Origin of the sequence: Kitasatospora sp. NPDC093679 (genome assembly GCF_040683455.1) — a bacterium.
GTDB lineage: Bacteria > Actinomycetota > Actinomycetes > Streptomycetales > Streptomycetaceae > Kitasatospora > Kitasatospora arboriphila.
In genome coordinates this window covers 1-57671 of sequence record NZ_JBFBDW010000039.1, presented here as the reverse complement: position 1 = coordinate 57671, position 57671 = coordinate 1, and the positions used below count along the sequence as shown (strand labels likewise).

At 71.5% G+C, this 57671-nt stretch carries 47 protein-coding genes and 2 pseudogenes; 28 read left to right on the top strand and 21 right to left on the bottom strand.

The genetic code is table 11. The annotated features are described in order from the left end of the window. The first annotated feature begins 977 nt into the window (after positions 1 to 977). The gene (locus AB0O09_RS27130; RefSeq protein ID WP_363545562.1) at positions 978 to 1202 is read left to right on the top strand and encodes a hypothetical protein; all 225 of its coding nucleotides are present in this window, start codon (positions 978 to 980) and stop codon (positions 1200 to 1202) included. 534 nt (positions 1203 to 1736) lie between these two features. Continuing rightward, positions 1737 to 3104 (top strand): hypothetical protein, encoded by a 1368-nt coding sequence (locus AB0O09_RS27125; protein ID WP_363545559.1) that lies wholly within the window; start codon positions 1737 to 1739, stop codon positions 3102 to 3104. Positions 3105 to 3170: 66 nt separating this feature from the next. Here AB0O09_RS27125 and AB0O09_RS27120 read toward each other — a convergent pair whose 3' ends face one another. Continuing rightward, complete coding sequence (locus AB0O09_RS27120; protein ID WP_363545557.1) at positions 3171 to 4229, bottom strand: peptidase; 1059 nt, start codon at positions 4227 to 4229, stop codon at positions 3171 to 3173. Between the two features lie 28 nt (positions 4230 to 4257). Beyond that, entirely contained in the window at positions 4258 to 4788 is a 531-nt protein-coding gene (locus tag AB0O09_RS27115; RefSeq protein WP_363545554.1) for a hypothetical protein, read from the bottom strand. A gap of 502 nt (positions 4789 to 5290) precedes the next feature. Between AB0O09_RS27115 and AB0O09_RS27110 the strand changes: the two genes are divergently transcribed. The 3 genes from AB0O09_RS27110 to AB0O09_RS27100 all read left to right on the top strand — a co-directional run bounded on the left by AB0O09_RS27110 (position 5291) and on the right by AB0O09_RS27100 (position 8120). Beyond that, on the top strand, positions 5291 to 6409 hold the full coding sequence (locus AB0O09_RS27110; RefSeq protein WP_363545553.1) for a virginiamycin B lyase: 1119 nt from the start codon (positions 5291 to 5293) through the stop codon (positions 6407 to 6409). A gap of 337 nt (positions 6410 to 6746) precedes the next feature. Next, entirely contained in the window at positions 6747 to 7757 is a 1011-nt protein-coding gene (locus AB0O09_RS27105) for a hypothetical protein (RefSeq protein ID WP_363545552.1), read from the top strand. A gap of 57 nt (positions 7758 to 7814) precedes the next feature. Beyond that, the gene (locus AB0O09_RS27100) at positions 7815 to 8120 is read left to right on the top strand and encodes a WhiB family transcriptional regulator (protein WP_363545549.1); all 306 of its coding nucleotides are present in this window, start codon (positions 7815 to 7817) and stop codon (positions 8118 to 8120) included. Positions 8121 to 8404: 284 nt separating this feature from the next. Here AB0O09_RS27100 and AB0O09_RS27095 read toward each other — a convergent pair whose 3' ends face one another. Next, entirely contained in the window at positions 8405 to 9823 is a 1419-nt protein-coding gene (locus AB0O09_RS27095) for an amidohydrolase family protein (RefSeq protein ID WP_363545546.1), read from the bottom strand. A 295-nt stretch (positions 9824 to 10118) separates the two neighbouring features. Here AB0O09_RS27095 and AB0O09_RS27090 point away from each other — a divergent pair, with 295 nt between their 5' ends. Continuing rightward, positions 10119 to 10955: a helix-turn-helix transcriptional regulator gene (locus tag AB0O09_RS27090; protein WP_363545543.1), complete on the top strand. Its 837-nt coding sequence runs from the start codon at positions 10119 to 10121 to the stop codon at positions 10953 to 10955. A gap of 49 nt (positions 10956 to 11004) precedes the next feature. On the opposite strand, the gene AB0O09_RS27085 is transcribed toward AB0O09_RS27090, so the two are convergent. Then, on the bottom strand, positions 11005 to 14127 hold the full coding sequence (locus AB0O09_RS27085) for an EAL domain-containing protein (RefSeq protein ID WP_363545540.1): 3123 nt from the start codon (positions 14125 to 14127) through the stop codon (positions 11005 to 11007). Positions 14128 to 14636: 509 nt separating this feature from the next. Between AB0O09_RS27085 and AB0O09_RS27080 the strand changes: the two genes are divergently transcribed. From AB0O09_RS27080 to AB0O09_RS27060, 5 genes are all read left to right on the top strand, one after another. Beyond that, positions 14637 to 16991 (top strand): bifunctional diguanylate cyclase/phosphodiesterase, encoded by a 2355-nt coding sequence (locus tag AB0O09_RS27080; protein WP_363545537.1) that lies wholly within the window; start codon positions 14637 to 14639, stop codon positions 16989 to 16991. 1148 nt (positions 16992 to 18139) lie between these two features. Continuing rightward, positions 18140 to 18514 (top strand): response regulator, encoded by a 375-nt coding sequence (locus tag AB0O09_RS27075; RefSeq protein ID WP_363545534.1) that lies wholly within the window; start codon positions 18140 to 18142, stop codon positions 18512 to 18514. After that, positions 18511 to 19620 (top strand): HEAT repeat domain-containing protein, encoded by a 1110-nt coding sequence (locus AB0O09_RS27070; RefSeq protein ID WP_363545532.1) that lies wholly within the window; start codon positions 18511 to 18513, stop codon positions 19618 to 19620. The genes AB0O09_RS27075 and AB0O09_RS27070 overlap by 4 nt, the downstream gene beginning before the upstream one ends. After that, on the top strand, positions 19617 to 21122 hold the full coding sequence (locus AB0O09_RS27065; protein ID WP_363545530.1) for a glycosyltransferase: 1506 nt from the start codon (positions 19617 to 19619) through the stop codon (positions 21120 to 21122). Before AB0O09_RS27070 ends, AB0O09_RS27065 begins: the two co-directional genes overlap by 4 nt. After that, positions 21122 to 22564 carry an ATP-binding protein gene (locus AB0O09_RS27060; RefSeq protein WP_363545528.1) on the top strand — a complete coding sequence of 481 codons (1443 nt, stop codon included), beginning with the start codon at positions 21122 to 21124 and terminating at the stop codon, positions 22562 to 22564. The genes AB0O09_RS27065 and AB0O09_RS27060 overlap by 1 nt, the downstream gene beginning before the upstream one ends. 301 nt (positions 22565 to 22865) lie before the next feature. Here AB0O09_RS27060 and AB0O09_RS27055 read toward each other — a convergent pair whose 3' ends face one another. Beyond that, positions 22866 to 25808 (bottom strand): PAS domain S-box protein, encoded by a 2943-nt coding sequence (locus AB0O09_RS27055; RefSeq protein ID WP_363545526.1) that lies wholly within the window; start codon positions 25806 to 25808, stop codon positions 22866 to 22868. Positions 25809 to 27430: 1622 nt separating this feature from the next. Between AB0O09_RS27055 and AB0O09_RS27050 the strand changes: the two genes are divergently transcribed. From AB0O09_RS27050 to AB0O09_RS27035, 4 genes are all read left to right on the top strand, one after another. Continuing rightward, positions 27431 to 28174 (top strand): IPT/TIG domain-containing protein, encoded by a 744-nt coding sequence (locus tag AB0O09_RS27050; protein WP_363545524.1) that lies wholly within the window; start codon positions 27431 to 27433, stop codon positions 28172 to 28174. Positions 28175 to 28297: 123 nt separating this feature from the next. After that, a complete protein-coding gene (locus tag AB0O09_RS27045; RefSeq protein WP_363545521.1) occupies positions 28298 to 29632 on the top strand; it encodes an IPT/TIG domain-containing protein in 1335 nt (444 codons plus the stop codon). A 526-nt stretch (positions 29633 to 30158) separates the two neighbouring features. Further along, positions 30159 to 31247 (top strand): hypothetical protein, encoded by a 1089-nt coding sequence (locus AB0O09_RS27040; protein WP_363545518.1) that lies wholly within the window; start codon positions 30159 to 30161, stop codon positions 31245 to 31247. Between the two features lie 854 nt (positions 31248 to 32101). Continuing rightward, positions 32102 to 32521 (top strand): zinc-ribbon domain-containing protein, encoded by a 420-nt coding sequence (locus AB0O09_RS27035; RefSeq protein WP_363545515.1) that lies wholly within the window; start codon positions 32102 to 32104, stop codon positions 32519 to 32521. 349 nt (positions 32522 to 32870) lie between these two features. Here the strand turns inward: AB0O09_RS27035 and AB0O09_RS27030 are convergent, their stop codons facing one another. Together AB0O09_RS27030 and AB0O09_RS27025 are read right to left on the bottom strand one after the other, a co-directional pair. Then, positions 32871 to 33623 (bottom strand): class F sortase, encoded by a 753-nt coding sequence (locus AB0O09_RS27030; protein WP_363545513.1) that lies wholly within the window; start codon positions 33621 to 33623, stop codon positions 32871 to 32873. Between the two features lie 94 nt (positions 33624 to 33717). Further along, complete coding sequence (locus AB0O09_RS27025; protein WP_363545510.1) at positions 33718 to 34317, bottom strand: sortase; 600 nt, start codon at positions 34315 to 34317, stop codon at positions 33718 to 33720. A 414-nt stretch (positions 34318 to 34731) separates the two neighbouring features. Between AB0O09_RS27025 and AB0O09_RS27020 the strand changes: the two genes are divergently transcribed. Next, positions 34732 to 35529, top strand: a complete 798-nt coding sequence (locus AB0O09_RS27020; protein ID WP_363545507.1) for a hypothetical protein — start codon at positions 34732 to 34734, stop codon at positions 35527 to 35529. A 211-nt stretch (positions 35530 to 35740) separates the two neighbouring features. On the opposite strand, the pseudogene AB0O09_RS27015 reads toward AB0O09_RS27020, so the two are convergent. The 5 genes and pseudogenes from AB0O09_RS27015 to AB0O09_RS26995 all read right to left on the bottom strand — a co-directional run. Further along, positions 35741 to 35905, bottom strand: a pseudogene (locus AB0O09_RS27015) (IS5/IS1182 family transposase); the annotation flags it as partial. A 493-nt stretch (positions 35906 to 36398) separates the two neighbouring features. Beyond that, positions 36399 to 37811 (bottom strand): aspartate ammonia-lyase, encoded by a 1413-nt coding sequence (aspA, locus tag AB0O09_RS27010; RefSeq protein WP_363545504.1) that lies wholly within the window; start codon positions 37809 to 37811, stop codon positions 36399 to 36401. Positions 37812 to 37850: 39 nt separating this feature from the next. Then, on the bottom strand, positions 37851 to 38849 hold the full coding sequence (locus AB0O09_RS27005; RefSeq protein WP_363545501.1) for an asparaginase: 999 nt from the start codon (positions 38847 to 38849) through the stop codon (positions 37851 to 37853). 99 nt (positions 38850 to 38948) lie between these two features. Beyond that, positions 38949 to 40388, bottom strand: coding sequence for an amino acid permease (locus AB0O09_RS27000; protein ID WP_363545498.1), 1440 nt, complete (start codon positions 40386 to 40388; stop codon positions 38949 to 38951). After that, the gene (locus AB0O09_RS26995) at positions 40385 to 41062 is read right to left on the bottom strand and encodes a FadR/GntR family transcriptional regulator (protein WP_363545602.1); all 678 of its coding nucleotides are present in this window, start codon (positions 41060 to 41062) and stop codon (positions 40385 to 40387) included. Before AB0O09_RS26995 ends, AB0O09_RS27000 begins: the two co-directional genes overlap by 4 nt. 607 nt (positions 41063 to 41669) lie before the next feature. Here AB0O09_RS26995 and AB0O09_RS26990 point away from each other — a divergent pair. Both AB0O09_RS26990 and AB0O09_RS26985 read left to right on the top strand, forming a co-directional pair. Then, positions 41670 to 42032 (top strand): transglycosylase family protein, encoded by a 363-nt coding sequence (locus AB0O09_RS26990; RefSeq protein ID WP_363545495.1) that lies wholly within the window; start codon positions 41670 to 41672, stop codon positions 42030 to 42032. Beyond that, positions 41978 to 42166 carry a hypothetical protein gene (locus AB0O09_RS26985; RefSeq protein WP_363545605.1) on the top strand — a complete coding sequence of 63 codons (189 nt, stop codon included), beginning with the start codon at positions 41978 to 41980 and terminating at the stop codon, positions 42164 to 42166. The genes AB0O09_RS26990 and AB0O09_RS26985 overlap by 55 nt, the downstream gene beginning before the upstream one ends. A 163-nt stretch (positions 42167 to 42329) precedes the next feature. Here AB0O09_RS26985 and AB0O09_RS26980 read toward each other — a convergent pair whose 3' ends face one another. Further along, on the bottom strand, positions 42330 to 43229 hold the full coding sequence (locus tag AB0O09_RS26980) for an expansin EXLX1 family cellulose-binding protein (RefSeq protein WP_363545492.1): 900 nt from the start codon (positions 43227 to 43229) through the stop codon (positions 42330 to 42332). Between the two features lie 1928 nt (positions 43230 to 45157). Then, the gene (locus tag AB0O09_RS26975; RefSeq protein ID WP_363545599.1) at positions 45158 to 45439 is read right to left on the bottom strand and encodes a MerR family transcriptional regulator; all 282 of its coding nucleotides are present in this window, start codon (positions 45437 to 45439) and stop codon (positions 45158 to 45160) included. 707 nt (positions 45440 to 46146) lie between these two features. Here AB0O09_RS26975 and AB0O09_RS26970 point away from each other — a divergent pair. Further along, positions 46147 to 46626 carry a hypothetical protein gene (locus AB0O09_RS26970; protein ID WP_363545489.1) on the top strand — a complete coding sequence of 160 codons (480 nt, stop codon included), beginning with the start codon at positions 46147 to 46149 and terminating at the stop codon, positions 46624 to 46626. Here the strand turns inward: AB0O09_RS26970 and AB0O09_RS26965 are convergent. Both AB0O09_RS26965 and AB0O09_RS26960 read right to left on the bottom strand, forming a co-directional pair. Then, positions 46581 to 46985, bottom strand: coding sequence for a DUF2267 domain-containing protein (locus AB0O09_RS26965; RefSeq protein WP_363545486.1), 405 nt, complete (start codon positions 46983 to 46985; stop codon positions 46581 to 46583). The two genes, AB0O09_RS26970 and AB0O09_RS26965, sit on opposite strands and share 46 nt — an antisense overlap. 44 nt (positions 46986 to 47029) lie before the next feature. After that, complete coding sequence (locus AB0O09_RS26960; RefSeq protein WP_363545483.1) at positions 47030 to 47293, bottom strand: STAS domain-containing protein; 264 nt, start codon at positions 47291 to 47293, stop codon at positions 47030 to 47032. Between the two features lie 112 nt (positions 47294 to 47405). Here AB0O09_RS26960 and AB0O09_RS26955 point away from each other — a divergent pair, with 112 nt between their 5' ends. Continuing rightward, positions 47406 to 47561, top strand: a complete 156-nt coding sequence (locus tag AB0O09_RS26955; RefSeq protein WP_363545480.1) for a hypothetical protein — start codon at positions 47406 to 47408, stop codon at positions 47559 to 47561. Positions 47562 to 47638: 77 nt separating this feature from the next. Here AB0O09_RS26955 and AB0O09_RS26950 read toward each other — a convergent pair whose 3' ends face one another. After that, positions 47639 to 48235 carry an STAS domain-containing protein gene (locus AB0O09_RS26950; protein WP_363545478.1) on the bottom strand — a complete coding sequence of 199 codons (597 nt, stop codon included), beginning with the start codon at positions 48233 to 48235 and terminating at the stop codon, positions 47639 to 47641. A 90-nt stretch (positions 48236 to 48325) separates the two neighbouring features. Between AB0O09_RS26950 and AB0O09_RS26945 the strand changes: the two genes are divergently transcribed. Further along, positions 48326 to 48454: a hypothetical protein gene (locus AB0O09_RS26945; RefSeq protein WP_363545475.1), complete on the top strand. Its 129-nt coding sequence runs from the start codon at positions 48326 to 48328 to the stop codon at positions 48452 to 48454. Positions 48455 to 48526: 72 nt separating this feature from the next. Here AB0O09_RS26945 and AB0O09_RS26940 read toward each other — a convergent pair whose 3' ends face one another. Beyond that, positions 48527 to 49873, bottom strand: a complete 1347-nt coding sequence (locus tag AB0O09_RS26940) for a PHB depolymerase family esterase (RefSeq protein ID WP_363545472.1) — start codon at positions 49871 to 49873, stop codon at positions 48527 to 48529. A 451-nt stretch (positions 49874 to 50324) separates the two neighbouring features. Here AB0O09_RS26940 and AB0O09_RS26935 point away from each other — a divergent pair, with 451 nt between their 5' ends. The 5 genes and pseudogenes from AB0O09_RS26935 (at position 50325) to AB0O09_RS26915 (ending at position 53907) form a co-directional block, all read left to right on the top strand. Beyond that, a complete protein-coding gene (locus tag AB0O09_RS26935) occupies positions 50325 to 50564 on the top strand; it encodes an RICIN domain-containing protein (protein WP_363545470.1) in 240 nt (79 codons plus the stop codon). 246 nt (positions 50565 to 50810) lie between these two features. Beyond that, a complete protein-coding gene (locus AB0O09_RS26930; protein WP_363545596.1) occupies positions 50811 to 52157 on the top strand; it encodes a non-reducing end alpha-L-arabinofuranosidase family hydrolase in 1347 nt (448 codons plus the stop codon). Between the two features lie 114 nt (positions 52158 to 52271). Next, positions 52272 to 52418 (top strand): annotated as a pseudogene (locus AB0O09_RS26925) (DUF664 domain-containing protein); the annotation flags it as partial. A 191-nt stretch (positions 52419 to 52609) separates the two neighbouring features. After that, positions 52610 to 53281, top strand: coding sequence for a hypothetical protein (locus AB0O09_RS26920; RefSeq protein WP_363545468.1), 672 nt, complete (start codon positions 52610 to 52612; stop codon positions 53279 to 53281). A gap of 416 nt (positions 53282 to 53697) precedes the next feature. Beyond that, a complete protein-coding gene (locus AB0O09_RS26915; RefSeq protein WP_363545465.1) occupies positions 53698 to 53907 on the top strand; it encodes a hypothetical protein in 210 nt (69 codons plus the stop codon). A gap of 78 nt (positions 53908 to 53985) precedes the next feature. On the opposite strand, the gene AB0O09_RS26910 is transcribed toward AB0O09_RS26915, so the two are convergent. Further along, the gene (locus AB0O09_RS26910) at positions 53986 to 54444 is read right to left on the bottom strand and encodes a carboxymuconolactone decarboxylase family protein (RefSeq protein ID WP_363545593.1); all 459 of its coding nucleotides are present in this window, start codon (positions 54442 to 54444) and stop codon (positions 53986 to 53988) included. A 277-nt stretch (positions 54445 to 54721) separates the two neighbouring features. Here AB0O09_RS26910 and AB0O09_RS26905 point away from each other — a divergent pair, with 277 nt between their 5' ends. Next, positions 54722 to 55735, top strand: coding sequence for a hypothetical protein (locus AB0O09_RS26905; protein WP_363545463.1), 1014 nt, complete (start codon positions 54722 to 54724; stop codon positions 55733 to 55735). Positions 55736 to 55762: 27 nt separating this feature from the next. Here the strand turns inward: AB0O09_RS26905 and AB0O09_RS26900 are convergent, their stop codons facing one another. Further along, positions 55763 to 56767 carry an aldo/keto reductase family protein gene (locus AB0O09_RS26900; protein ID WP_363545460.1) on the bottom strand — a complete coding sequence of 335 codons (1005 nt, stop codon included), beginning with the start codon at positions 56765 to 56767 and terminating at the stop codon, positions 55763 to 55765. A gap of 34 nt (positions 56768 to 56801) precedes the next feature. Continuing rightward, on the bottom strand, positions 56802 to 57173 hold the full coding sequence (locus tag AB0O09_RS26895; RefSeq protein WP_344621726.1) for a helix-turn-helix domain-containing protein: 372 nt from the start codon (positions 57171 to 57173) through the stop codon (positions 56802 to 56804). Positions 57174 to 57278: 105 nt separating this feature from the next. On the opposite strand from AB0O09_RS26895, the gene AB0O09_RS26890 reads away from it, so the two are divergent. Next, the gene (locus tag AB0O09_RS26890) at positions 57279 to 57644 is read left to right on the top strand and encodes a DoxX family protein (RefSeq protein ID WP_363545457.1); all 366 of its coding nucleotides are present in this window, start codon (positions 57279 to 57281) and stop codon (positions 57642 to 57644) included. The last annotated feature ends 27 nt before the right edge of the window (positions 57645 to 57671 follow it).

Sequence of the window (57671 nt, the reverse complement as noted above, 5' to 3'; positions counted from 1 at the left end):
AGAGATCAGACCTTACGCAGTCATGCTCGTCGAAATCGGCCGGCACCGGAACCCCGGGGACTCGTCCAAGACGCTTCTTCCCGGGATGTCCGGGGCGGCCGCAACGCTCCCGATCACCGGCCAACATCTGCCTTCCACACGGGAGTTCACCTCGCACGTTCCCCTGGCAGGCGACCCACCCAACGGCCTGGACTGCCGGAATTCCAGCGAGCGCTTGCCGGGGAAATCGGCGATCGAGTTATCAACGCCGCTCGCCGGTCGGCCAGTTGTCCCCCAGCCGGGCATGGCGTCACTCAATCTGCTTGCCTTGTAGGTAATCCAAGGAATCTCCTCCCCCGCCCGGGGCAACTTTTTCACCCGAGGCGGTGAAACACCGAAGACATCGAATCGGAAAGGCCTGTGAGCACCGCACGATGAAGGTCCAGATGCCCCAACGCCCAGGGGATCGTGGAACCCGGTCCACGGCTATGTCCCCGTCCGCCCCGGCCAGGAGGTCAGGATCAAAACGATCGCGATCGGCGTCGACGGGAACGCCCCACCACCGCTCCCACCGTCGCCGCCGCGACCGCCACCGCGCCCACCGGCCGGCACCGGCGCCCAGCCGGGGAGGTCCGGAGATCCGCGACGGATTCGACCCGCACCGGACCGGCGCCGCGCCGGGGACGTCCGGGACCCTCAAGGCCGCCGCCCCTCCCCCGCGCGCCAGGACGCGCCCGTTCACCGGGCCCTGGGCCGCCGGCACCGTCGCGGCCGGGAATCGCATGCGGCATCAAGGGGGCGAACGACGTCACGGCGTCGGCCTCCTTCTCATGGTGCCGCCCTGGGGCGGGTGCCGGCCCCGGGAGGGCCGCCGACGGCCGTCCCACAGCACCACACGCGCCGTTCCGTCGTGCCGCACGGGACGGCGTCCGGCCACAACCCGGAGAGTCCGGGCGCCAGTTCGACGGAGTCGAGGACGACTGATGAGTGGAGACAGCGTGAGTCCGCTTCCCGAGACGGAGCACGCGGAGACGACCGGGATGACCCGCCGCAGCTGGTACGTCTCGAACGAGGCCAGTGCCGCGTTCGCCGCCGCGGTCGACCGCATCTACTGGCAGACCCGCGAGCCGAAACACCGCATCGTCTCCGAGCTGCTCCAACTCGCCGTGATCCACAGCGACGAGATCGCCGCGGAGCTCGGCCCCGCACCGCACCTGTCCTGAAGGACGCCCCCTGCCCCACGGCGGGGTACGGAGCGCTTCCACGCCCGGTACGCACCACGGCTCGACAGGCCGGATTCTCCCGGGTGGGCGGCGGACCATCCGACGGCGGCCGGCGGCTGGCGGCCCCCCAGCTGCCGCGACCCGGCTGAGCACACCGGTCGGGGAATGACGCCCGGCGATTCGTTCCCGAAACCATCGGCGCCGAAAACAATATCCATGACCAGCGGTCTGCTGGATTCCACGGGAATGGCATCCGTTCAAGCCGGCGCGCCTGAAACATGATCACATCCCCCCGCACACAGGGTGGTCGACCGCAAGCTCGCCGAAGAGGACTGCCGGCGCCCGGGCGGGTCAATTCTGCCGGCAGGCGGTCCGACACGCCGCAATGGCTACACTTGCCAGGAATATATGACCGTGCACAATTCATTTGATACGTTTTCGGCCATGGCGACGTTGGTGGACGTGACGATGAAACTCACCGCCGACCGGTCGGGGCGCCGCCCTGACGCGTCCCCGCTCCCCGGGCCCGGCCCCGTGTCCGCGCGTGGACGCGGCCGCAGACGGCGCTGCGCGCCCCGGGCGGTCTGCGCCGCGGTGCTCGCCTTCGTGTCCGCGCTGGCCTGGGCCGTGGCCGGTCCGTCCCCTCTCGCGCGGGCCGCGGGCGAGTGCACGGCGAGCCTGTGCGTCCTCAGCCCGAACGCCGCGAACGCCCTGTACGTCCACCCCGGAAGCCTGCAGGTCACCGGCAGTATTCTGGTCAACTCGACGAACAGTCAGGCCGCTCTCGTCAGCGGCACCACCACGGTCATCGCGAGCGGCGGCACCATCGGCGGCCCGGCGGCGCCGGCCGGCTTCGCCGCCTCGGGCGGCGGCGCGTACAGCCCGGCCCCGACCAACCAGGCCGCCGGCACCGACCCGTACGCCGCCTTGGCCCAGTGCCCGGCCGCCACGGCCTGCCCCACCACACCGGCCGCGCCCTACCCCACCGTCAACCACGTCACCGGGAACCAGACGATCAACCCGGGGGTCTACACCAGCATCACGAACCTGGGCGGCACCCTCACCCTCAACCCCGGCACCTACGTCATCACCGCCACCGTCGGCATGACGATCTCCGGCGGGAAGCTGGTCGGCACGGGAGTGACGATCTACCTCGCCTGCCCGTCCTACCCGACCGCGTGCGCGGCGGGCACCAGTGGTGCGGCCTTCACCGACCAGACCGGCGGCAAGACCACGCTCAGCGCACCGACCACCGGGGCCTTCTCCGGCATGACGTTCATCGCCGACCGCAACAACACCGCGGGCGTCGCGGTCTCGGGAAACGGCACGCAGATCACCGCAGGCGGCGCGATCTACACCGCCGCCGGGAAGCTGTCGGCCGCCGGCGGCGGCAAGGCCAGCTTCACCCGCGCGGTCGTGGACACCATCGAGACCAGCGGCAGCAACAGCACCCAGATCAGCGTCATCCCCAACAACGGCACCCTGTCGATCACCCTGCCCACCACCGCTTCCCTCGGCAGCGCGGCGCCCGGTGGCACCCTCAGCGCAGGCCTCGGCCAGGTGACCATCACGGACCAGCGAGGACTGGCCAACAGCACCTGGACCGCGACGGTGTCCGCCACCAACTTCACCACCGGCACCGGCGCACCCGCCCAGACCATCACCACCGCGAACGTCTCCTACTGGTCCGGGCAGGCGACCAACGTCAACGGCACCGTCATCGTGACACCGGGCCAGTCCGACGCCACCGGCAAACAGGCACTCAGCAGCTCGAGAACCGCCTTCAGCTCCACCGGCAACGGGAACAGCTCGGCGAGTTGGACCCCCACAGCGGTGGTCACGATCCCCGCCGCCGCCGTGGCCGGCACCTACACCGGCACCGTGACCCACTCCGTTGCCTGACGCCCCCGCGCCGACGCGCCCGCCGGCCACTGTGCCGACGGGCGCGGGAGCGTGGCCTCAGCCCGTTCATCGGCGGCGCATCACCCTGTAGCCGAACGCGGCCAGGACGATGACGGCCAGGGCGACGGCGGAGATGCCCGGTGCCATCGAGGCGGAGTCCACCGCGTCCGGGGTGACCGGCGCGCCGGCGGCGGGGCCGGCGGGGAAGGTCACGGTGGCGGTGACGGTGTGCCGGACCATGCCGCTGGCCAGGGTGAGGCGGACCTTCCACGGGCCCGCCGGGAGCTGCCGGTCCAGCAAGACCGTGACACGCCCGGTGTCGCCGATGCCGAGGGTGGTGCCGAGGTTCACGGGGAAGGGACCGGCGCTGAGCGACCCCGGCCCCTCGGACACAGACACCGATCCGGTCATGTCGAGGGCGCGCGCGCCGGTGTTGCGGACGGTCGCCACCACCTCGGGGGTGCCGTCGGGGGCACGGGCGGGAGTCACCTCCCCGATCCGGAAGTCGGACGGCGGCTCGCCCCCGGGGCCGACGTCGAGGTAGATCCGTACTCCGACCCTGTTGACCACGCGGACGTTCCCGGCCGGATCGGCGGGACCCGCGACCTGCGCCCACACGACGGCGTACCGCTCGCCGGCGGACGCCTTCGGCGGGACCCGGACGCTGACGTCGACCACGGCCGTGCCGTGCGCCGGGACGTCGCGCACCAGGGAGCGCGGCGCCGGCGGCCCGCTCGCCCCGTCCTCGCGCGCGGTGCCGCACTCCCCGGGGGCGGCGGATGCCGCCTTGCTCGCGGCGCAGTCGTCGACCGAGACCCAGGTCGTGAGCTCGTTCGGGGTGCGGTCGGGTTCGACGGTGAAGGTGCCGCCGTCGATCTCGGCGGAGGCGGCGTAGAGGTCGACGCGCTGGTCGGTGTCGGAGGTGTTCGTCACCTGCAGCCTGCGGTGGATGACGGTGCCGGGCGCGAGATGGTCGACGATGTACATGTGCGCGCGGGGGTCGGCTTCCCGGCCGCGGGGCGCATCGAGGAGCTTGAGGCCGATGCTGCCCCCGGTGGACGGCGCCGCCTGGACGGGGCGGGCGGCTGCGGCGGCACCCGGGCCACAGGCCAGCGCGAGCACCACCGCGGCCGCGCTCAGCGCACGCGCCGGGCTAGGCGATCGAATGTGTCACCGTCCCGGTGTAGGTACCGTTCACCGCGGCGGCGGGGAGCGCGACGACGATCGTGGGGTTCCACGTGGCGGAGTTGTTTCCGGTACCGCCGGAGAGGCTGAAGGCGGTGCGGCTGCTGCTGAGGGTCTGGGCGTTGCCGGCCGTGGCCTGGCCGGGGGTGAAGGTGCCCGTGCCGGTGGTGGCGGTCGCCGCCCCCGACCAGTAGGAGACCGCGCTGTTCGGAACGGTCTCCGCCGGTGTGCCGCCGCCCGTCGTGAAACTGGTGGAGGTCACGGACGCGACCCAGGAAGCGGTGAGCAGGGCGCGGGCGTCGGTGGCGGTGACGGCGCCCAGCTGCGCGCTGACGGTGTTTCCGGGCAGCCCGGCGCCCAGGCTCGCCGAACTCGGGACGGAGATCGAGAGTGCTCCGCCCGAGACGGAGAACGTGACCGTCGTGTCGGCGGCGTTGGCCACTCCGGCGACGGCGACGACGGCCGCAGCGCCGGCGGCCACGGAATATCGGATACGCATGGACTTTCTCCTTCTCGGCCAAGTATGGACAGCAGCGATTTCGAATGCCTCCCCGTCGGCGACCCAGATAATTATCCGTATAAGCATGGCATCGAAACGCCTCGTCGCCCGTCCGGCTGGGCACTGTCCTGAGGCCCGGTCGGGCCTGGCGACGAACGTATCATCAACCCCCGTGAACCGCCGACGAAAATACGTTCTTTCGGGCCCCGAGTCCTCGCCTGAATCCGCATCGGGAAAGTTCTTCAAGTATCACTTGTCGCACCTTGACCCGGATTGCTGAAAATTCTGGGATATCACCCGTATCACTGTTTCCCCGCCGGCTCGGCGGGGATTGTGCGTGCGCGGCGCGATCGCGTGAGCGGTCTCAGGTCCGCGCGCCCTCGTGTCGCGCAGTCCGGCGGCCGCGCGGGTTCCTACCCCCGCGAGCCGGGCGCTGGCGGTGGCGCGTGCCCGACCCGACCCGGCGCCCGGGGTCGCGGTGTCCTCATCCGAAAGGTGTCCCATGTCCCACCGTCCCAGCCGTCTCAGGCGGCTCTGTCGTGCGCTCGCCGTACTGGCCCTGACGGGCGCCGTCTGCGCGCCCAGCACCGTCGCCTTCGGTGACGCCCCGATCCGCCCCGCTCCCGTGCGGCCGTGGGTGAAGTCCTGTCTGCGGCACGGGGGGCCGGGGGGACTCCTGGACTGCCTCGCCCGGCACGGCGGCCGGCCGGGCAGGCCGCCGTCGCAGACCCACCGGATCACCTCCATCACCGAATGGGCGACGCCCACCTCCTCCTCGGGCCCGGCCGGGATCACCGCGGGGCCGGACGACGCGCTGTGGTTCACCGAGAACTCCGCGAACGCGGTGGGGCGCCTGACCACGGGCGGCTCGTTCACCGAGTACGCGGTGCCCACCGGCGGCGCCGGACCGGCCGGGATCACCGTCGGGCCTGACGGTGCCCTGTGGTTCACCGAGTCGAACACCGACAAGATCGGCCGGGTCACCACCGGCGGCTCGTTCACCGAGTACACGCTGCCGACCTCCGGCGCCTACCCGTGGGGCATCACCGCGGGTCCCGACGGCGCCCTGTGGTTCGCCGAGCCCGGCGCCAGCAACATCGGCCGGATCACCACCGGCGGCACGATCACCGAGTACGCGGTCACCACCGCCGCCTACCCGCTGAGCATCACCACCGGCTCCGACGGCGCCCTGTGGTTCACCGAGGTGCTGAACGGCAGCATCGGCCGGATCACCACCGGCGGCGCGGTCACCGAGTACGCCGTCCCCGCCATGGACTCGCTGCCCATCGGCATCACCGCCGGGCCGGACGACAACCTGTGGTTCACCGACGCCGGGGCTTCGCAGATCGGGAAGGTCACCACCGGCGGATCGTTCACCGGTTACAGCCTCACCGACGTCGTCTTCCCGTTCCCGTGGGGCATCACCAACGGCCCGGACGGCGCCCTGTGGTTCACCGAGAACCTCGGCAACGACATCGGCCGGATCACCACCGGCGGCACGATCACCGAGGCGGCGATCACGACGTCCGACTCGAACCCGCTGGAGATCGCCACCGGATCCGACGGCGACCTCTGGTTCACCGAGAACTCCGCAAGTCAGATCGGACAGGTCGCTCCCTGACCGAGCAGCCATCCGGGCGGCAACAGGGAACCGCCCGGATGGTGGGAGCACCGGTTCGGGCGGTGGGAGCAGCCCGGACCGGTGGGAGCGCCGCCGACCGGCCCCGTGACGCGGGCTCACCGGCAGACGGCGACCCGACGGGGGGGGGACGGCCGGCCCCTCCCCGCGGCCGGACATCAACGGTCGGACACCAACGGCCGAACAACCCCGCCTCGTAGGAGGGGGAAGCCCGGTCGCGGAAGACCGGCACGCCGATCGAGCCGTACGCGGCGGCTTGATGACGACGGGCAGGCCGAGGCGCGCCGCAACGTCCGTGCTGCCTGCGAGCATACGGATCGTGAAGCGATCCGACGATCTCCTGGCAGGGCTGGACGACATCGACCGGGCGGCCTTGGGACACGCCTACGGCAGCGCCGAAGACGTGCCCGGCCGGCTCCGGACGGTGTGCGGACCGGACGATGAGGCCCGGGAGAACGCCTTCCGCAGCCTGTTCGGCAACATCTTCCACCAAGGCAGCCGGTACTCGGCCTCTCCGTACGCCGTGCCGTTCCTCACCCGGATCGCCGTCGCAGGCCGGGCTGACGCCCGAGTCGACGCGCGGCTGCTGCTGACCCGTCTGGCCGTCGACCGGCACGACGAGTACGACCTCCCGCTCGGCATCGGCACCGCCGCGTGGCGCGCCGCGGCCATCAGCCCCGAAGAGTCCATGCGCCGGTACGAAGAGCAGATCGCCGCCGAGACCGACGAGGAGCGGCTGAAGAAGCTGCGCGACGGACGGGCGTACTGCGCGGCGGGGCACCCCGTCGACGCCCACGAGGGCGCACTGCGCTCCTACGACGCGGTCCGCGCCCAACTCCCCGTCCTGCTCGAACTGCTCGGCGACCCGGCCCCGGAGATCCGCACCAGCACCGCGTACCTCCTCGGCTGGTTCCCCGAAGAGGCCGAAGCAGCCCTGCCCCCGCTGCTGGCCCGCCTCGACGGCGAGCACCCGGCCGCCGCGCCCGCCCTGCCGCCGGCGCAACGTGTCGCCGCCGAGCTGGCCGCCTTCAGCACCGGGCCGGTCCCCGAGGCCGCCACCGCCCACCATGCGGGCGACCTGCACAGCTACACCGTCCGCAGCCTGCTGTGCCTGATGGGCGCCGCCGAGGATCCGAACGGGATCCTTCTGGAGATCGTCCGCGCTCTGCCCCGTATCGAGGAGACCGAAGTCGTGCCCCGCCCGCTGGCGCTCCGCGCCGGGAACCTGCTGGAAGCCCTGTTCGAACCCGCGGACACCGCACCGGTGTCCTCCGAGCTCTCTCCCCTTACGGGCCTTCAGCGGATTTCCCCACCGTCTCGCTTCGCATAACCGTGCACGTAGCGGGCATTAGGCGATCAAAACGACGAGAGGACGGGCGACGCAGTGTTGGCGCCGGACAGCGACTGGAACCGTGATGCGGCATGCCGCTTCCCCGACCCGGACGATCTCTTCGTGGACGGAGCCGCCCAGAACCGGGCCAAGACGGTCTGCGGCGCTTGCCTCGTGCGGACCGAGTGCCTCGCCCACGCCCTCGACCACCGCGTCGAACACGGAGTCTGGGGTGGAATGACCGAACGCGAGCGCCGTGCCCTGCTGCGCAGCCGCCCCACCGTTGCCTCCTGGCGTGCCCTGCTGGAAGCCGCAAGAAGCGAACACGAGCGCCAGGCCTGCGACATGGCCCGCGCCGGCTGACCGCGACACGGTTTGGCATCGGCCGCGGGGGCGAGGCACCACTCCCCCCGCGGCCACCAGCCCCCCGAAGCCGCCATGGCCACGCCGCACCAGCGCGGCGTGGCCCCCTTCTCCCCCAGGCGTACCAACCCAGAGCGCCAGGCCGGTCGCCCGGCGCCCCGCTGACCTCCGAGTGTCTGCCGCAGGGACTGAGCAACGGATGCGTCTCGCCGTCAGGGCCGGGTCCGCCGAAGGCCGCTCGGCCGAAAGTGCCAGCCTCAACAACCGAGGCCGGGGTGGCGGTGTCAGCTGGCGGCCGCACGGAGGATACGGCCGCGCGAGGCCGCCGCCTCGGCGCGCAGCGCGGGCAGGTCGGCGTCCAGGAGGCGGCCGGCCCACTTGCGGATCCGTCCGGCGATCAGGACGGTGTCCACGTTGCGGGTGTCGCAGCCGAGGACCACCGTCCCGGTGGGGTCGTTCAGCGGCAGGTTGTTGATCTCGTCCGCGGTGAGGAGAATTAGGTCTGCCTGCTTGCCGGGAGTCAGTGAGCCGGTGGTTTCCCCGAGGCCGCAGGTGTGTGCACCCTGCAGGGTGGCGAAGTCCAGGACGTCCCCGGTGCGGATGCGGGCGGGCACCGGGCCCGGGGCGCCCGATGTGTGGGCGGCGTTCACGGCCCGCATCCGCTGGATCGCCAGGAGGGCCCGCATCTGGGTGAACATGTCGCCGGCCAGGGCGACTTCGACGTCGATGCTCAGGCCGGGGCGCACCCCGACGGCGAGTGCCTCGTCGATGGCGGGTACGGCGCTGTCCAGGCCGATCTGCGGCTCGGAGGTGGGCGCTAGCGAGACCGTGGCTCCGGTCGCCGCGATCGTCCGCCAGGCGTCCTGGCTCAGGCCGGTGGCGTGGATCAGCTGCACCTGTTCGTCGAGCAGACCCGCCCGCGCCCAATCGAGGATCGCCTGCGAGGACGGGGCACCGAACACCGCGTCCACGCTCACACCGATGCCGAGTTCGCGGGCGGTGCGGGCAAGGCCCGGTCCGTGGGCGAGTCCGGGGCCGGCGATCTCGTCGGTGGCGAGGGCGGCGAGGCGGAAGGTGAGCAGCGGATGGGCGAAGCGGTCGCGCAGCCTGGCGAGGTCGGCCGGCCACTGCCGGTCCCAGGCGCCGAAGTGCGGTGCCATCGCGGCGTGGATGCCGCGGATGCCGGTGTCGAGGAGGGCTTGGACGGCGGCGTCGGAGTGTTCTGTGCTTCGGGAGTTGTGGGAGAAGTCCAGCATCGTGGTGATGCCTGCGTCCACAGCGCCGAGTGCGGCCAGTCGGGTGCCTGTGTACATGTCCTCGGGCAGGTAGGCCGGGGCGCAGCGGGCGAGGGTGGTGGTCAGGTAGCCGGCGAGGTCGTCGACGTCGGGGATGGTGCGGCGTAGTTGGGCCTGCCAGGCGTGGCGGTGGGTGTCGACGAAGCCGGGGAGGAGGAGGGTGCCGGCGGCGTCGACCACGATGGCGTCGTCGGTGGCGCCGGCGGACTGCAGGTCGGGGGCGACGGCGGTGACGGTGCTGCCGGTGACGAGCAGGTCGCCGCGGTCGAGGGTGCCCAGGGCCGGGTCCATGGTGAGGATCGTGGCGCCGGTGAACAGGATGCGGCGTGCCGGGTGGTCGGCGGTTTGCCGCAGGCGGTCGAGGAGGGCCGGGCGGGAGGTGTCGGTCGGGCGGTGAACAGGATGCACAGAAGTCCGTTTCGAAGGCGGGCCGAGTGGTGGGGCATGCGGCGGCCGGTGCCGGCTCGGCGGGCCGGGCAGGGTGCGGATCGGCTCCCGGCCGAGCCCGCCGGCTGGCGGGGTGCGGCCGGCTCCCGGGGTGGCCGGCGCAGTGCCCCGTGCTCCAACGTGGCAGGCTGCGGGACGGGCTTCCAGGCCGGGGTTCACCGGGGGTGCGCCCCACCGTGGGTGCGGGGTTGCCTGGGTGTGGTGCACCCCCTCTCACGGCTTCTGCCGGTCGGGGTGGGGCCCGTAGCCTTCGGCCATGCACACCGACCTGTCCCCGCGGCGCGACAATGCGCTCGGAGAGTACCTGCGGGCCCGCCGAGCCCAACTGGCCCCGGACCGGGCGGGGGTGAGCGCGGTCGGCCACCGGCGGGTGCCGGGCCTGCGCCGGGAGGAGGTCGCCCGGCTCGCCGGGGTCAGCACCGACTACTACACCCGCCTCGAACAGGGCCGGGAGCGTAACCCCTCACCGCAGTTGCTGCAGGCAGTCGCACGCGCGCTCGGCCTGGACGGAGACGCCGTCGAGCACTTGGCCGGCCTCGCCGCACCACCTGCCCCCCAGCGACGGCGCGCCCGCGAAGGGGCCGTGCCCGCGCTGCGGCAACTCGTGGCGGCCCTGCCCACACCCGCCCTGGTCGTCGGCCGGACACTGGACGTCCTGGCGCTCAACCCGCACGCCGCCGCCCTCTACCGCGGGTTCGCACAGGTGGACAACCTGGTGCGAATGACCTTCCTCGACAAGGCCGCCCGGTCCTTCCACCAGGACTGGGAAGCGGCCGCCCGAGCCGCTGTCTCGTCCCTGCGCAGCGCCGCCGGCAGAGACCGCCACGACCTCCGGCTGGCCGTCCTCGTCGGTGAACTCTCCCTCCACAGCCACGACTTCCGTGTCCTGTGGGCACGGCACGACGTCCACAGCAAGTCCGCCGGCACCAAGTCGCTGCACCACCCCGAGGCCGGCGACCTCGAGCTGGCCTACGAGACACTCACCCTCAACAGCGACCCCGACCAACGGCTGGTGGTGTATCAGGCCGTGCCCGGCAGCCCGTCCGCCGAACGCCTGGCACTACTGCAGGCACCGACCGGGCCTGCGGGATGAGCGAGAATCACCCGAGCCACCGACCTCCGCCACCGTCTGCGGATCTGGATCAGATCTCGACTCGGCGGGCCGGGGCCGGCTCGAGGGCCGAGGCCAGGATCAGGGCCTCCGCCCGGTCGGACGGGACCGGCCGGGAGAACAGGAAGCCCTGGCCGAGCGGGCAGCCCATGGAGATCAGCAGCTCCTGCTGGGTCGTGTTCTCCACGCCTTCGGCGATCACCTTGACTCCAAGGGTGTCCGCCAGGTGGGTGATTCCCTCCACCAGGGCGTACTGCTGCGGGGAACGCCCGAGCTTGTCGATGAACGACTTGTCGATCTTGAGTATCGAGATCGGGAACTCGCGCAGGTAGCTCAACGAGGAGTAGCCGGTTCCGAAGTCGTCGATCGCGATGCGGATACCGAGGTCGGTCAGATCGTGCATCACGGTCCGGATGCGGTCGTCGTGCCTCATCAGGACGGTCTCGGTCAGTTCGAGGATCAGGCTGGACGGCTCGATGCCGGACAGCTCCAGCGTGTGGTGCACCGCGTCGAGGAAGCCGTCGTCCCGGAACTGCCGCGGTGAGACGTTGACACTCACGTATGGCGCGCCGGACCGTGCGTCGGGGCCCCAGGGCCCCGGCAGCTGCCGCCAGCGGACCTCCTCGGCCGCCGCCTGTCCGAGCACCCAGGCACCCAGGGGGACGATCTGGCCGCTCTCCTCCGCCAGGGTGATGAACTGTTCCGGGAACACCATGCCCCGCGACGAGTGCGGCCAGCGGACCAGCGCCTCGAACCCGGCGATCCGCCCGGTAGGGAGTTCTACGATGGGCTGGTAGAGGACCACGAACGACGTTTCGACCGGCGAACTGTCGAGGCTCTCCTGGAGCTGGTGCCGCTCGGCCATGCCGCTCTGGAAGGCCGGCTGGTACCCGCGCCACTGGCGCTTGCCGGCCGTCTTCGCGGCGTACAGGGCCAGGTCGGCGTGGGTCAGGAGTTCGACCGAGTCGATGCTGTCCTCGGTGGTGGCGATGCCTACGCTCGCGTAGACGCTCACCGGCCCGACGCTGAGGCGGAACGGTTCCGCGAACACGCTGATCACGTGGTCGGCGAAGGTCTCGACGTCCCCGCGCGTCACCGAGTCCTGCACCAACAGAGCGAACTCGTCACCGCCGATGCGGGCCGCGGTGTCGGACGCCCGGACCGTCGAGGACAGCCGCAGCGCGACGGCGACCAGTAACTCGTCGCCCACGCTGTGACCCTGGATGTCGTTCACGACCTTGAAGTCGTCGATGTCGACGAAGAGCACGCCGACCACGGTGCCTTCGCGCTGGCTCTGGGTCAGCGCGTGGGAGACCCGGTCCTGGAACAGCACGCGGTTCGCGAGGCCGGTGAGCGAGTCGTGGAAAGCCTGGTGGGTGAGTTCGCGTTCGAGCATGCGCTGCTCGGTGACGTCCCGGAGGGTGAGCACCAGGCCGCCGACCGTCGCCTCGGTCCGCAGGTCACTGCATCTGACCTCCACCTCGATGACTGCGTGGTCGACGCGTGTCATCCGCCAGTGGTCACGCCTGCCCTGGCAGTCGCGGATCCGCATCTGTGCAAGGGTGTGGACCACCGAGCCGGTGTCCTGTGGGGCAATCAGGTCTGTCAGCTGCACTCCTTCCAGCGAGGGATGGCCGAGGACTTGGTCGGCCGACGGGCTGGCATACCGGATCCTGTCGTCGTCGTCGAGGATCAGGATGACGTCGGAGGCGTTCTGCACCAGGGTCCGGAAGTAGGCTTCGCTCTTGCGCCGGTCGACCTCTTCGCTGAGGGCGATCCGTTCGATCGCGAGGGCGGCCTGACCCGTCAGCGTGACCAGCGCGTCTTGCAGGACGACGAGGTGCTGCTCGTCCCCGGCCACGATCAGCGCCCCGGTGCCGGGGTCCGCGGAGCCGCGTGGCGCGGTCTGGTCCTCCGGGCGGTCCGGCAGAGCCAGCGGGCAGACCAGGGCGCCGGGTGCCGTACTGAGTTCCGCGGCGAGGTCCTCCTGCAGGCCGGCGCGGCTCACCAGACGGGCCCGGCCGGTCCGCGTCAGGTCCTGCACGGCCCGGGCAGTCTCCGGGGACGACTCGCGGCGCTCCCCGTCGTCGGTGCGGATCAGCCACAGGACGTCGGTGTCCCTGATGGCGAGCAGTGCACTGTGGCTCTGGTCGTCCGGCAGCAGCGAGGCGACGGCGGTGCGGACCGCGGCGGCCGTATCCCGGATGTCGGTCGCGGACCCCAGTGCGGCAACGGCGATGCGCAGCGCCCGTTCCCTGCCCACGGCCTGCCGGTGGGTCGCCGCGACGCCGGCCAGCCGGTAGAGCACCAGCGCGAACAGGACGGTCGAGAAGGCTCCGATCACGCCGACGTTCGTAGTGACTCCGCGTGCGGCCTGCAGCAGGAGCATGGCCGGTGCGATCAGCGAGGCGAGCGTGAGCAGGCCCAGGCGGCCGCGCGCGGTGTCGGCGCGCCACCTGACGGGCTGGGTCAGCGTGACCATGGAAGGGTGGATGGCGGCGGCGCCCCAGGCGCCGTAGAACAAGGCCCAGCCCAGTTCCACCGCCGAACCCGTGTGCCAGCTTCCGTGCAGTTGGATGAGGGCGTACAGGATGTCGGAGGTGAGCAGACCGACCGTGCCCACCGCGAGCAGCACCAGGGACGGGCTCTTGCCGCCGCGGGGGGCGAGCAGACGGAGCAGGACTGCCAGCACGAGGATGTCCCCGAGCGGGTAAGCGACGGAGATCGCCTTCTGGAGCCAGGTGAGACCGGCGACGTGGGTGTAGGGGACGATCAGGTAGACCCAGGACAACAGGGCCAGGCCGGCCGTGAGGATCAGTGCGTCGATGAGACTGGCCCGGTCGCGCCCGGCCGAACGCCAGCGGACGAAGCCCAGCAGCCCTACCGCGTACAGCCCGTACGTCGTGAGGTAGAAGGCGTCCGCGAGTGACGGGAACGGGTTCTCCTCATGCAGGAACTGGATCAGGACGATCTGGGTCGCTTCGCCCGCTGCGAAGCTGAGGTTCGCCGCGGCGAGCACCAGCCAGGGCAACTGATGGGACGGACGGTTGACGAAGACACCTACCAGCATGCCGATGACACCGGCCAGTCCGATTCCGACGAAGATCAGCCGCTGGTCCGGGAACGCGTAGTAAAGGGCCGTGAGCAAGGCCACCGATACACCGAACCCGCTCATCAAGGGGATCCAGCGCCGTTGGGTATTCAAAACCCTGCCACCTCCGACGCGCCGCGCGAGGAAGTCCCGACTGGGGAATTTTTCGGCACAAACCCATCCTCAGTATACCCACTTCACGGAATCCATACGCACACGGACGGTAGCTGCCGGCGCCTGCGCGACGTCGTGACGCGCTGTCATGTCGCCTCCGACCGGGCGCCCGCCCTTCGGGGCCCCACCCGGTCGAGAGTCCGCACCGGCCCCGTCGCCGCGACCCCGCGTGATGGAGACTGACCGGTGCTCAGTTCCTCTCGGAGCGACCGGGCCGAGGCCACGGTGACTGATCGTGACTCCCGGTCAGCCCGGTTGACCGGCGGTCGGACGGGAGCCCTGGTTTGCGGTCTCGGGGTGTTGGCCCTTGGCTGGAGGTATCCGGTCCGGCGCCTCCGAGCCGGTGGCCCCCGCGGGTCCGCCTGTTCCGAGCACCGGCCCGGTGGTGAGGAGGGCGTATGGGCTGGCTTCGCGGCCGGTGCAGCCGCCGCGACGACGCATGGTGGGCGTTCCTGGTGGCCGGCACCGCGATGATCGTGGCGTTCGCGCTCACGCCCTCCTCCGTCCGCTTCGTCCTGCCCGTGATGCTGTCGGCGGCGACGTGCCCCGCGATCGTGGCGGGTGTGCGCATGCACGGGCCGGCCCCGGCCGCCGCCTGGTACGTGCTAGCCGCGGGCACGGTCCCTTACGCCGCCGCGGACGCGGTCTGGGGGGCGTACCAGGTGCGCGGGGAGGAGGTGCCGTTTCCGGGGCCGGTCGACAGCCTGTACCTCGTCGCCTATCTCCTGTTCGCCGCCGGTCTGTTGATGCTCACAGCCCGCCCGGCCGGCCGGGCGGGCTGGGCCGGTCTGCTGGACGCGGGAATCGTCACGCTGGGATTCGCCACGTTGTCCTGGGTCTTCATCCTCGGCCCCTACACCCGTAGCCGGCTCCCCCCGTTGTCACTCGCCGTGACGGTGGCCTATCCGGTGACCGACTTGGTCCTGCTGTGCCTGGCGGCCCGTCTGGTGCTGACGGCGGGCCCCCGCGGCCCCTCCTTCCTGTTGCTGGTCGGCTGGCTGGTGACGACCCTTGGTGCCGATGCCCTGTACTACGGGACGGTGGCGACCACCGGGAGCGCGATCGGGGAAAGCGTCTCCGAGGTGGGCTGGATGGTCTCCTATGCCTGTCTGGGGGCAGCGGCTCTGCACCCGTCGGTGGCCCGGAAGGTGCCACCCCAGGAGAGCGGAACGCTGGTCCTCTCCCGTCCCAGGCTGGCAGCCATGCTCGGGCTCACCCTGGTGGGGCCGGCGATCGTGGTGTGCAACGTCAGGGGGGTCAGGGACGACGCCACGCACATCGCGGTCCTGGTGGGCATCATGGCCGCACTCGCCGTGCTGCTGGTGCTGCGCGTCAGCCTGCTGGCCCACTACGCCCAGGCCAGAGCGGCCGAGGCGCGTGGGAGGGCCCGGGCCCTGGAGGAGTCGCTGCGCGAGCAGTCGGTGCTCCAGCAACGGCTCAGCCACCAGGCCTTCCATGATCCGTTGACCGGCCTGGCCAACCGGCTGCTGTTCGAGGAGAGGCTGGAGACAGTGGTCCGGCGGCACCCGGTCCCGCCGTCCGCCGGGCTGCTCCTCCTGCTGGACCTCGACGGTTTCAAGGACGTCAACGACACCCTCGGCCACCCGACCGGTGACAAGCTGCTGATCGCCGCCGCTCACCGGCTGCTGGGCGGCGTGCGCGGCGGCGATCTGGTCGCCCGGCTGGGCGGCGACGAGTTCGCGGTGGTGGTGGAAGAGCTCGGCGAGGACGACCTGGGCGAGTACGTCGAGCGGATCCTCGGACAGTTCAGGGACCCGTTCGTCGTCGGTGACCACCGCTCGATCGAGGTGACCGCGAGTGTGGGCGCCCGGCTGATCCGGGAGCCGACCGGGGCGACGGACGCGCTGCGGGACGCCGACGTCGCGCTCTACGTGGCCAAGGCGGAGGGAAAGAACCGCATGGTGCTCTTCGAGCCGCACATGCGGCACACCTCCCGACTCCGCGCCCGGATGGAGGATCCCCTGGGGAGCGCGCTCAGCCGTGACGAACTGCTGGTGTACTACCAGCCGGTGGTCGAGCTGGCCACGGGCGACGTGGCCGCGGTGGAGGCCCTCCTGCGCTGGGCACGGCCCCACGGCGGGCCCGTCCCGCCCGACGAGTTCGTCCCGGTCGCCGAGGAGACGGGCGCGATCATTCCCATCGGCGCCTGGCTGATGCGGCAGGCGTGCCTTCAGGCCCGCCGCTGGCACGAGGTGCTCCCCTCGCATCGGGAGATCTACATCCTGGTCAACGTCTCGGATCGCCAGCTACGGGACCCGGGGTTCGCCGACTCGGTGGCCGACGCTCTCCGGGAGAGCGGGCTGGATGCAGGCTCGCTGGTTCTCGGGATCAGGGAGGGCACGTTCAGCGGCAACGGGGAGGCCGCCGCGGCCCAGCTGGCGACGGTCCGCGGACGGGGTGTCCGCATCTCCGTCGGCGGCTTCGGGTCCGGAGCCGTCCTCACCCGTCTGCACGACGTCCCGGTCGACGTCTTCAAGATCGACGCCAGCGTCGTGCGGAGTACCGGAACAGCCCGGGACGACCTTCTGCTGCGGGCCATCGTCGACCTCGGCCGCGGCCTCGGCCTGGACATCGTCGCGGAAGGTGTCGACACCCGTGAGCAGGCCGACCGCCTCCGCGCCCTCGGCTGCCCCCAGGCCCAGGGCCTCCGCTTCGGCCGGCCCATGACGGGGCGCGTGATGGAGAGGCGCCTCCTGGCGCGGTCGAAGGGCCTGCCCCGACCGAACGCCTGACACGCTTCGGTTGTCCTTGGATTGAATCGTCGGCCTATCCGGCGGCGCCGTTCGGCGCGTGACCGGCCAGCCGACTGCGACCTGATAGCCCAGCTAGAGGCAATACCGGTGATTCAGGATGTTTTGTCGCATTTGGAGTGGGCCTTGGTCGGGGCGGCCAGGTGCACGGTGGGTGTGTGGGGACGGGGCGGGTCGTGGTGTTCGGTGCGTTTGAGTGCCCGGTTGGACATCTTGCGTTTGATCACGCGGGGGTTGTAGCGCAACCGCCGTGCAGGCACCAGTCGTTCGGTGATCTCACGCCGGCTGCGGGTAATGGCCCGGGCGAGTCGGAGGGGGAAAGCGCCGTCTGCCCGGTGACGTGGCGTACGCCCCCAGCCCTCCACAACGAGTGACCACCGCTCGCACCACCTACACCTCCGTACCACCGGGATTGCCTCTGAATGAGCCCTTTCAGATCGCTCACCGAACGGGCGACGGAGCCGAGGCTGCAGTCGGTGTCACCGACTGCAATCTCGCTGGTCCCGGCAGCCATCAACGTCCTTTCGAGCGCGGGTTGAAAGGGCTCGATGACATGGGGTGTCCGACCCCCGGCCCTCACCGCCGACGATGTCCGTTCCGCTCCGCGGCCGGACGCTGCCGCCTGCCCAGCTGAGGTTCGATTTCCGTTCAGCTTCTCCCGCCACTCGACGCCGACACCGGCGGCCCCACCCGTCGTACGCCGGCCGTGCGGACCGCGCGGCCGTTGACGGAAACCCTGACGCGCCGTGGCTGCCCACCGTGCGCGAGGGTGACGGCGCCCGCTCCCCCCACCCGGCTCCCGCCCCGCCCTCGTCACCACAACCTTGTCCCCGGACGGTACAACGGAGCGTGGTGGGAGACGTCCGGTGAAGGGTGACGGAACGTCAACGGGCCTGCGGCCCGGCCGCCACTCCGCGTCAGCCCTCTGCCGTCCGCCGTGTCGCACGCCCCACCGGCCGCTCCTAGCATGGAGCTGGGACTGCCCGTACCTGCTGCCGGAAGAGCGGGAGCGACTCCTGAGCAGCGCCCGTCCGCGAGCCGGCACCCCGCTCGGAGCGCCGGCCACGACGTCGGCCGCTCACACCATCCACGGCTCGCTCACTCCCGCCGGCTCGCCCCGAGGAGGGACGATGGCATCCATTCTTGTGGCCGACGACGACGCCGACATCCGTGACCTCGTGGCCTACAAGCTCACGCAGTCCGGCCATCAGGTCATCGTGGTCGACGACGGTCTGACCGCACTCAAGGCCGTCCGTGAGCGCACCGTGGATCTCGCCCTCCTCGACATCAGGATGCCCGGGATGTCAGGTCTGGACGTCTGCCGGGAACTGCGGGCCGCGCCGGAGACGGAGAGGTTGCCGGTGATCCTGCTCACCGCCCGATCACAGGAGTTCGACGTCGAGACCGGCTTCGCGGCCGGTGCCGACGACTACATCGTCAAACCGTTCAGCCCGCGTGAACTGAGCAGCCGGGTGCAGGCGGTTCTGGCCAGGGCGGCCCGATGACCGGCCGGGAGGTCATCAACGACAGCCTGCAGGTGCTGGTCGGGTCGGCCGTGGTGCTACTCGTCCTCATCGTGTGCGTGCGGGCCGTCCGGCGGGCGCGGGAGCGCCACAGGCAGCGGACGGCCGAGCCGCTCCGGGTCCTGCTGCTCGAACTCCTCTGTGCGGAGGGGGACGAGGCTGCGGGAAGCCTCCGGGCGCTGTCCGCACTCGACGACCGAAGCTGGGCGGCCGTCGAACCCACGGCGCGGACCATCCTCGCGAAGGTGAGCGGACACGCCAGGACCTCGCTGGTGGGCCTGTTCGAGCAGCGGGGAGTTGCCACGCGGGCGATGGCGGACCTGGGGCGGCGCGGGTCGGTCCGGAAGGGCCGGGCCGCGGAGGTGCTGGGGCTGCTGCGGCACCGGGCGGCCGCCCCACGGCTGCGCGTCCTGCTCTTGGACGCCGACCCTGAGGTCCGAACGGTCGCCGCCCGGACCCTGGGCCACATCGGGGATCCTGCGAACGTCCCCGCCCTGCTGAATTGCCTCCACGGCCCCCACCCCGTCCCGCCCGCGGTCGTGCTGCAGGCGCTCACGGCATTCGGGGCCGCCGGACACGACCAGGTCGCCGCCGGTCTGGACGATGCCGAGCCGCTGGTGCGGGCGGTGGCCGTCGAGACTCTTGGAGCCACCGGAGGCGTGGTGTGGACTACCAGGATCGCGGCCGCGCTGAGGGCGGACCCGCACATCGAAGTGCGGATCCGGGCCGCGCGTGCCCTGGGCGCCCTCGGCACGCCGGCCGGCCTGGAGCCGCTGCTGGACGCGGTGCGGCGGGGCCAACCGGAACCGCTGCGCGTCGTGGCGGCCAGGGCGCTGGGCCGTCTGGGGGCATCACGTGCGGCCCCACGCCTGGGGGAACTGCTCGACGACCCCGTCCACCGCGTGGCCTCGACCGCGGCCCGGGCGCTGCTGCACGTCGGGCCGACCGGGCGCGACGAACTGCGCCGAGCCGCCGACGGGGCCCGCGGCGTCCCCGCGGTCGCTCATGCCCGGGCCGTGCTCGCGGAGGCGGCGATCGGTGAGGAAGGCACACGCTCTGCCGCCGGGCCCGCGGCGGTGGGATCATGACCCCACCACTCGCGGTGGCCGGCACGGCCGCGTTCGGCCCGGCCGCGTCGACGGCGAGCGGTGCACACGACATGCTGCTGCAGGTGATCGCCGTCAGCAACGTCCTGGTCCTCGGATACTTCCTGGCGATCAACACCGGCTATCTCACGCTGGTCGTCATCGCGGCCGGCGACTTCGTCCGGCATCTGCGCCGTATGCCGTTCGCCGGCTACGACGACGCCTCCGCCAGTCCCTTCACGCTTCCGGTGTCGCTCATCGTGCCCGCGTACAACGAGGAGGCCGGGATCGTGGACGCGGTGCAGTCGCTGCTCCTGCTGCGCCATCCCTCGTTCGAGGTGATCGTGGTCGACGACGGTTCCACCGACGCCACCCTCGACCGGCTCCGCGGGGCCTTCGACCTCGTTGAGGTGCCCCGTGTCGTCTCCACCGAGGTGCCCGTGCGCGGCGCAGTGGAGTCGGTCCACCTGTCCAGAGGCGGCCCGGTGCCGCTGATCGTGGCTCGCAAGCGCAACGGTGGCAAGGCCGACGCCCTCAACGTCGGCATCAATCTGGCCCGCTATCCGCTTCTCTGCATGGTCGACGCGGACTCGATCCTCGACTCGCAGGCGCTGCTCTCGATTTCCAAGCCCTTCTCCAACGACCCGCTGCGGGTGGTCGCCGCCGGAGGTGTGATCGGTATCGCCAACGGCTGCACGGTCGTGGCCGGCCGTGTCGTGCGGGTCCGCATGCCCCACCGGCTACTGGCCAAGATCCAGACGGTGGAGTACGTGCGGGCCTTCCTGCTCGGCCGGACCGGCTGGTCACGGATCGGCGGCCTGCTGGTGATCGCCGGAGCTTTCGGGATGTTCCGGCGCGACGCCGTGGTCGCGGTCGGCGGGCTCGACCCGGACTGCCTCGGCGAGGACGCCGAGCTGGTCGTCCGGCTCCACCACTACCTGCGTGGGACGGGCCAGGACTACCGCATCGTCTTCGTGGGCGAGCCCATCTCGTGGAGCGAAGTCCCGGAGACCCTCCGGGTGCTCGGACGCCAGCGACGACGCTGGCACCGCGGCCTCACCGAAGTCCTGCTCAAGCACCGGGACATGATCGGCAATCCCCGGTACGGCCGGGTCGGGACGGTGGCTCTGCCCTTCTACGTGCTCTTCGAACTGTGCGCACCGGTCGTCGAACTCGCCGGGCTGGTCCTGGTACCGCTGGGCCTGCTGATCGGGGCGGTCGACCTGGAGTTCCTGTGGCGCTTCCTGCTGGCCGCCTACGGCTATGCGATGGTGGTCAGCCTGCTGTCACTGCTCGCCGAGGAATACGCCTTCCATCGCTACAGCCGCTGGCGGGACATCGGTTCCGCCGTGCTGGGTGCAGCGGCCGAGAATTTCGGATACCGGCAGTTCACGGCCTGGTGGCGGGTCCGGGGCATCTGGGACGCCGCCCACGGCGCTCCGAAGGTCTGGGGAGTCATGACGCGCCGTGGCTTCGCCGCGAGCCCGACCGAAGAGGACCGGTGATGAGCGGCTTTCGGCGTGCTCGATCCGACCGGAGCGACCGGTCCGTCGTCCGGCGGCTCTCCTCGTCCTTCGGCCTGCTGATCGGGATCGTCGGGCTCGCCGACGAGAACGACCGGCTGCGGCGTCTCGACGCCGAGCGCGACCGGCTGGCCGCGGCGGCGCGGCAGACGGGGATGGGCATCCGGTCCAGCCTCGACCTCGACCAGATCCTCGACGAGGCCGTGCGGGGCCTCGGCGAGGCGCTACGGGCGGACCACGTACTGGTCCTGCTGGCGGAAGACGACAGCGGGCCCGCCGTGCCGGTCGTCCGGGCCTGGAGCACGAACCGCGGCAGCCTTCCGCCGGAGGAGTTGCACCGGCTGCCGTCGGCTCCGGCGAAGACCATCCGAGAGCACTACGCGCAGGACACGAGCTGGTCCCTCGACGATATCCGGCCGTACCTCGCCTCCGGAGCCGCCCTGCCGGGCGCCCCCGGCTCCTTCGGCACCGTCGGGCCGCCGACCGACATCCGCGCCGCGCTGACCGCGATAGGCGTGGTCTCCCTCCTGGTGACCCCTTTCGGATCGGGCATGGAAGCGATGGGCGCGGCGGTCCTCTGCCGCTGCCGACCGGGCGACGTCTGGCTGCCGATGGAGGTCGAGGCCGTCGAATCGATCGCGGCGGGACTCGGCCGTGCGGTGCGCCGGTCCAGGACCTACCGTCAGGAAACCGAACTCGTGGACCGGCTCCAAGCCCTGGACAAGGCCAAGAACGACTTCCTCTCCACCGTCTCGCACGAGCTCCGCACCCCGCTGACCAGCATCGTCGGCTACGTCGAACTACTGGCGAACGACTCCGGCCCGCTCAGCGACGACCAACGGCACATGCTGAAGGTGGTGGACAGCAACGCGGCCCGGCTGCGCAACCTCATCGAGGACCTGCTCACCATCTCGCGGATCGAGTCGGGCGCCTTCACCTCCGAACGGCTGCCGATCGACCTGCGTCGACTGGTGAACTCCTCGGTCGAGGCGATACGACCCGCGGCATCCGCCGTCCCGGTGACCCTCCGGCAGGTGCCTGCCGAGGACGACCTGATCGTCCTCGGCGACGCCCCCCAGCTGGACCGCGTCCTGATGAACCTGCTCACCAACGCCGTCAAGTTCACCCCGCCCGGCGGACTGGTCACGGTCAGCACCTGCTGCCGGAACGGAGAGGCGGTGCTGACCGTGGGTGACACCGGGATCGGCATCCCGGAGAAGGATCAGAAGGACCTCTTCCACCGATTCTTCCGCGCCTCCAACGCCACCGAGCGCGCCATTCCCGGTACGGGCCTCGGCCTGGCGATCGTGCGGAGCATCGTGACCAACCACGAGGGCCGACTGGAGATCCGATCGACCGAGGGCGAAGGCACCACCGTCACCGCCCGCCTCCCGCTGCTCCCGGACGTGCCAGGCTCGGGGTAGTCGCTCCTGCCCGCGAGCAACGGGACGCTTGCGGCAGGTGGCGGGACCGCCGGGAAGTGATCGGCGGTGCCCTGCACCGGGTCGGAGGGGCGTGCGGAGGTGCAACCTGCCGGAGCGGTCGGCCTGTGGAAGACCCTCCACCTGCGGCTCCGACCTACTCGGAGAGCGTCCTGTGGTCGCGGTGCGCCACCGTGTCGTCCGGCGTTCGCACCTCCGTGCCGCCGCCCTCATAAAGGTCCCGAACCTGACGGCAGGACAGGTGGAAACCGGCTGGTCAGGTCGGCCGGTCGGCCGCGGCCCGTCAGCCCGAAGACCTGGCCCGGATGGATTCCAGGGCGCTGCAGGTCTCGCGTAGCAGATCGGGCAGCCGGTCGGCCAGCGGGTCGGCTTGCGACAGTTGGTCGGTGCGGGCGAGATCCTCGAGTTCGGCAGCGCATCGGGCGAGGTCATGGGCGCCGATATTGCTGGCGGCGCCCTTGAGGGCGTGGGCCTGGTCCACGGTATCGGCCGGGTTGTCGTGGTCGACGGCTGTGAGCAGCGCATCGGCGAGCAGCGGAGCCTTGCGGAGGAAGGAGTTGGTCAGCCGTGTGATCAGCTGCTGGCTGCCGGGGGCGTTGTCGCCGCTGATCTCGTCCAGCCGTTGCTCGATCCCCTGGCGGAGCCCGGGGACGCCCGCCGCGGGATCGCTCGTCGCGTCCGGGTCGGCCCGGGGCGGTTCGTTCCCCGCCCATCGGGCCAGGGCTTCTCGGAGTGCTGTGACGGCGATGGGTTTGGAGACGTAGTCGTCCATGCCCGCGGCCAGACAGCGTTCGCGATCCTCCGGAAGGATGCTCGCGGTCATGGCGATGACCGGCAGACGGGGGCCGGAGCCCTCGCGACGGCGGAGTTCCATGGTGGCGGCGTAGCCGTCCATGTGTGGCATGCGGCAGTCCATGAGCACGGCGCGGTAGCGGCCTGTTGCCGCCATCTCCAGGGCCTCGATTCCGTCGTCGGCGACGTCGGCGCTGTAGCCGAGCTGTTCGAGCATGCCCAGGGCCACGGTCTGGTTGATCTCGTTGTCCTCGACGAGCAGGACGTGGGCACGGCGCGGAGCGGAAGCCCGTGCGCGGGCGGGTGCGCGTACAGGGGGCAGGGCTGCCTGGGCGGTGGGTTCCGGGGCCATGAGCCGGGCGAGGCAGTCGTGGAGTTCCGACTGCCGGACGGGTTTGGACAGGCTGTCCCGGATCCCGGCAGCGCGGAGTTCCGCGGTGGGCGCTGCCGTCCCCGAGGTGAGAAGCAGCAGGCGCACGCTGGCCAGGTCGGGGTCGGAGGTGATGTGGCCGGCCAGTTCGATTCCGCTCATCCCGGGCATGTGGTGGTCGATGACCGCCAACTCGTACGGGGTGCCCGCAGCGGCCGCGCGGTGCAGTTCGACCAGGGCCTGTGGGCCGCCGTCCACGGTGGCGGGCCTCATGGACCAGCTGTGCATCTGCTCGTGGAGGATGAAGCGGTTGGTCGCGTTGTCGTCGACGATCAGGACGTGCAGCCCGCGCAGGGAGCTGGGTCGGGGAGCCGGTGGTGGCTGTTCCCCTGTCGCGGGTTCGTGCAGGGGGATGGTGAACCAGAAGGTGCTGCCGTGGCCCGGTTCACTCTTCACACCCATGGTGCCGCCCATGGCGTCGATGAGCCGTCGGCAGATCGCGAGGCCGAGTCCGGTCCCGCCGTAGTGCCGGGTGGTGGAGGCGTCCGCCTGGGCAAAGACGTCGAACATTCGTTCCTGGTCGGCGGGGTCGATGCCGATGCCGGTGTCGACCACCTCGAAGTAGGCGTCCGCTGCCTGGGGGCGGGCCCGGATGACGACCTCTCCTTCATGAGTGAACTTCACGGCGTTCGAGGCCAGGTTGAGAAGGATCTGCCGCAGCCGTGAAGCGTCCGCCCGCAGCGCGATGGGCAGGTCCGGGTGGCAGTCGGCGAGTAGTTCCAGGCCCTGGGCGGGCGCGGTCTGCGCGACGAGGGTGACGACCTCGTCCACCAGGGGGTGGGGATCGAACACCACCTCCTCGAGAACGAGCTTGCCTGCCTCGAGTTTGGAGAAGTCGAGTATGTCGTTGATCAAGGTCAGCAGGGCCCTGCCGGCGTCATGGATACCCTCCGCGTAACGGAGTTGTACCGCATCCAGGTCGGTGTTGAGCAGCAGCTCGGACAGTCCGATGACGCCGTTCATCGGAGTGCGGATCTCATGACTCATCGTGGCCAGGAACTGGGACTTGACCCGGGTTGCCTCCATCGCCTGGTCACGGGCATCGGAGAGCGCCTGCTGAACGCGCCTGCGTTCGGTGATGTCGCGAACGAAGGCGTTGAAACAGCGGGTGGCTCCCAGTCGCATCGGCCACACCGCCAGCTCGACGGGGATCTCGTGCCCGTCCCGGTGGAGCGCGGTGATTTCGATCTGCCGGCCCAGGATGTGGGGCTCACCGCTGGCCAACACGCGTTGAAGGCCCTGGATGTGGGCGGTCCGGTAGCGCTCTGGGATGATCGTCTCGGTCAGCGGACGGCCCAGGGCCTCTTCGCGGGTGAAGCCGAACAGCTTCTGGGCACTTGGATTCCAGTCGATGACCAGACCCTGCTCGTCGATGGACACGAAGCCGTCATTGGCACTGTCGATCACTGAGCGGGCCCGCTCCTGCAGCGCCCGCAGCAGCTCACCACGCCCCCGCTCCCCGCTCTCCCGGAAGAAGCCCCGTACCTCGAGCGGCTGGCCGGCTTCGCCACGCACGACCCACAACGTCGACTCGACCCAGCGCAGGGTGCCGTCGCCGCGACGCACGCGCAGGGCCACGGTGGCCCGACCCCAGCCGACCAGGTCCCGCTCGGCGGCCTGGAGATCCTCCTGATCCTCCGCGTCCACCCAGTCCCCGACGAACGTCCCCACGACCTCATCGGCCGGACGTCCCAGCAGTTCCAGCGCCGGTGCCGAGACCTCGAGGAACACTCCCTCGAGCGTGCGGCGGAAAACCATGTCCGGAGAGTTTTTTGCTAACAGCCGAAACCGCTCGTCGTCCGCGTCGAGCATCTGATGGCCTTGGAACAAGCTCCTGTTGTCATCCGCCATGTCCACCAACACCTCCAGCACTCTCGCGCCCGATGTGCCGCAGCCGGCCCCTTCCCAGCGTGAAACGCCCAGCGCGCGGGATGCAACCGGGGCGCCTGATGTTTCGGTAGCGGACCGGGGCGCGGAGCGACCGACCGTCACGACGTTCTTCACTCCGTGAGCTTCTCGACCTTGCAGCAGGTCGTGATCTTGGTGTGGGGCGGTTCTACACCACGGCCGCCTCCCAGGCGCGGACGACCGTCGTGATTCGTCGGGGCGGGCTGACCTGACCCCATGAGGGCCGGGCCCCTTCCGTGCTCAGCCCGGCGGTGCCCATCGTTCGGGTAGGGACGAGCTGTCGCGCGTCAGACTTTGTGGAGGTCGCGGGCGGTCGCCCCCCCGATGCGGGTGCCACTGGTAGCAGTTGCCGATCTTCATGACCGGACACGGGGAGCGGTTCTTCTCGTCGCACCGTGTCAGGCGTAGGCTCCGCAGGTCGCCGCGCACCAGGAGTTCACGGTCCTTGCGGACGACCTCTGCCGGGAGGTTGCCGGTGCGGGTCCAGTGCACCTGGTCGATGAGTGGGGCTTTCGGGTCGACGGTGTGCCACACCGCGGTGATGCCGTCCGAGCGGCGATCCGGCCACGCTTCCGCATGGCCTGCGCCGTGATGTACGACAGCTGAGGCCCGAAGCCGAACAGACGTCCCCCGGCCCCGGCGACGAGGACGTCGGTGCGCCGCTTGCCGTCCTTGGTGCGGGCCTCGACCTGGACGCCGTGCCCGCCCGCCTCCGCGGCTCGCGCGCACCGTTCCTTGCATGCCTCGTGCTCGCCGGAGAGGACCACCCCGGTGCGGTCGAGGCCCGCGAACGCGCCGAGGACCGGGAGTAACCTCCGCACGGTCGACGCCGACCCTTGACAGGTGAGCACCAAGATCCCCGACAGAGTCGGGCCGAAGGGGCCGCTGATCCCGTCCGCCGCTACGGCAATCCGCCGATTCTACTGCCGAACAATCGGATGGGCATCGGCCACGCCTGGACAAATTGGGTGAGCGGCTTATGGCGCCGAAGGAACGTCATTCCGTCGCGGGCCCTCCGTCCGACACCGGCCGCCTTCACCAGGGCCGGAGCCTCCATTGACAGCCGATCACCCTGATTCACGAGGGGTCCGGTCGTTTTCGCCGCTCTCCGACAGTTGGGTTGCGTGGCGATTCGAGGTAGTCAGCAGATTTCCCGACGCTCCGCCATTCGGGTGATGGCCCATCAGGAGGGTTGTCAGTGGCATAACACGAATGGGTTACTGTACGTGCCCGAAGGATGGTCCGTCCGTATCCATGCGCAGGAACGGCAGCGGGGCGCCCTGGGCTTCGGGATCGGCCTTGCAAAGCGGGAGCCACGGCGGGCCCTCCCTGCAGGGCGGGTGGATCCGCGCGCCGGCGCGGCGGGTCCGTCCGCGACCGACCACTCCATCTCTGATGCCGGAAGCCGTGACGGTGTCGGCCGGTGCCCATCTCATCAGTACATCCACCCCCACCCCTACTCGACGGCCTGAGTCGAGGAACCGTCCGTGTCATCGGACGGCCTGCCCGTGCGGCGTCCCCCTGCGCTCCGAGTCGACGTGACCACGTCGGCTCGACCTCATGAGCCCGGAATGCCGTTGGGCCGCCGGACTTCAGGACCCGGGCACGCCCAAGTCCACGGCAACGCAGCGCACGTCCGCCGTCGAGCGCCGTGCCGCGCCGCCGGCCGTGGACTGCCCGTATCCGCAGATCCAACCCAGTGCCTTCTGGAGGCAACCATGCCCATCAGCCCGAACCAGGGATCCACCGCAGGCGGGACCACGGTGACCATCACCGGCACCAACCTGGCCGGCGCCACCGCGGTGAAGTTCGGCACCAAGTCGGCCACCATCACCGCCAACACCCCCACCCAGGTCACCTGCACCTCGCCGTCCGGCTCCGGCACGGTCGGCGTGACGGTCACCACCGCCGGTGGGACCAGCAACCCGCTCTCGTTCTTCTACATCGGTGCCCCGTTCAAGGCGTCGCTCAGCGACACCTCCGGGAACACCGCGGGCGGGAACACCGTCACCATCACCGGTACCGGGCTGGCCACCGCGAGCTCGGTCCAGTTCGGCGCCAACAGCGCGACCCCGACCATCACGTCGGACAGCCAGATCAGCGTCACCGTGCCCGCCGGTGCTTCCCCCGGCACGGTCGGTGTCAGCGTCACCACGGCCGGCGGCACGAACAACGGCTTCTCGTACACCTACGTGGACGCGCCGACCGTCAGCACCATCACGCCCTCCTCCGGGTCGACCTCGGGCGGCACCGCGGTGACCATCACCGGCACCAGCCTCTCCACCACCCAGTCGGTCACCGTCGGCGGCACCGCGGCGCCGTTCTCGGTGGTCAACGACACCACGCTGTCGGTCGTGACCCCGCCCGGGACCGCCGGCGCGGAGGACGTCGTGGTCACCACCACCGGCGGCAGCGCCACCGCCGTCGGCGGCTTCACCTACGTCGCCGGTCCCGGCATCTGACACAACCTCCGACCCACCCGCTCCCTCGGAGCGTGCGGTGCCCGGCGTCCGGGCGGAGACGCACCTCTCCGCCCGGACGCCGAGACCAGACCAGGAACCACCCATCCCGTAGAAAGGCGCGCCATGGGCACCTCCAAGGACCCGCACCCGTCGTCCGGCCACGCAGACGAAACCTCGCCCACGCCGAGCATCGCCGTCCTCCTGACGGCGTCGCCTCCCGCCCTCTCCTCCCTGACACCGGGTCAGGGGCCTGCCGCAGGCGGGACGATCGTGACGCTGACCGGCAGCAACCTCACCGGGGCGAGCGCGGTCACCTTCGGCAGCACCGCGGCCACCTCGTTCACCGTCGTTTCCGCCACCCAGATCACCGCCACCGCACCCCCCGGCCCCGCCGGTCCGGTGCAGGTCACGGTGACCACCTCGGGTGGCACCAGCAACGGCCTCGCGTTCTTCCTCCTCAACGCGCCGGCCCTCACGGCAGTCACCCCGAGCCAGGGGCCGGGCGGGTCGGTGGTCCTGACCGGCACGAACCTCCTCGCGGCGAGCGGCGTGAGCTTCGGCGGCACACCCGCCGTCTCGTTCTCGGTGATCTCCAGCACCCAGATCAGCGCCCTCGCGCCCGTCGGCAGCGGCACGGTCGCCATCACGGTCACCACGCCCGGCGGCACCAGCAACGGCGTGCCCTTCACCTACGTACCGAGCCCGAGCCTCAGCGCCGTGACACCGCTCCAGGGACCGACGGCGGGCGGGGCCCAGGTGACCCTGACCGGGACCAACCTCACGAGCGTCACCGCCGTCGCCTTCGGCACGTCGCCCGCGACCTCCTTCAGCGCGGTGTCCGCCACGCAGATCACCGCCGTCGCACCACCGGGAACCGCCGGACCGGTCCAGGTCTCGGTCACCTCCCCCGGCGGCACCAGCGGAGGCCTCGCGTACTTCTTCCTGAACGCGCCGACCCTCACGTCCGTCGCCCCGAGCCAGGGACCGACGGCAGCCGGAACCGCCGTGACGCTCGTCGGCACCAACCTGACCAACGCCACCGCGGTCACCTTCGGCAGCACCGCCGCCACCTCCTTCACGGTGGTGTCCGCCACCCAGATCAACGCCACCGCACCCGCGGGCACCGGCACGGTCAACGTCACCGCCACCACCCCCGGCGGCACCAGCAACGGCCAGCCCTACACCTACCTGGCGGCGCCGACGCTCACCTCCATCAACCCGGTCCAGGGTCCGCTGGCCGGCGGCATCACGGTCACGCTGGTCGGCACCAACCTGACCAACGCCACCGCGGTCACCTTCGGCAGCACCGCCGCCACCTCCTTCACCGTCGTCTCCGCCACCCAGGTCAACGCCGTCGCACCGGCCGGAAGCGCGGGACCGGTCCAGGTCACCGTCACCACCCCGGGCGGCACCAGCAACGGCCTCACCCACACCCGGATCCAGCCGCCCGCCATCTGACAGGGAGACCCGCTGGACGCCACGCCGCCGTTGGCGGTCACCACCGCCGGCCACGGCACCAGATCCCCTCCCCGGATCGCTCCGAGCGCCCAAAGAGTGGCTGAAGAGACAGCAACTCCAAGGTTCTGGTCCCCCGTTAAGGGCCGGCGGCCGGGACGGGGATGGGGATGGGGATGGGGATGGGGACGGGGAATTGCGCAAGCAGGCCTGTCCCGCACCCGAGCATCGATGGGGAATTCCAGTGATCGCCCTTGACCGCCTCACTCAATCAGGTCACGGGAGTTCCACCGAAACCGGGTCCCTCCAATCCCCACCGATCAACAGTCCTACCAGGAACGATGCTTGTCGTTCCACGGTGTGGACGGCCACGCGAATGGCTGCCATTGGGACCGACGCGGCGATGAAGTCCTGTTCCTATGGGTACACACCGATGTCGCCCGAGGGGCGGCACAGCACACACCTGCGCCCTTGGCTGTCCGGCGCCCACCTGCGTGTCTGCTGATCTCATGGGTAGGAAGGCCCTCGCGTGAACCGCAATTCGCTTCGCATATCCCGTGTCAGAACGATCACCGCGCTCTCGGCCGGCGTCATCGCCGCCGTCGTGAACGTGGGCTCGACGACCGCCGCGCTCGCCCACACGGCACCACACGGAGTCCCGGGACCAAACGGCGCCGTCAGCGCGGACTTCGAGCCCCGGACGCAGTCCGCGTCCGTCGCCGACGACGCCTACGACGCTCGGCAGCACGGTCGCCCCGGCGGCGACGACAACGGCAACGCGGACGACCCCCCGCAGTGGCAGGGCCAGGGCGAAGGGGACGACAACGGCAACGCGGACGACCCCCCGCAGTGGCAGGGCCAGGGCGAAGGGGACGACAACGGCAACACGGACGACCCCCCGCAGTGGCAGGGCCAGGGCGAAGGGGACGACAACGGCAACACGGACGGCACCGTGGACGACGCCGAACAGGAAGGGTGGACCCACCACCACGACCATGGCTGGAACGGTCCGCAAGGCCCGCAGGATGATGCCGGCTGGCAGGGCTGGCAGGGTAACGTCGGCGCCCAGGGCCCGCAGGGCGCCCAGGGCCCGCAGGGCGCCCAGGGCCCGCAGGGCGTGACCGGAGCTCAGGGCCCGCAGGGCGACCTCGGCCTCCAGGGCCCGCAGGGTGACCTCGGCGCCCAGGGCCCCCAGGGCGTAACCGGAGCTCAGGGCCCGCAGGGCGACCTCGGACTCCAGGGCCCGCAGGGCACCCAGGGCACCCAGGGCTCGCAGGGCGACCTCGGCGCCCAGGGCCCCCAGGGCACCCAGGGCACCCAGGGCGTGACCGGAGCTCAGGGCCCGCAGGGCGTCCAAGGCGTGCAGGGCAATGTCGGCGCCCAGGGTCCGGCCTCCGGTGCGCAGAGCCAGGTCGTAATCGCCGCCGATGCGGCTGACGGATCGAGCGACGGAAACGCAATCGCCTCATGTCCTGTGGGCACGTTCGCGGTGGGCGGCGGATTCGCAGGCGCACAAGGCACGGTGACCCTCAGCGGACCGCAGGGTGGCTCGCCCGCCACTGGCTGGCAGGTCGTCGGTGCGGAGGGTGTGACCGCGTACGCCGTCTGCGCGCCCTGATGATGGGGATCTGACTGCAGACATCCCGTTCTCGCCTCCTGCCCGGCCCGAGCGTGCCGGGGTACCGTGCGCGAACGCCGCGGGAGCTGATGGTCGGCCCGGGCCGGCTCTGGGATGCGGAGCCACGGTGGTGCCGGGTCCGGATCCGGATCGGTGACCGATTGGTGCGGCCAGGCCCGACCACAGCTCCTTCCCGAGCCGGGCGGGCGCAACGGCTGCGGGCCGGCCCGCGTCCCGGCCTTGCTGTCCGCCGCGCAGCTCGCCGGGCCGGTCAGCGGGCGGTCCAGATTGGGCCGCCCGCGAGCACCCACCACCAGTCACCGCTTCCCCACCAGCACCCTGAAAAACGGGCTCGGCACATCCGGCCGCAGGTCCACAGCCGGGAAAAATCCAGCGACCTGGCCGTCGCCAGGCGCCAGGCGCCAGCCAGATCAGCGCGACCGGCACCTCTACCGTCAGTGCGGCGACGGCGTGGCCAGCCTCGCGGTGGGCTCAGCGCTCGCGGCGCGCACTTGGCCAGTCCAGTGGGGCGTCGATCCGGTCCTGCACGGACAAGCACGCGGGTTGCAGCGTGCGGCTCCGACATCTCGCAGCGTTGAAGCAGTCTCGGGGCCCGACAGGCGCCACGCGGATGTCCCTCTCACTGTGGAAGGGGGCGCGAGCGAAGATCGATACGCCAACGCGGAGCTGCAGGTACGCGAAGCCGAACAGCGGTCGGGTGGCGACTGCGACGACGGTGCCCGCGCCGTGGACCCACAGCGGGAGCTGCTCTGTTTGGGTGAAAAGGACTGTCGTATCGCTGATGCGTTGCTCATACGGCGCACAAGATGTTGGCGAACCTCCAGAGTGGGGCCGTGAAGACTCCCGCAGCCCCGGCCGGCCCGTCCACCAAGGTGGGTCGCCCGTGCGCCCGCTCGCTCGCTGATGCCTACCCCGCGCTGTTACCCACATGGCACTCGGGCCGCAACGGCTCCCTGACACCGGACCGGATCGCCCCGCAGTCCTCCTTCACCGCCTGGTGGCGCTGCTCGGCCGGCCACGAATGGCAGGAGAAGGTCGCGCAACGGTCGACGATGCCCAAGTGGAAGAACGGAGACGTGGCCGCCTGCCGACACTGCGCAGACCCCCGTGTCCCGTACACCTACCCGGCCTGCGGGTGCACCGTGAAGGTCACCACCAAGGCTGCCGAACGGCGCCGGGCCAAAGGCCACTCGCGTTGCTTCGCCTGCCGCATCAAGTGGGGGGCCGAGAATCAGGGAAGATCGAAGCTGTGATGTCGGGGTCCACCGAGCTCTCCCCACCGCCGGTCGCCGAGTGAGGGTTCCCCGATGAGCCAGGAAGTGCCGCAGGCTCAGCCCGGCGAGCGGGGTCACTCTACAAAGCTCCGACGCGTGATCACATTAGCCAGGATCGGCATCATCACATGGGCTCAGCAGCGCAGCGGCATGAGGCCGCTTGTGCCCGAGCTTCGCGCGGCTCTTTTCTCGAAAGGCAACTTGGCTACCATGCTGCGTGAGCCGCTGGTGAGGGGGTTCAGTGCGGTCGGGCCCGGTAGAGGTCGCGCAACGGGACGATCTCAGCGCCGTGGTGCAGTACACCGCCGCACTGCCGCGGGCTGCGCCGCTACCGGACGGCGGAGAGTGTTGCGTAGACCACGATGTTGTTCTCGTATCCGCCCGCTTTGGTGTAGAGGCCGCCGCAGGTGATCACCCGCAGTTCGGGCAGGCCGGAGTTCCCGTAGACCTTCTGGTCGGGGAAGTCCTTCTTCGCGTAGGACTCGACGGCGTCGACGGTGAACACCGCCGTCCGGCCGTCGGTGCGGTCGACTTCGATGGTGCTGCCCTTCGTGAGGGCGCCGAGCAGGAAGAAGACCGCGGGCCCGGAGCGGGTGTCCACGTGGCCGGTGATGACGGCCGTGCCGGTCGACCCGGGGGTGGGGCCGCCGCCGTACCAGCCGGCGAGGCGGGGGTTGTCCGGGGGCGGCGGCTGCAGGGCGCCCGCCGCGTCAAGGTCCAGCTTCGCCAGGGGGGCGTCCACACCGATGGCGGGGATGCGGACACCGGCAGGATCGGACGGCGGCAGCGGATGGACCTGCGCAGACGCGGCCGACCCGTCGGCACCTGAAGCGGCACCCGGGGCGGCAGCAGTCGGCGAAGCCCCGGCGGGCGGGGCGGAGGCGGTCCCGCCGGAGGTGGGTGCGGCGGGGGCGGGGAGGCCGGGCGTGGGGAAGGCCTGGGCCGGGGAGGGCTGCGGCGGTCGTTCGGCGTGGGCGCCGTGGCCCACCAGCCAGCTGCCGATCGCGAGCGCGCACACCACCAGGACGGTCGAAGGCGCGGTCGAGCGTTTGGGAAGCGGGGTGCGGTGCGCGGCGTCCATGCAGGTTAGGCCCCTGTTCGCGTACGTGGGCGGGATGCGCCCGGCGCCCCGGGCCGATGGCGTCCGGGGCGCCGGCGCGACGGCGGCGGGCCGTTCAGACCCGCGCGGCACCGAAACGGCGGCGGATCTTGACGGCACCGCCGGCCACGGCGCCGGCCAGCAGCACACCGCCCAGTGCGACCTGGCTGCCGTCGGCGTCCGCTGCGCCTCCGGAACCGGCCGCGACCGCACCGCTCGGGCGGGGGTCGTGGCCCGCTGCGCCTCCGGAACCGGCCGCAGCCGAACCGCTCGGGCGGGGGTCGTGGCCCGCTGCGCCTCCGGAACCGGCCGCAGCCGAACCGCTCGGGCGGGGGATGATCGTGAGCGTGTCCGTCATCTGGATCCGCGGCGGACACTTCACCGTGATTCCGCTGTCGCCGGGCGCGGCGTCCTCCGGCACCTGGAACGTCCCGACCAGAGTGCCCTTCTGGTCGCCCGCGAGGAGGTTGATCTGATCGGTCAGATCGGAGAAGGCTTTGCCGTAGGTCACGTCCGGCCCGCAGGCCGTCGTGCTGATGGTGACGGTCTGGCCCGGGCTCGCGCTCCGGGGGCTGATGGTGAAGCCGGAGTCCTCGGCCGCGGCCGAGGGCACTGCCAGGGCGAGGGCGCCCAGGGCCAGGGCCGCGGAACCGGTGACGACGCGTGAAATGTGCATGGGTGTTTCCTCCGAGCGGGCACGCGGCCGGGCTGTCCAGCGCCTGTTCCGTGCCCTGCGCCTGAGAAAACCGACAGATCGTCAGCTCCGCAACCTGACGGGCTGCCACCTGCGTCGTCCAGTCGGCGTGGCGCGGTGGCCACTACCGCCGTTTACGCAGGTCAACGAAGGGAGACCGGGGAGCGGCCGGAAACCGGCGGACGGTTCCGCCAATGGGTGACGGGGCATCAGACCGCCCCTGGCCGCGCACCACGGATTCCGGCGGCCCGAGTGCCGTCCGACCGGTCCGCGCCTACCCGGCGCGATGGGCGCCGGTCGTGTTGCACACCCCCGCGAGAGGGTTCGACGGCGCCCGGGTTCCAGCACCGGAAACTCGGTGGCGGGCGGTCGAGCACGGCTGGGTAGCATGCGCGCATGCCTGACAACGGACTGATCGAAGTCGTGTTCGTCGACGCGGCGGACGGCCGGCCGTTCGGTCGCACCGAGCTGCCAGCCGCACAGCTGCCGGAGTCCTTCGAGCCGGACACCCGGCTCGACCTCGCCGGGGCGTTGTGGGAGGTGCTGCACGCGGCACCGGCCGACAGGGCCTCGGCCCTGGCCGCCGGCCGGACGGTGCTGACGCTTCGCCGGCTCCGGACGGTCGACCCGCAGGAGGTCGCCTTCTCCCTGCCCACGATCTGCGCCGGGCTGCCGCCACTGGCGCCCCCGGACGGAGCGGCGGACGACCTGGTGCTCCACGAGGACGACTGGCGACAGGCCGAACTGGTCGAACGCGGCTGCCTGGCAGAGGTCGAGGCGCAGCTGCACGAGGTCATGCGGGTCTACCGGGAACACTCCCGGACGGCGGGGGACGGCGAGTCCGCCGTACGGGTCTTCGACACCCTGCACCTGCGCGAGAACCCCGCCCGACCACTGACCGGCGCACTCACCCGGCAGCGGCTGTTCGAACTGCTTCCCGCTTCCCGGACGTACGCGGGCGTGGCGCTGCCGGACGGGCAGGGCCGGGTGGTCGACTCCTTCGCCGCCCGGGTCGGGCCGGTCGCCGTGTACGGCCGCTGCGCCGGCGACCGGATCCTCGAACTCGGTCTCACCCCGGCGGCCGCGGCGGAGGCAGCCGCGGTGCCGGGCCTGGCGGCACTGATGCGGGAGTTCGACCTGCTGCTGGTGGACTGGTGCGCCGTCCGCTGTGAGGGCGATGGGGTGACCCGGTAGCGGCGTACGCCGTTCAGGCCTCGATGCGGACCTCCTGCAGGAGGCCCAGGTGAAGTCGGCGGTGCAGGCCTACGGCCGCCCGGTCGGGGTCCGGAGCGGTGAAGCCGAGCTGCCACCGGGCCGGTGCACCGCCCTCCCGCGGGACGGCGGGCGGGAAGCGGCGGTGGACGGTGGACTTGGAGATGCAGAAGCAGGGCGGCAGCGCACGCTAGGCGCACCCGCCGACCAGCACGTAGACGATCGCCGCGAACAGCGTCTCGTCAGGCGTGTTCTGCGTCCCACCGCCCTGCGGCCGCACCCGGTCCGGCGGGATCAGCGGCTTCGCGATCTCCCACAACCCGTGCGGAACAATCCGACTCCACGTACCCCGCCCCATGCCCCAACCAACGAGCCCCACCACATAGGACACGGTCTCAGGATCGGGAGATTACGCACCGTCCCCCGGCAAAACGTCGGCCTACGAACACGGGCGCCAGTCGCTGTTCTCCTTCCGAGACGGGGGCGCTCGCCTGGGTACGCGAACCGCTGGGCGTGTCCACTGCCCCGGCCTCCTTCGGACGCGCCGACCAACCCGCTCGCGGCCAGTTCCTGCGCACGGCCACCACGTGGACGGTCGACTACTGCGCTCCCGCTCGGGTCACCGTTGACGATCCGGTACCCCCGCCCTGACACGTCCGCTTCATCGACGGCGGTCGGCCGCCCAACCTTCACAGGGCATCATCGTGCCGCCGGGCCGGCGCGTGACGCAGGACATCCGGGGGGCGGGTGCGGCGGGCGGTTCCCGCCGGGCGCCCTCGGCTCCCCCGGCGGTCAGAGGTCCACGTGTGATGCGCGGCCATCGACCGTCTCCGCCGTTCCCGCCGTCCCCGTCATCGAGCCAGGGCCGTGTCGGTCCCTGCGATCACCTCGGGCCGCAGGAGGCCGGACAGGGTCCCGGCCGGGAGGAGGCCCTTTTCGAGGACGAGTTCGGCCACGCCACGGCCGCTGGCAAGGGCTTCCCTGGCGATGTCCGTCGCGGCCGTGTACCCGATGTAGGGGTTGAGGGCGGTCACCAGGCCGATGGAGTTCTCGACGGTCGTCCGGAGCGCCTCGGTGTTGGCCGTGATGCCGGTGACGCACCGCTCGGCGAGGATGCGGCACGCCGCGCCGAGGTGGGTGATCGACTCGGACAGTGAGTGAAGGATGATCGGCTCGAAGGCGTTGAGCTGTAGCTGGCCGGCCTCGGCGGCCATGGTGACCGCAATGTCGTTGCCGATCACTTCGAAGGCGACCTGGTTGACGACCTCGGGGATCACCGGGTTGACCTTGCCGGGCATGATGCTCGAACCGGCCTGTACCGGCGGCAGGTTGATCTCGCCGAGGCCTGCGCGCGGGCCGGACGACAGCAGGCGGAGGTCGTTGCAGGTCTTGGACAGTTTGACGGCGATCCGCTTGAGCACACCGGACATCTGGACGAATGCGCCGCAGTCCTGGGTGGCCTCGACCAGGTTGGCCGCCGTGACCAGGGGCAGCCCGGTGAGGCCGGCGAGGTGGCGTCGGGCGCACTCGGCGTAGCCGGCGGGGGCGTTGAGGCCGGTGCCGATGGCGGTCGCGCCGAGGTTGATCTCATGGATCAGCTCGACGGCCTCAGCGAGACGGGCGCGGTCCTCCTCCAGCATGACGGCGAAGGCGGAGAACTCCTGTCCGAGGGTCATCGGCACGGCGTCCTGCAGCTGGGTGCGGCCCATCTTGAGCACGTCGCGGAACTCGACGGCCTTGCGGGCGAAGGCCTCCTGGAGGACGGCCATCGCGTCGAGCAGGCCCCGGACGGCGAACACGGTCGCGATTCGGACGGCGGTCGGGTAGACGTCGTTGGTGGACTGGCCGAGGTTGACGTCCTCGTTGGGGTGCAGGTGCCGGTACTCGCCCTTGGCGTGGCCGAGCAGCTCCAGTGCCCGGTTGGCGACGACCTCGTTGGCGTTCATGTTGGTCGAGGTGCCGGCGCCGCCCTGGATGACGTCGACGACGAACTGGTCGTGCAGCTCGCCGTCGCGGATCTCGCGGCAGGCGGCGACGATCGCCGCTGCCTTCGCGGGTTCCAGCAGGCCGAGTTCCTCGTTGGCGAGGGCGGCGGCCTCCTTCACGGCGGCCAGCGCGTCGATCAGGTGAGGGTGTGCGGAGATGGGCGTGCCCGTGATGGGGAAGTTCTCGGTGGCGCGCAGGGTGTGGACACCCCAGTAGGCATCGGCGGGGACGTCGCGGTCTCCGAGCAGGTCGTGCTCGCTGCGGGTGGCGGCGGTCATGGGGTGTTGGTCCTCTTCTTCCTGGAACGGTGGATGGGGTCACGCCGGGGAGAGCAGCGCCGACGGGTCCAGCGCGGCCACGGGCCGGACGCCGCCGGTCGCCGGGTCGCCGGCGAACCGGGTCAGCAGCCGGGGATGGACTCCCGCGAGGGCCAGCGCGGCCGCTGCGACAGGGACCCGTGCCCGGTTCGCGCCGTCGGCGATCTTCACAGCGACGGCGCGGCCGTTCGGCAGCGCCGCGGTCTGAACGCCCTCGAAGCCGTCCTTGGCCAGCAGTCCCGGCACCGCGCGCATCAGCTCGGCCACGTCCCGCCCGGTGCCGGAGGCCATTTCCGGGTGCCCTCGCAGCGCGTCCGCCACTCGGAACTCGGGGCTGCCCGGCACCGCGGTGGCAATGCGGGCGGCGGCACGGGCGATGCCCCGCAGGGAGACGGCGAACAACGGGGTGCCGCAGCCGTCGACGGTGACGTGCGCGATGCGCTGGCCGGTGAGCTCCTCGACGACCTCGGCGATCGCGGTCTGGAGCGGGTGGGCCGGGTCCAGGTACGTCTGCAGGGGCCAGCCGTTGAGCGTGCAGAGGTAGAGCATCGCGGCGTGCTTGCCGGAGCAGTTCTGCGCGAGCCGCGACGGCGGACGGTCCTCGCGCACCCAGGCGTCGCGGACGGCCTGACCGTACGGCAGGTCGGGGACGTTGCGCAGGTCGTCCTCGGTGAGGCCGGCGAGCGCCAGGATCCGCCGAGTGCCGGCGAGGTGGCACTCCTCGCCGGAGTGGCTGCCCATCGCGAGGGAGAGCAGATCGCCGTCGAGCGGCAGCCCCGCCCTGACCATGGCGACGGCCTGCAGCGGTTTGAGGGCCGATCGCGGGTAGCAGGCGGCCTCGGTGTCGCCCAGCTCGAACCGGACCTCACCGTCGGCGCCGAGGACGACGACGGAGCCGTAGTGGACGCCCTCGACCAGGCCGCCACGGGTGACATGGGCGACGGGCGCGTGGCGGGGCTCGCGGATCGGGGGCGCGGCCGCCGGGGGACTGCTGAGCATGACTGCCTCGATCGGTGGTGGCTTGGGGGCTGCCGCCCCGGGTGCGTACGGGCGGCGGACGTACGGCGGTCCGGTGGGAGCGCCTGGGCCGCGCGGGATTCAGCCGCCGGCGTGGTCGGCGGCGCGCGCGATGCGCCCGCGGATCGCATACCAGCCGGCGACCAGCGCTGCGGCGATCAGCGGTACGCACAGCACCGTGGTGCGTCCGGCGCCGCCGTCGGCGTACATGAGGACCAGGACGGAGGCGAGGAAGGCCAGGGTCACGAGCTCGGTCCACGGCGAGCCGGGCAGGCGGTAGCCGGGCCGGGCGAGTTCGCCGTCGCGGGTCTTCCGCCAGAACAGGAGGTGGCAGACCATGATCATGCCCCAGGTGGCGAGGATGCCGATCGCCGCGAGGTTGAGCACGATCTCGAAGGCGTCGGCGGGCACCACGAAGTTGAGGCCCACCCCGAGCACGCACATGCCGCTGGTGAGCAGGATGCCGCCGTAGGGGACCTGACTGCGGCTCATCCGGGCGGTGAAGCGGGGTGCCGACCCGTTGACGGCCATGGAGCGCAGGATGCGGCCGGTGGAGTAGAGGCCGGAGTTGAGTGAGGACATCGCCGCGGTGAGGACGACCAGGTTCATCACGCTGCCGGCCGCCGGGACGCCGATGTGGGAGAGAACCGTCACGAACGGGCTCTGGCCGGCGGAGTACTTGTTCCACGGCATCAGCATCGACAGCAGGAGGACCGAGCCGACGTAGAAGAGGCCCACCCGCCACATGATCGAGTTGATCGCCTTCGGCATGATCTTCTCGGGGTTCTCGGTCTCGCCCGCCGTGACGCCGACGAGTTCCACCGAGGCGTAGGCGAAGACGACGCCCTGGATGATCAACAGCATCGGAAGCAGGCCGTTGGGGAAGACGCCGCCGTTGTCCACGACCAGGGACGGGCCGGGCACGGCACCGTCGACCGGGTGCCGGGTGACCAGCAGGAAGATCGCGATGCCCATGAAGAGCACCAGTGCGCCCACCTTCACGACCGCGAACCAGAACTCCAGCTCGCCGAAGATCCGCACCGAGATGAGGTTGACGGTGAGCACCACCGTCAGGGCCACCAGCGCGATCACCCACTGCGGGACGTCGGAGAACAGGTGCCAGTAGTGGGTGTACGTGGCCACCGCGGTGATGTCGGCGATACCGGTGGTCGCCCAGTTGAGGAAGTACATCCACCCCGCCGTGTACGCGCCCTTCTCCCCCAGGAACTCCCGGGCGTACGAGACGAAGGCGCCCGAGGAGGGGCGGTACAGGACCAGCTCGCCGAGGGCGCGCACGACGAGGAACGCGAAAACGCCGCAGACGGCGTACGCCACGAACAGGGAGGGTCCGGCGTCGGCGAGCCGTCCGCCCGCACCGAGGAAGAGGCCGGTGCCGATCGCCCCGCCGATGGCGATCATGTTGACGTGCCGGGGTTTCAGTGACTTGCTGTAGCCGGCGTCGCCGGCGTCGATGTGACGGGTCGTGGGGCGCTTCTCGTCCTTGAGGAACTGCTCGCTCACGCCTCGGGTATGCCTTCCGTGGGGGACGCCGTGCGCTTGGGGCGCACGATGTCGGTGAGGGTCGTCTCGACCTGACGGAGGTGGTGGGACATGGCCTCCACCGCGTCTTCTTCGGAACCGTCGACCAGGGCTTCGACGATCGCCCGGTGCTCGCAGTTCGACTGCTCGCGACGGCCGCCGAGCTCGTTGAGGAACGTCGACTGACGCGCCAGTGCGTCGCGGATCTCCTCGATGACCCGGCGGAACACCGGGTTGCCTGAGGCCTCGGCCACCGCCAGGTGGAAGACGGTGTCCAGCGCGACCCACGCGGTGGTGTCGGTCTCCCGCTCCATCCGGTCGAGCAGGTGGCCCAGGTGGTCCAGGTCTTCCGGGGTGCGGCGCAGCGCCGCGTAGCCCGCGACCGGGATCTCGACGTGCCTACGCACCTCAAGGAGGTCGCTGGCCGCGTAGTCGCCGAAGGTGGGGTCCTCGACCGTGCTCGCCACGACGAAGGTTCCCTTGCCGGTCTTCGAGACGGTCAGGCCCATGGCCTGCAAGGCCCGGAGTGCCTCCCGCAACACGGGTCGGCTCACCCCCAGGGTCCGGCAGAGCTCCGCTTCCGAGGGGAGCTTGTCACCCACGGCGTACACGCCGTGCTCGATGGCGCTGCGCAGGTGGCCGAACACCGCTTCCATCGCGCTGACGCGCCGCGGGATCGATCCACCTGTCTGGCTGTCTGACAGGTTCACAGAGCGATCTTGGAGGTTGGTGGAGACCGGTGTCAAGACTCGGGTGCCGATGAACCTGTCGGGGCCCGCTCATTCGATGATGTGCCCACCCAGGTGACTTCGGCGACTTCCACCGCGAACGACAGCCCGGAGCCGGGGGTTGGTCACACCGGGGCAGCGGAATGCCGAGGACGGCCTCGGCGGTCCTGCGGGGCAATCCCGGCCGGACGCCTCTCCGGCGTGCGCAGCAGACGGCGGACGAGGGTGACGGCGATCCCGCGGCATCCACGATGTCCTGGGCGGACATGGCGCGACGGACCAGCACAGCGGCCCGGACGGCGGGGCGGGATCGACGCAGGCGGACCTGCCCCGGACGCGGTCCATGTCGCGGCGCCGACGGGCGTGCAGCGCCGCCTGGCGGCGCGTGCTTCGGGGGCAGCCGTACTCCGCGCACGACGCCTGCCCGTGACGCACCCGACTGCGGGCCTGCCGACGCGACGGCCGCGCACCCGCCGCATGCTCCTGCCCCACCGTCACCACACGCTTCTCGCCCCTTGACAGGTCGGACGGCAGTATGCCGGGCGCCGGGCCGCACCGGACGTGGCCCCGCCCCGTGCCGCTCGCCGAGGCGAGGGCCACGTCGTGGAGGGACCATGCTGCGCACCGCCGACAGGCCATCCCCCGACCCGGCCCGGGACGGCGCGGTGCCGCCGGGTGGCCGAGCGCGGCCAAGCGGGTGACCCCCTTGCGAGATGCCGGCGGGTCCCCGGCGGCGAGGTGTGCCAACGGCGGCGCCGCGTACGCGCACCGCCCCGACCTCGCGACCCTCGAGCAGCAGATCGCGGTCGCCGAACACCTCGCTGCCTGCCGCAGCCTCGCGCCTTGGCCGGTCTGTGGCGCCCGCGCCGGCCGGACCACCACACCGTCCCGGCGCTGATCGGCGCGGTCCCGGCCGAGCAGAGCGACGAGTGGGCCGAACAGCGCCGCTACATCGGCTCCGAGATCCTCGGCCGCTGCCGCCTTCACCCGGTTGAGGGAGGACCCCCGACGAGCCCACCGCAACAGCCCTGACCGCCTGGGCCTGAAACCGGATCATCGAGTGGCCGTCGATCACACCACTCCGACGGACGTGCCCCGGGAGGGATCACCCCGGTTGCCCGCTCCTGCGATGCGAGCGTTAACGATCACGTTGGCGTAGCAGCGGGATTCCGTCGGCCGACGGCGAGTCGGGCGGTCAGTGCCTGGTGAACTGGACTCGGGTGGGCTGGGCGACGTCCGGCCGCAACGGAACGCCGTCGACTGTCAGTCGCTCGCCGTAGACGTCGGTGACTCTGATCGGTCCTCCGCATCCGGTTCCGTCCGGGGAGAGGAAGTAGTTGTAATCGGTGCGGGACAGCTGCCGCCAGCCGCTGCCGGTGCGGACCTCCAGCGCGGCCACCGGGTTTCGGTGGCCGATCACCTGGATCCCGCACCACCATCGGGTGGAGCCGGTCTTGTACCGGATCGACATGGTGTTCGATGTCGCCGGGCTCAGCAGGGACCAGGTGATCGACAGGCGGCCCACCGACAGGTCGGCGAGCTTGGCGAAGGCCTCGTGGCTGAGGTCGAGCTGCCCGGGTGCACACGGCAGGGGGCACTCGTTGACGATCCGCACCGTGATGCTCGCCCCGTTGGCCGCGCGGACGAGTACGGACGCCCCACAGGCCCTCGCCGACTCGTAGTCGGTGTGGTTCATCGCCGCGATCATGAGATCGGCGGACGGCCCGTACAGGCAGGCGCCGTTGCCGTCTGCGGCATCGTAGGAGGTCGCGACACCCTGATAGCTGGTACCGGGCTTGATCCGCCCGGCCGAGGACGCCGGTACGGGTGCAGCGCCGGCAGCGCCGCCGGCGACCGCCGGCGAGGGGGCGGCCGAGGTGGGAGGGGCCGAAGGCGGAGGGTTGGTGACCGACGGCGATGCGGCCGAGGGTGTGGGAGCGGCCGGGACGGCGGTGCCGGTCGGTGTGCTCGGCCCAGTGGTTGCGGCCGAGGCGGCCGACTGCGTCGCTCCGGCGTCGCCCCCGTTGCCCGGTGGCAGCGCGAATGCCAGACACACCAGTACTCCGACCGCGGCCAGGACCGCCGAAATGCCCATCACGAGCGCGCGCCTGTGGTGCGGCTGTGGGGCGGCGTGCTTCGTTGCCCTCATTCCCATCCCTTCGGTAGACCGACTCGAGCCGTACTGCGCGGAAGTGGGCGCCGGGGGCAGAAAGGTTGCCGCGCCGGCGCAATCTTCCCGGGGCCGGCAACGGGCCGGTGACGCAAGGCCGTGGCCCGCTGTCCGGCCGTGCGGGTCAGGGTGGTGGCGGTGGACGGGGGGCACGGGGCAGGCCCCGCGGTTCCCGAGGTGGCGCGTTCTGGTCCTGCGGAGCCGCGGCGTCGGTGCAACGGGCGGTGAGGGCTGGAGCCGCCCCGGCCATGGGGAGTCGCCGATGACTTCTCGGAGTTCTTCGTACCGGGCCGCCCCGAGAAGTGGCCCGGCCGTGCAGCACATGGGCCGGGCTCGGCGTGGCCGGCCGGGCCTGCGGGATCGGACGGGCGGTGTACACCCGGCTGTTGCGGCGCCCGCCGGTACCGCGAGGGTGTACGGGCTGACCGCGATCGTTCCTTCCCCGGATCGTTCAACGCATCACGGGATGCCCGCGCGTACGGGCCCCGACAGGAACTGTCCTCTGTGGACATGTCGAACCCTGATCGGCGGCTTGTCGACATCGCCATGATGGTGGAGTCCGAGCTCCCCGACCGTCGTCGTCCCGGGGGCGGTCGTCACCGGCCGGCCTGCGCCGGAAAGTCTGCGGAAGGAGCAGGTGGCCGAAGTTCTCGCCGCCTCGGACCACGTGAAGCCCTTCGCCGCGCTGTTCACGGCGCCCGGCCACGGTGACGAGGAGAACGAGGGCGTGACATCGGCCCCCAGGCGACCCACGCACCTGCTTCTGCACGTCGCCCGCATCCTGCAGGGCAGCCACGGTCTCCCCCACACCGGGGCATGTACCGCATCACCATCACAGACGTCAGCAGCTGGACCGTGGGGACCTCGGCTACTCCGACCGGTGACAGCTATGGCTGACACGCGCCTGGTCCGGTGCCCAGCAGCTTTCGCGGCGCAGTGCCGGACCCGTTCCCGTGCGGGACGAACGGGGCCCAGCGCAACCGGCTGCCGGCAGGTCCGGACTACCGCGCTCCCGTCAGAACGGCCCAGCAGACAGCTCCCTGGTTGCCGATCCGGTACCGGCGTGCCAGGGAAGCCGCTGCCCCTGCCCCGGCAAAGCGCCAGGGGCGGAGGCCGCCCGGTGGGCTCCGCCTGCAAGCAACCTGCTGGGCGGCCTCATCAGGAGCGGGCGCCTCGTGGTGGGCCGGGCTGCATGCCTGCGGTGTCGTCCGGAAGCGAGACGCCCGGCGTCACCCGCTCGAAGACGTCCTCGCGGGCTCGGCCGCACCGGCCGGCAGCCGCCTCTCGGGCGTCGGCCGCGATGGCGGCAGCGCACACCACCGCGGTGTGGGCAGTGACCGTCACCTCCGCGTCGAGGGAGGCACCGCCTCGCTCGCGGGCATGGTCGCCGCGCCCGGGTGCCGGCGAGGTTCCTGGGCAGAACGGGCGGCACCCCGGCAGGGCGCCGGGGGAACGGGCAGACGTCACCGGCAAGGTAGCGGCAGCCGATCGCGGTCACGGGCAGCGTGGCCACTCGTACCCCATGCCATGGCCAGTCTCGCTCGTCGCCACCGCCCGTCTCCCCCCTTGTGTGCTGGCCGCCGTCCAGGACAGCGATCTCCTGGACGGCCGGCACGTTGCGGCCGAACGCCCACTCCGGCATCTGCCCTTCGTCCCGGTCCTGTCGGTCTGCCGGACGCCGATGTGACCGAAGCGCGCAGCAGCGGTTCGCCCGTGGCCGGCTATCTGGAAGGACGATGCCGTGATGCCGCCGCCCTGTGCCGGGGCGAACTCGCCGTCGGCATCCGGCCCGGGTGCCGCCGGGGAAGCTCCGCCTGTGTGGGAAGCCCGCCTGAAGGCGGGACGCCGACGGTTCAGATATCTGCGGGCGGCTCCTGGCTGTGCTGGGAGCGGCGCAGTTGTTCGTTGAGGCGCAGGGCTTCCTCGAGTTGGTCCTCGAGGATGATGATGCGGCAGGCGGCTTCGATGGGGGTGCCCTGGTCGACGAGGTCGCGGGCGCGCATGGCGATGCGCAGTTGGTAGCGGGAGTAGCGGCGGTGGCCGCCGTCGGAGCGTAGTGGGGTGATGAGGCGGTGTTCGCCGAGGGCTCGTAGGAAGCCGGGGGTGGTGCCGGTCATCTCGGCGGCGCGGCCCATGGTGTAGGCGGGGTAGTCGTCGTCGTCGAGTTTGTCGGGCGTGTCGGGGCTGGTCGTGGTCGTCACTGCACCTCTCTGGTTCTCGGGAGAACGCGTCGAGGGGCCCCGGCGCCGTATCGGCTCCGGGGCCCCGAAGGGGAAACAACACCATCTACCGGCCTGGGCCGGTCCTCGGGTTCCGCACTGCCCCGGGGGAGGCGGCGTGCGGGGATCGCGTATGCGTGACCGGAAACCACCGTCCTTGCGTAGGGGTCTGCGGTGTCCGCCCGGGTGAGCACTTCACAGGCCGGGCGATCCTGATGGCGCCTGCACCCTCCATTCGTTCTCCGTGCTGATCTGTCAATTCGTACTGCCGGTACTGCACTGACTGAACTGCGCACTGCTCGGTACCGCTGTTGGCGGCCCCTGAAGGTGCGGGCCACCCGGTCCGGCAGCCAGTCCCGTCGCCGTCCTGCACGTGCCTGGCTTCGGGACTCCACTGCCGGACCGAACTCCTGTCCAACAAATGCGGCCAGTTCGTGTCTGGCCGGTATCGCCGACTGCTGCCTACGAGAGAAACGTTAGACCCGCCCACGAGCAATGTCTACTGCGGCGAGCATAGATTTTGAGCGGGGCTCGGGTGAGGTAACCCTCCGCTGCCGCGGCGGCGGCACGGCCGAGCCGCCGCCGTGAGGGCGGCGAACAAGCAGCCCGCGCAGGAGGCGAACGTGGAGGACCTGGCAACCGCGGCACCGGAGACGGCGCCGGACGGTCGGGCGACCCTGATCGAAGCGATCACGGAAGCCGTCCGCGACGGCGACGACCGCACCATCCGCCGACTGCCGGCCCGTTTCGCCGAACGTGCCGCCATCACCGACCTGTACGCCCTGCGCGACGCCCTCGACGCCACGCGCCCGTCCGGCAACCGCAGGCGAAGGCGGCGCGGGCGCGCTCGGGCAGGACTGCAGCGAGGTCGCAGCGTTCCCCCCGGCGAGCTGGCTGCCGAGGGCTGTCAGAACGGTATGCAGGACGCGTTCAGCTTCTTCGTCGGAGGTTTAGCGGCCGAGGGTGCGGACCTGCTGGAGGAGGAGGCGGTATCGGGTCATAACCGTGGAGCCTTCGGGTGCTGGCCAGCCGCGGGCTGGCGGCGGCGCGAGGGTGGTCAGGGTCGCGTCCCTGCGGTCGGGCGGCCGAACAGCAGGTCGTAGCCGGGCGGCAGCTGGAGCAGGACGCGTCCGGTGAGGTCGTCGCCGGCGGCGTCGGCCACGGTGGACAGGACAGCGCCGATGTCCCACAGCGCGGTGGTCTCGGTGGCGCCCTCGATCCAGGCCGCGGTCGCGCGCACGAACCGCTCGGGGCTGAGGGGCTCGGCTGCCTGCAAGGGGTTGAGCAGGATCAGGGCGAGGGTCTCGGGCAGGCGGGCGGCCAGTTCGGCACGCACATCGCCGACCAGGTGGGCGCCGAGCAGGGCCAGGACGACCCGGGCGGCCCGCTCGGCCTCCTGGGGTGTGTCGTATTCACCGCGTTCCCGGACCTCTTCCAGGAACGCCTCCCATCGAAGAGTCACCGCGGTTCTCCCTCCGTCCCGAGGTCCGGCGCGACCGTGCCTGGTCAGGGCTCGACGGCCAAGCGCCGGTGCAGACCGGTGCGCTTGAGCAGCCGGACGACGCAGCGGCTGGTTCCGCGCAGGATCAAGCGCCTGCCGCTGCGGTCGGCCTGGTTGCGGACCCGGACAAGGGCGCCCGGGCCCGCGCAGTCCATGAACGTCACCTCCGACAGATCGAGCACCACCCCCCGGTCCGACTCGAGCGCGGCGGCCGGAGCACGGTGCAGCGCGGGGGCGGTGTCGAGATCGATCTCGTCGCCCTCACCCACCACACCGCCCAGCTCCGCGATGACAGCAACCGACGCCGCGCCTGACCCTGTCCCCGCCGCCGAAAGACGCTGGCAAGACCTCCTGGAGCGGATCCACGACCTCGAAGCGCGAGTGGCCGCCACCACGAGTACCGTCAACGCCGCCCTCGACCACCACCTCGCCCGGCTCGACACCCTGCACCACCGGCTCGCCCGCCCCACCTGGCCGCTGGACGCTCCCGATTCGGGCAGCCCTCAGACCACACCGACGAACAACCGGCCGACCTGACAGGGCCGGGAGCAAACGCAACCAGCCGAGCCGTCAGGCCCGGCGCTCGTATTCCCACCGGCGCACCCGGGGAGTGGTCAGCGCTGGTGGTCTCCGGCGGCGTACCGGCTCCAGACGGCCCCGATGTCCGTCGCGGCCAGCTCAGTGGAGGATCCGGGCGCGCCCGTTTCGCCATTGCCTGGGCGCGCGGCCCCTGGGGCCGGGTCGGACGAGGTCATCGGACGCCCGGCCCCGGAGCCACACCGCGGCCGGCCACCGGCCGCCGGGCGTCTCGGCCAGGCGGCCAGGCCCCGGCGGCGCAGTGCCCGGTCGAGGGTGCGGTGGGTGGGGAACATCAGGTGGGTTCCGGTGACGGCGAGGGTGTGGTGCACGCTGGTGCTGGGATTGATCAGGACGAGCGGGATGCCGGCCGTGTGCGCGGTGCGGCGGGTCAGGACCAGGAGGTTGATGCCGCTGGCGGTGAACATGCGCACCGCGGACAGGTCGAGGGCCAGGAGGGCCGGGCGCCGGTTCAGGGCGGCGTCCAGGGCCTGCTGCACCTGGTCCTCGTTGTCCCGGTGGAGGTTCCCGGCGAGGGTGCACACCAGCGCGGCCCCGGCGGGGGCGGTGCGGATGTGGATGTCGGGTGCCGCCGGGTTCGTCGCATAAGACGGGTGTGGGAAGCCATTGCGCATCCGCGCCGGCCTCCACCGCGCAGGGGCGCCTGTGCGCGCACGCGAGGAGGCGCGGCGCCGTCGGGTGTCAGGAGGGCGGGGCCCGACGCCGTGGACGAGCAGGAACGGGCCGTCCATGTCGACCACCGTCACCGCGGCGAATCGGCCCTGCACGAGGACGAGGGCATGGCGCTCGTCGGCGGCGAACCAGGCGCTCACGGCGTCGTCGTCGTTTTGTAGGCGGAGTTCGCCCTCCCACCGGCCCACCCGCACAGGCGCCCCCTGTGGGCGTCCTGCGGGCCGGCCGATGCGTCACCCCATCGCCCACTGCTGGTTCGTGCCGCCGCTGCAGCTCCACAGCTGGACAGGGGTGCCGTCGGTGGTCCCCAACCCGGCCACGTCCAGGCAGAGTCCCGACTGCACGCCGGTGACGGTCCCGTTCGGGTTGACCTGCCACTGCTGGTTGGGCTGCCCGTTGCAGGACCAGGCGATGACCTTGGTGCCGTTGGTGGTTCCCTTGGCGCTGGCGTCCAGGCACAGCGTGCTGCCGCCCACGGTCACGGTCAGCTGGTTCGACGCTGTTCGGGCCCAGGTCTGGTTCGCGCCGCCGTTGCAGGCGGAGATCTGCTGCTGGGTTCCCGCCGTCGTGCTCGGGTCGGTCAGGCACTTGCCTGCGGCCACCGCACGCAGCGCGCCCGTCCTGCTCCCGGAGGAGGCCGCGTCCAGTCCCATGAAGTGAACCGCGTTGGCGGCCATCCCCGCCCCCTGGACCGGCAGTTGGTGTCCGGCGCCGGCGATGCTGTACGCCTCGACCTGGGTGGCGCCGGCGCTGTTGTCGTACCGGGTCCGGGTCCAGCCGGAGGCGGGGGCGTCGGTGGCCGACGGGGTCCGGCTCACGCCGAGGACGTCGGTCCACTGCTTGATCTCTTCACCGAAGTTGTTGTAGTTCAGGATGGTGTCGGCGGTCCCGTGCCAGAGCTGCACGCGCGGCCGCGGACCTGTGTAGCCGGGGTAGGCCGTGTTACGCACCAGGCCGCCCCACTGCTGCGGGGTCATGGACACCCGGCCTTGAGCACAGGCCGAGTTCCAGCCGCGTGCCGTTCCGGTGGCGAAGCAGTGGTAAGGCACTCCCATGAAGGCCGCGCCGGCCTTGAACACGTCGGGGTAGTCGGCGAGCATGACGTTGGTCATCATGCCGCCCGAGGACTCTCCGGTGACGTAGACGGCGTTGGCGTTGCCGCCGTAGTGCTGCTCCGCGTAGGTGATCATCGACATCAGCCCGACCGGGTCGCTGCCGCCGTTGCGGGTCAGTGCCTGGTCCGAGGAGACGTCCCAGCAGCTGCCGCTGGGATTCGTCGAGGGATAGATGACCAGGAACCCGTACTGGTCGGCAAGCGAGGCGAAGTCGGTGCTCGAGTACATGTAGGGGCCCGTGCCCTGGCAGCCGTGGAGGGCCAGCAGGATCGGCGGGTTGGGTTTGACACCGGTCGGCACGTACACGTGCATGAGCAGGCCGGTCGGGTTGGTGCCGAAGTTCGTGATCTGGGTGAGCGAGGCGGCGGCGGCCCGTGGGGCCGTTTGCAGGCTCAGGCCCACCGCGAGGCCGACCGCGGCGATGATGCCGATGAGCCTGGACACGAACGAGCGGGATCGGGGCATGGGACCTCTCCGTCGATTGCATGAGCGTGAGGAGGTTCCGGCGCCACCACGGATGAAACGCCAACGATACTCGTGCCAGTCGGTCATCGGCGTCAACCACCGCGCAGCGAAGGCACGGAGGGAGGGACCGGCAGCCTCCGACGACCTGGTGCCCCACGACGGTCCCGGCCGTCGGGCGGTCACCCCGGCTTCGGGTGGACTGCTGCGCGAAGTATTGACAACTGGCAACGCCTGATACAGATTTCACCGAGGCAAGCTTGGAGAGGCTTGCGTTGCAGAAAAATTGTTAACGCTAACAGACGTGCTCGGGGGCCCGGCGCCCACCTTCTCCCCCGAGCCCCTCCCACGCACTTTGCGCACCACCCGGCGGAACACACGCGCCCGCACGACCGCCGGCACCTCCAGCCTCTCCCGGCGGCGCGGCATCCCCACCCAAGGAGAACGATCCGTCATGCCATGGCTCAACGGAACAACCCGTCTCCGCAACGGCACCGCCCTCCAGGTACGGGGCGCCAGCGATGCCGCCAACCGGCAGTGGCACGCCGGCCAGAACAGCGACGGCTCCTTCACCCTCACCAACATCGCCGGCGGCCGCGTCCTGGACCAACCCGGAGCCAAGACCACCAACGGGACAAGGATGCAGGTCCGGGACGCCAATGGCGGCGCCAACCAGCACCGGAACCTCGGGTGAGCCCAGCCACTGGGGCGATGTCGCCGCAGCCACCCGACGAGGACCACGAAACCCGACACCACCCAGGGCACTGACGTGCATTGGCGCGCCCGCGCTCACGGCGGCCACACATGTGAGCGCTAACAGAAGCCGTGTGGCAGATATCCGTACTCTCAGGAGGTTTCCGTGCGCAGACGACGTTCCAGCCGCCGTCGGCTGACCGTGCTGTTCACAGCACTGCTTGCGGCCGTGGCGGCCTTGACGACGATGCTCGTCGCCGACCCGGCCCAGGCGGCCACCACCGGCACCCTGCGCGGCGTGGGGTCCGGCCGGTGTCTCGACGTGGCGAACGCCAGCCAGAGCGACGGCGCATCGGTGCAGATCTACGACTGCTGGAACGGCGCCAACCAGCTCTGGACGGCGACCGACAGCGGCCAGCTGACCGTCTACGGCAACAAGTGCCTGGATGTTCCTGGCCACGCCACGACGGCCGGTGCCCGGGTGCAGATCTGGACCTGCAGCGGCGGCGCGAACCAGCAGTGGAAGGTCAACGCCGACGGCACGATCGTCGGCGTCGAGTCCGGGCTGTGCCTGGACGTCACCGGCTCGGGCACGGCCAACGGCACCGCCGTGGAGATCTGGACGTGCAACGGCCGCAACAACCAACAGTGGGCCGGGCTGTCGTCCACCCCGACCACTCCCCCGACCGGGACGTGCGCCCTGCCCTCGACGTACCGCTGGACCTCGACCGGGGCGCTCGCGCAGCCGGCGAACGGGTGGGCGGCGGTGAAGGACTTCACGAACGTCGTGTACAACGGCAAGCACCTGGTCTACGCGTCCAACGTCAACGGCTCGTCGTACGGGTCGATGATGTTCAGCCCGTTCACCAACTGGTCGGACATGGCGACGGCCGGGCAGAGCGGGATGGGCCAGGCCGCGGTGGCGCCCACGCTGTTCTACTTCGCGCCCAAGAACATCTGGGTACTGGCGTACCAGTGGGGCCAGTGGCCGTTCATCTACCGCACCTCCAGCGACCCGACCAACCCGAACGGCTGGTCCGCGCCGCAGCCGCTGTTCACCGGCAGCATCCCCGGCGCCGCCCCGATCGACCAGACCCTGATCGCCGACGGCCAGAACATGTACCTGTTCTTCGCCGGCGACAACGGCAGCATCTACCGGGCGAGCATGCCCCTCGCGAACTTCCCCGGCAGCTTCGGCTCCTCCTACACCACCGTCATGAGCGACACCGTGAAGAACCTGTTCGAGGCGCCGCAGGTCTACAAGGTGCAGGGCCAGAACCAGTACCTCATGATCGTCGAGGCCAGGGGTGCGAACGAGCAGCGCTACTTCCGCTCCTTCACCGCCACCAGCCTGAACGGCTCGTGGACCCCGCAGGCCGCCACCGAGAGCAACCCCTTCGCGGGCAAGGCCAACAGCGGCGCCACCTGGACCAACGACATCAGCCACGGCGACCTGGTCCGCACCAACCCCGACCAGACCATGACCATCGACCCCTGCAACCTGCAGTTCCTCTACCAGGGCAAGTCCCCCACCGCGAGCGGCCCCTACGACCAGCTGCCGTGGCGACCGGGCGTGCTCACCCTGCAGCACTGACCCGCGACCCGGGGTGATCACCACCGGACTCCGCCCGCTGACACGCCGCCGAGAGGTCCATGGCACAGGCGGCCCCACCCCCTGACCGACACCCACCACCCCGGGGGAACCCCGGCCGGGCACCCGGACCCGGGTGCCCGGGTGGGCAAGGAGGGGATCACGGTCCGAGAGCCGATGGCGCACCGGATCGAGGAGTACGCCCGTCACTGCGGGCACGCCGATCTGCTGCGCGAGCGCGTCGACGGACGGGTGGGCCGGTGACGGCCGGTCGCCGCGCCGCCTGAGCGGGACCGGGAACGAGTCCCGGCCGGCGCGTTCGGTCACGGCGACTGTGCGACAGCTCAGGTGCCGGGCGAAGAACACCAGACCACTACCCCAAGGAGATTGACACAGCGTCAGGCAGGGCGGTCCAATCGAGTCCGCACAGGGTCGCCGTGGCCGGGGGTGGACGCGTGGACGTCGTGATGGCGCTCGGTTCGTTCTGCCTGCCCGCGCTGGCGGCCTGGGACGTCCTGCGGATCGCGGGCAGCGTCAGCCGGTCCGAAGTGCCCCGGTTCGGGAGCTCGGTCAGCCTGGGGATCTGGAGCGGCGGCACCCTGTACGTCGGCTCGCACGGCGGCCCCGCCTTCCTGGTGCCGGTCGCCTGCGTGCTGCTCGGCGCCGCCGCGTTGCTGCTGGTCGTCGTCCCGGTGGTGCGGGCCCTCCGGACGCGGGCGAGCGGCCGGGCGATGCGCACCGGCACGGCCGTGCGGCTGTTCCGCCGGATCATCGCCACCACGTACACCGCCTCCGGCAGCGTCATGCTCGGGGTGACCGCGGACGGCGGCGTCATCCTTCCGGACAAGCCTCCGCTGGAGGACGGTGCCCCGCCGCGCGTACGGCTCACCGAGGGCTGCCCGTACTGCCTGGTCGAGGACGTCCTCGCCCACCTCCTGGAGCTGGACGCCGCGCCGTTCATCCGCGCCTACCGGCACCACGTGGCGTCGGGGGAGAACCGGGTTTTCGTCGTCGGCCGCGTCGACGGCACCCCCGGGTGGACGACGGGAATGGCAGCACTGGCCGGCCACGAGGTCGCGCCCGCCGTCCCCTGCCGGCACCACCGATCGGCCGCGGCGCCCGACTGACGCGCCGACCGGGTCGCGCGGTCAGTCCACCAGGTCGCCGGACGGGTGATCGTAGACCGGTGTCGCCTCCGACGACGAGCCGCCGTACACCCGGGAGACGGCGGAGTTCCTGTGTCCGTTGCTGGAGACCGAGCGGACCCCTCATGCCCTTGCCGTCGTCATCGATGCCTTCACCTCCTACTGCCGCTCCGGAGAGGGCGGGGCCGTCCGGGTCCACGCCGATCATCCCGATCCGCACGTCCGTCGAACCGTCGCCTCGAACCTCTTCATCGACCCGGCCGAGCACCCGGAGGTCGTGGCGGCCCTGATGCGGCTGGCTGCGGACCCCGTCCCCTCGACCCGGGCGACCGCGCTCTACAAGTTCACCCCTGTCTCCCGTCGACACCCCCGAGCTGCGCGCCGTGCTGGCGGCGCGGTTGGCGGACCCGTACCTCGACGCGAGGATCGAGGCCGCGGCCGGGCTCGTCCTGCGCGGCGACGCACGCGGTTCGGCGGTCCTCGGCGAGATCCGCTCCGGCATCGAACACGTCCGCAGCCCGGGTGCGGCACGCCTCCACGACATCCGCCGCCTGCTGGAGGACCGCCAGGCACGCGAGGACCGTGCCGGCGTGGCCGACCGGGGCTGACGATGACCTCGCTCCGTCACCGTGCCGGGCCCGGGCCGTTTGGGGGACGGGCCGGGCCCGGCGGGGTCGGACGGTGCGTCAGGTCCACTGCTCGGAGGGGGCGACGCCGGGGACGGGCTTGCCGATCAGGGCGAGCGGGACGAAGAAGTTCACCTGGCCGATCGCCAGGGTGAGGGTGGTGAGGGCCGTCGGGTCGAAGTGCCGGGCGGCCTCGGCGTGGAGCTCGTCGGGGACGCGCTCGCCGGCCGGGTTCGGGGTGAGCACGGCCTCGACCAGGGCCAGCGCGGCGCGCTCCGCGGGGGTGAAGTACGGGGCGTCGCGCCAGGTGGCGACGGCGGTGATCCGCTCCTCGCTCTCCCCCGCCTTGCGCAGCATCCCGGCGTGCATCACGACCAGGTAGGTGCTGCCGACGAGCTGTCCGGCGCGCAGCTGGACGAGCCCGATGGTGGTCCGCGGCACGGAGCGGTTGCCGGTGGCGCGGAAGAGCCAGCCGCTCAGCTCCTTCAGCTCGGGGACGAGCGCCACGGGGTCGGACATCCGCGAGGTCGGGGCAGCGGTCTCCGTGGCAGTGGTCTCGGCGGCAGTGGTCTCGGCGGCAGCGGTCTCGGCGGCGGTGCTGGTGCTGGTGTTCACGGCGGGTTCCTCCCGGCGGGTTCCGATCTGCTTGCACTGCACTGACGGATGCCGTCCGGCGGATGTGACGGCTTCGCCGCAGAAGTTCTTCCCGCCGGGCGCAGCAGACGGCCGACGAACCGTCAGGCGCCCGGCGGGACCCGGCGGCCGCGGTGTCGGCGGCCGTGGGCATACTGGCGCGATGCCGATAGCCGACGACCCGCAGCCGCACCCCTCCGAGGAGCCGGAGCCCGGTGCCCCCGACCCGTTCGAGGGGCTGGTGCTGGACGAGCGGTTCGTCCGCGCCGCCACGGTGAAGGAGCCTGCGGCGCGGACCCGCGAGCTGTCGGCGAGGTGGCGGGTCGAGCCTCCGGTCGATCCGGGTGGCCGCCGCTGGTCGCCGTCGTCCCCGGGCGCCGTCCGGCGGCCGCGCGGCGGTCGCCGGGCGCTGACGGTGGCGCTGGCCGTGCTGGCGGCGGCCGGTGCGGTCGTGGCGGTGACGCTCCGGCCGGACGGTCTGCTGGCGGGTGCCGGTCCGGCCCCCGAGGTCCCGGTGGTCACCAAGGCGCAGGACACCGCGCTGCCGGGCGGCGGGACCACCACGGGCAGCGCATGCGGCACGAAGGGCTTCCACCACTACGCCGTGCCGCCGCAGTCCAACCCGGCCGCGGGCACGGGTACGGGCCCGGGCACGGCGGACGAGCCGCCGGGTCCGCAGCTCGTCCTCACCTCCTACGGCTTCGAGCGACTGGGGAGCGGCGACCCCGGGCACTTCACCGTCGGCCTGGCGTTCGCGCAGGTCGGCGGGCGGGCCAGCGGGCAGGGGTCGGCGCGCCCGTTGCCGGGGTCGGGTCCGTTGAGCGCCGCGGTCGAGATCGAGGGCCCGGACGGGCTGGTCGGCGGTGCCTACGGCCTGCCGCTCACGAACGGGGAGGCCGCGCCGCAGGACGCCGGGGCGAAGCCGGCGGACTTCCGTTCCGGCGGCGACGCGGATCTGGTGCTCCCGCTCGCGGCGCTCTGCCCCGGCGTCGACGCCCTTGCGGTCTCCCGCGGGCTCGCCCCGCCGGTGGACGGCTCGAATACGATCACCGGCCAGCCGCGGTACACGCTGACGGTCTCGGTCTCGGACCCGGCGGTCGGCGATGCGCGGCGCGCCGCGGGCTCGCCCGTCCGCGGGGACGTGCTGAGCGCCACCAACCGCGTGCCGCTCCGGTAGATCCGGTGGCGCGGGGAGCTCCGGTGGCTACGGGCGTTCCTTGGGGGCGTTCTGGGCCGTCCGGGCCGGGTCGGTCTCGGCGACCGGGGCCAGGATGTCGTCCATCGCCTTGAGCAGGTCGGCGTCCAGCCGGACGCCGGCCGCCTCGGCGTTCTCGACGACCTGCTCGGGTCGGGAGGCGCCGATGATCGCGGCGGAGACGTTCGGGTTCTGCAGCACCCAGGCCACGGCCAGCCCGGCCATGCTCAGGCCGGCCTGCTCGGCCAGCGGGCGGAGCAGTTGCACGCGTTCGAGGACGTCGGCGCGCAGCCACCGGGCGACGTACTCGGCGCCGCCCTTCTCGTCGGTGGCCCGGGAGCCGGCCGGCGGGGCGGCGCCGGGCAGGTACTTGCCGGTGAGCACGCCCTGGGCGATCGGGGACCAGACGACCTGGCCGATGCCGAGTTCCTCGCAGGTGGGGACGACCTCGGCCTCGATGACCCGCCAGAGCGCGCTGTACTGCGGCTGGCTGGAGACGAACGGCACCCGCAGTTCGCGGGCGAGGGCGTGGCCGGCGCGGATCTGGTCGGCCGTCCACTCGGAGACGCCGATGTAGAGGGCCTTGCCGGCGCGGACGACGTCGGCGAAGGCCTCCATGGTCTCCTCGAGGGGGGTCGAGGGGTCGTAGCGGTGCGCCTGGTAGACGTCGACGTAGTCGGTCTGCAGGCGGCGCAGCGAGCCGTCGATGGCCTCCATGACGTGTTTGCGGCCGAGGCCGCGGTCGTTGCGGCCGGGCCCGGTGGGCCAGAACAGCTTGGTGAGGATCTCCAGCCCTTCGCGGCGTTCGCCCTTCAGCACCCGGCCGAGCACCGCTTCGGCGCGGGTGGCGGCGTAGACGTCGGCGGTGTCGAACGTGGTGATGCCGGTGTCGAGGGCGGCGCGGATGCAGGCCGCGGCGGTGTCCTCCTCGACCTGGGAGCCGTGGGTGAGCCAGTTGCCGTAGGCGATCTCGCTGATGACCAGGCCGCTGCGGCCCAGGTGACGGAACTCCATGCCGGTGGTCCTCTCCGAACGGGTGTCCGTCCGATCATCCCCCGTCGTAGGCGGCCCTGCTGGCCTGGATCCGGGCGTTGTGCTCGACGGCCCAGCCGGCGAGCGCCAGTGCGGGCGGGATGAGGCTCCGGCCCAGGTCGGTGAGCGCGTACTCGACGCGCGGCGGGACCTCGGCGTGGGCGGTGCGCGAGACGAGGCCGTCGCGTTGGAGGTTGCGCAGGGTCAGGGTGAGCATCCGCTGCGAGATGCCGGGGATGTGCCGGTGCAGTTCGCCGAAGCGCAGCCGGCCCTCGTCGAGGGTGGCGACGACGAGCAGCGTCCACTTGTCGCAGATCCGGTCGAGGACGGCGCGGACGGTGCTGCCGCCGTCGCCGCGGATCATGCAGGTGTGTTCGTACTGCGTCATGGCTGCTCCCCGTGTCTCACGCACATCCGTGTGCCTTTTGTAGGCCCTCCGGCCGTGACCCATGATGGGCGCCTCACCGCAGGTCACTGCTCCCGGGGGCTCCTCATGCATGTCGCGTACTGGTTCGTCGCTGCGCTCCTCGCGCTGTTCTACGTCTACTCGGGCGGCAAGAAGGTGCTGCAGGACCGGGAGGCGCTGCGCCCGATGACGGGCTGGGTGGACGCCGTGCCGCTCCCGCTGGTCCGGGTGGTCGGGGCGCTGGAGGTGCTGGGTGCGCTGGGTCTGCTGCTGCCGCCGCTGACGGGGGTCGCCGTCGGGCTGGCCGTGGCGGCCGCGGTGGGTCTGGTGCTGGTGCAGGTCGGGGGCGCGGCGCTGCACCTGTCCCGGGGCGAGGTGCGGGAGATCGGGCTGAACCTGGTGCTGCTGGTGCTGGCCCTGGTCGCCGCCTGGCTGGGCACGGCACTGGTCTGAACCGCTCGGCCGCTGCGGCGGCCGCCG

Excerpts from the sequence above, each read along its gene's own strand:
- AB0O09_RS27115 (WP_363545554.1), bottom strand. The coding sequence starts at position 4,788 with ATGCGTATCCGATATTCCGTGGCCGCCGGCGCTGCGGCCGTCGTCGCC.
- AB0O09_RS27110 (WP_363545553.1), top strand. The coding sequence starts at position 5,291 with ATGTCCCACCGTCCCAGCCGTCTCAGGCGGCTCTGTCGTGCGCTCGCC.
- AB0O09_RS27090 (WP_363545543.1), top strand. The coding sequence starts at position 10,119 with ATGCACACCGACCTGTCCCCGCGGCGCGACAATGCGCTCGGAGAGTAC.
- AB0O09_RS27080 (WP_363545537.1), top strand. The coding sequence starts at position 14,637 with ATGGGCTGGCTTCGCGGCCGGTGCAGCCGCCGCGACGACGCATGGTGG.
- AB0O09_RS27075 (WP_363545534.1), top strand. The coding sequence starts at position 18,140 with ATGGCATCCATTCTTGTGGCCGACGACGACGCCGACATCCGTGACCTC.
- AB0O09_RS27070 (WP_363545532.1), top strand. The coding sequence starts at position 18,511 with ATGACCGGCCGGGAGGTCATCAACGACAGCCTGCAGGTGCTGGTCGGG.
- AB0O09_RS27065 (WP_363545530.1), top strand. The coding sequence starts at position 19,617 with ATGACCCCACCACTCGCGGTGGCCGGCACGGCCGCGTTCGGCCCGGCC.
- AB0O09_RS27060 (WP_363545528.1), top strand. The coding sequence starts at position 21,122 with ATGAGCGGCTTTCGGCGTGCTCGATCCGACCGGAGCGACCGGTCCGTC.
- AB0O09_RS27050 (WP_363545524.1), top strand. The coding sequence starts at position 27,431 with ATGCCCATCAGCCCGAACCAGGGATCCACCGCAGGCGGGACCACGGTG.
- AB0O09_RS27045 (WP_363545521.1), top strand. The coding sequence starts at position 28,298 with ATGGGCACCTCCAAGGACCCGCACCCGTCGTCCGGCCACGCAGACGAA.
- AB0O09_RS27030 (WP_363545513.1), bottom strand. The coding sequence starts at position 33,623 with ATGGACGCCGCGCACCGCACCCCGCTTCCCAAACGCTCGACCGCGCCT.
- AB0O09_RS27025 (WP_363545510.1), bottom strand. The coding sequence starts at position 34,317 with ATGCACATTTCACGCGTCGTCACCGGTTCCGCGGCCCTGGCCCTGGGC.
- AB0O09_RS27020 (WP_363545507.1), top strand. The coding sequence starts at position 34,732 with ATGCCTGACAACGGACTGATCGAAGTCGTGTTCGTCGACGCGGCGGAC.
- aspA (WP_363545504.1), bottom strand. The coding sequence starts at position 37,811 with ATGACCGCCGCCACCCGCAGCGAGCACGACCTGCTCGGAGACCGCGAC.
- AB0O09_RS27005 (WP_363545501.1), bottom strand. The coding sequence starts at position 38,849 with ATGCTCAGCAGTCCCCCGGCGGCCGCGCCCCCGATCCGCGAGCCCCGC.
- AB0O09_RS26995 (WP_363545602.1), bottom strand. The coding sequence starts at position 41,062 with ATGGAAGCGGTGTTCGGCCACCTGCGCAGCGCCATCGAGCACGGCGTG.
- AB0O09_RS26990 (WP_363545495.1), top strand. The coding sequence starts at position 41,670 with ATGCCGGGCGCCGGGCCGCACCGGACGTGGCCCCGCCCCGTGCCGCTC.
- AB0O09_RS26980 (WP_363545492.1), bottom strand. The coding sequence starts at position 43,229 with ATGGGCATTTCGGCGGTCCTGGCCGCGGTCGGAGTACTGGTGTGTCTG.
- AB0O09_RS26975 (WP_363545599.1), bottom strand. The coding sequence starts at position 45,439 with ATGGGCCGCGCCGCCGAGATGACCGGCACCACCCCCGGCTTCCTACGA.
- AB0O09_RS26950 (WP_363545478.1), bottom strand. The coding sequence starts at position 48,235 with ATGCGCAATGGCTTCCCACACCCGTCTTATGCGACGAACCCGGCGGCA.
- AB0O09_RS26940 (WP_363545472.1), bottom strand. The coding sequence starts at position 49,873 with ATGCCCCGATCCCGCTCGTTCGTGTCCAGGCTCATCGGCATCATCGCC.
- AB0O09_RS26935 (WP_363545470.1), top strand. The coding sequence starts at position 50,325 with ATGCCATGGCTCAACGGAACAACCCGTCTCCGCAACGGCACCGCCCTC.
- AB0O09_RS26930 (WP_363545596.1), top strand. The coding sequence starts at position 50,811 with ATGCTCGTCGCCGACCCGGCCCAGGCGGCCACCACCGGCACCCTGCGC.
- AB0O09_RS26910 (WP_363545593.1), bottom strand. The coding sequence starts at position 54,444 with ATGTCCGACCCCGTGGCGCTCGTCCCCGAGCTGAAGGAGCTGAGCGGC.
- AB0O09_RS26905 (WP_363545463.1), top strand. The coding sequence starts at position 54,722 with ATGCCGATAGCCGACGACCCGCAGCCGCACCCCTCCGAGGAGCCGGAG.
- AB0O09_RS26900 (WP_363545460.1), bottom strand. The coding sequence starts at position 56,767 with ATGGAGTTCCGTCACCTGGGCCGCAGCGGCCTGGTCATCAGCGAGATC.
- AB0O09_RS26895 (WP_344621726.1), bottom strand. The coding sequence starts at position 57,173 with ATGACGCAGTACGAACACACCTGCATGATCCGCGGCGACGGCGGCAGC.
- AB0O09_RS26890 (WP_363545457.1), top strand. The coding sequence starts at position 57,279 with ATGCATGTCGCGTACTGGTTCGTCGCTGCGCTCCTCGCGCTGTTCTAC.